Origin of the sequence: Neobacillus niacini (assembly GCF_023715785.1) — a bacterium.
GTDB classification, from domain to species: domain Bacteria; phylum Bacillota; class Bacilli; order Bacillales; family Cytobacillaceae; genus Neobacillus; species Neobacillus niacini_E.
The window spans coordinates 57672-115342 of the sequence record NZ_JAMBOX010000001.1; the positions used below are offsets into that span (position 1 = coordinate 57672).

Annotated in this window: 68 protein-coding genes and 1 pseudogene (2 of these 69 cut by a window edge); 9 read left to right on the forward strand and 60 right to left on the reverse strand. The window is 41.4% G+C overall.

Translation table 11 applies throughout. The annotated features are described in order from the left end of the window. The 11 genes from M3234_RS00280 to prfB all read right to left on the reverse strand — a co-directional run. Nucleotides 1-475, reverse strand: partial view of a pseudouridine-5'-phosphate glycosidase gene (locus M3234_RS00280; protein WP_262302758.1) — the 5' portion only. Its footprint begins 437 nt before the window's first position; 475 of the gene's 912 nt are visible here — the first part of the coding sequence; its start codon is at nt 473-475; the stop codon falls past the left edge of the window. Next, the gene (locus M3234_RS00285) at nt 472-1569 is read right to left on the reverse strand and encodes a carbohydrate kinase (protein ID WP_262303539.1); all 1098 of its coding nucleotides are present in this window, start codon (nt 1567-1569) and stop codon (nt 472-474) included. Before M3234_RS00285 ends, M3234_RS00280 begins: the two co-directional genes overlap by 4 nt. Nucleotides 1570-1620: 51 nt before the next feature. Then, nucleotides 1621-2700 carry a BMP family lipoprotein gene (locus tag M3234_RS00290; RefSeq protein ID WP_262302759.1) on the reverse strand — a complete coding sequence of 360 codons (1080 nt, stop codon included), beginning with the start codon at nt 2698-2700 and terminating at the stop codon, nt 1621-1623. 236 nt (nt 2701-2936) lie between these two features. Then, a complete protein-coding gene (locus tag M3234_RS00295) occupies nt 2937-4130 on the reverse strand; it encodes a PDZ domain-containing protein (protein ID WP_262302760.1) in 1194 nt (397 codons plus the stop codon). A gap of 234 nt (nt 4131-4364) precedes the next feature. Continuing rightward, nucleotides 4365-5822, reverse strand: a complete 1458-nt coding sequence (locus M3234_RS00300; protein ID WP_262302761.1) for a S41 family peptidase — start codon at nt 5820-5822, stop codon at nt 4365-4367. A gap of 1125 nt (nt 5823-6947) precedes the next feature. Next, the gene (locus tag M3234_RS00305; protein WP_262302762.1) at nt 6948-8216 is read right to left on the reverse strand and encodes a murein hydrolase activator EnvC family protein; all 1269 of its coding nucleotides are present in this window, start codon (nt 8214-8216) and stop codon (nt 6948-6950) included. A gap of 73 nt (nt 8217-8289) precedes the next feature. Continuing rightward, complete coding sequence (ftsX, locus tag M3234_RS00310; RefSeq protein WP_262302763.1) at nt 8290-9183, reverse strand: permease-like cell division protein FtsX; 894 nt, start codon at nt 9181-9183, stop codon at nt 8290-8292. Further along, nucleotides 9173-9859: a cell division ATP-binding protein FtsE gene (gene ftsE / locus M3234_RS00315; RefSeq protein ID WP_262302764.1), complete on the reverse strand. Its 687-nt coding sequence runs from the start codon at nt 9857-9859 to the stop codon at nt 9173-9175. The genes ftsX and ftsE overlap by 11 nt, the downstream gene beginning before the upstream one ends. A 293-nt stretch (nt 9860-10152) precedes the next feature. Further along, a complete protein-coding gene (gene cccB / locus M3234_RS00320; protein WP_262302765.1) occupies nt 10153-10473 on the reverse strand; it encodes a cytochrome c551 in 321 nt (106 codons plus the stop codon). A 56-nt stretch (nt 10474-10529) separates the two neighbouring features. After that, complete coding sequence (locus tag M3234_RS00325; RefSeq protein WP_262302766.1) at nt 10530-11396, reverse strand: YitT family protein; 867 nt, start codon at nt 11394-11396, stop codon at nt 10530-10532. A gap of 352 nt (nt 11397-11748) precedes the next feature. Further along, nucleotides 11749-12850 (reverse strand): peptide chain release factor 2 gene (prfB, locus tag M3234_RS00330; protein WP_262302767.1). Its coding sequence is split into 2 segments (ribosomal slippage): nt 11749-12777 and nt 12779-12850, totalling 1101 coding nucleotides; the frame shifts between segments, so codons are not numbered across the junction. Between the two features lie 124 nt (nt 12851-12974). On the opposite strand from prfB, the gene M3234_RS00335 reads away from it, so the two are divergent. After that, nucleotides 12975-13352: a hypothetical protein gene (locus M3234_RS00335; protein WP_262302768.1), complete on the forward strand. Its 378-nt coding sequence runs from the start codon at nt 12975-12977 to the stop codon at nt 13350-13352. Between the two features lie 90 nt (nt 13353-13442). Next, on the forward strand, nt 13443-15317 hold the full coding sequence (locus M3234_RS00340; RefSeq protein WP_262302769.1) for an SEC-C metal-binding domain-containing protein: 1875 nt from the start codon (nt 13443-13445) through the stop codon (nt 15315-15317). Nucleotides 15318-15621: 304 nt separating this feature from the next. On the opposite strand, the gene M3234_RS00345 is transcribed toward M3234_RS00340, so the two are convergent. The 7 genes from M3234_RS00345 to M3234_RS00375 all read right to left on the reverse strand — a co-directional run bounded on the left by M3234_RS00345 (nt 15622) and on the right by M3234_RS00375 (nt 24801). Further along, nucleotides 15622-17454 (reverse strand): cytochrome c3 family protein, encoded by a 1833-nt coding sequence (locus M3234_RS00345; RefSeq protein ID WP_262302770.1) that lies wholly within the window; start codon nt 17452-17454, stop codon nt 15622-15624. Between the two features lie 216 nt (nt 17455-17670). Then, a complete protein-coding gene (locus tag M3234_RS00350; protein ID WP_262302771.1) occupies nt 17671-18834 on the reverse strand; it encodes a cytochrome c3 family protein in 1164 nt (387 codons plus the stop codon). Nucleotides 18835-19144: 310 nt separating this feature from the next. Then, entirely contained in the window at nt 19145-20314 is a 1170-nt protein-coding gene (locus tag M3234_RS00355) for a cytochrome c3 family protein (RefSeq protein WP_262302772.1), read from the reverse strand. A 98-nt stretch (nt 20315-20412) separates the two neighbouring features. Continuing rightward, nucleotides 20413-21375, reverse strand: coding sequence for a 6-bladed beta-propeller (locus M3234_RS00360; protein ID WP_262302773.1), 963 nt, complete (start codon nt 21373-21375; stop codon nt 20413-20415). A gap of 16 nt (nt 21376-21391) precedes the next feature. After that, a complete protein-coding gene (locus tag M3234_RS00365) occupies nt 21392-22102 on the reverse strand; it encodes a tetratricopeptide repeat protein (RefSeq protein WP_262302774.1) in 711 nt (236 codons plus the stop codon). 124 nt (nt 22103-22226) lie between these two features. After that, nucleotides 22227-23390: a NapC/NirT family cytochrome c gene (locus M3234_RS00370; protein ID WP_262302775.1), complete on the reverse strand. Its 1164-nt coding sequence runs from the start codon at nt 23388-23390 to the stop codon at nt 22227-22229. A 34-nt stretch (nt 23391-23424) separates the two neighbouring features. Beyond that, on the reverse strand, nt 23425-24801 hold the full coding sequence (locus tag M3234_RS00375) for a cytochrome c3 family protein (RefSeq protein ID WP_262302776.1): 1377 nt from the start codon (nt 24799-24801) through the stop codon (nt 23425-23427). 492 nt (nt 24802-25293) lie between these two features. On the opposite strand from M3234_RS00375, the gene secA reads away from it, so the two are divergent. Beyond that, nucleotides 25294-27807, forward strand: a complete 2514-nt coding sequence (gene secA / locus M3234_RS00380; protein ID WP_262303540.1) for a preprotein translocase subunit SecA — start codon at nt 25294-25296, stop codon at nt 27805-27807. A gap of 240 nt (nt 27808-28047) precedes the next feature. Here the strand turns inward: secA and M3234_RS00385 are convergent, their stop codons facing one another. Together M3234_RS00385 and hpf are read right to left on the reverse strand one after the other, a co-directional pair. Then, nucleotides 28048-28896: a DUF1028 domain-containing protein gene (locus M3234_RS00385; protein ID WP_262302777.1), complete on the reverse strand. Its 849-nt coding sequence runs from the start codon at nt 28894-28896 to the stop codon at nt 28048-28050. A gap of 147 nt (nt 28897-29043) precedes the next feature. Continuing rightward, a complete protein-coding gene (hpf, locus tag M3234_RS00390; RefSeq protein ID WP_262302778.1) occupies nt 29044-29580 on the reverse strand; it encodes a ribosome hibernation-promoting factor, HPF/YfiA family in 537 nt (178 codons plus the stop codon). 274 nt (nt 29581-29854) lie between these two features. Between hpf and M3234_RS00395 the strand changes: the two genes are divergently transcribed. Beyond that, on the forward strand, nt 29855-30352 hold the full coding sequence (locus M3234_RS00395) for a spore coat protein (RefSeq protein WP_262302779.1): 498 nt from the start codon (nt 29855-29857) through the stop codon (nt 30350-30352). Nucleotides 30353-30475: 123 nt separating this feature from the next. Here the strand turns inward: M3234_RS00395 and M3234_RS00400 are convergent, their stop codons facing one another. From M3234_RS00400 to M3234_RS00420, 5 genes and pseudogenes are all read right to left on the reverse strand, one after another. Next, nucleotides 30476-31201 carry a ComF family protein gene (locus M3234_RS00400; RefSeq protein ID WP_262302780.1) on the reverse strand — a complete coding sequence of 242 codons (726 nt, stop codon included), beginning with the start codon at nt 31199-31201 and terminating at the stop codon, nt 30476-30478. A 101-nt stretch (nt 31202-31302) separates the two neighbouring features. Then, nucleotides 31303-32259: pseudogene (locus M3234_RS00405) on the reverse strand (ATP-dependent helicase ComFA); the annotation flags it as partial. A gap of 59 nt (nt 32260-32318) precedes the next feature. Beyond that, nucleotides 32319-32585: a glycoside hydrolase family protein gene (locus tag M3234_RS00410; RefSeq protein ID WP_262302781.1), complete on the reverse strand. Its 267-nt coding sequence runs from the start codon at nt 32583-32585 to the stop codon at nt 32319-32321. Further along, entirely contained in the window at nt 32582-32854 is a 273-nt protein-coding gene (locus M3234_RS00415) for a hypothetical protein (RefSeq protein ID WP_262302782.1), read from the reverse strand. The genes M3234_RS00410 and M3234_RS00415 overlap by 4 nt, the downstream gene beginning before the upstream one ends. Nucleotides 32855-32945: 91 nt before the next feature. Continuing rightward, complete coding sequence (locus M3234_RS00420) at nt 32946-33140, reverse strand: hypothetical protein (protein ID WP_262302783.1); 195 nt, start codon at nt 33138-33140, stop codon at nt 32946-32948. Nucleotides 33141-33243: 103 nt separating this feature from the next. On the opposite strand from M3234_RS00420, the gene M3234_RS00425 reads away from it, so the two are divergent. The 4 genes from M3234_RS00425 (at nt 33244) to M3234_RS00440 (ending at nt 34665) form a co-directional block, all read left to right on the forward strand. Then, nucleotides 33244-33414, forward strand: coding sequence for a hypothetical protein (locus M3234_RS00425; RefSeq protein ID WP_262302784.1), 171 nt, complete (start codon nt 33244-33246; stop codon nt 33412-33414). Next, nucleotides 33411-33629, forward strand: a complete 219-nt coding sequence (locus tag M3234_RS00430) for a hypothetical protein (protein ID WP_262302785.1) — start codon at nt 33411-33413, stop codon at nt 33627-33629. The genes M3234_RS00425 and M3234_RS00430 overlap by 4 nt, the downstream gene beginning before the upstream one ends. Before the next feature lie 118 nt (nt 33630-33747). Further along, complete coding sequence (locus M3234_RS00435; protein WP_262302786.1) at nt 33748-34383, forward strand: hypothetical protein; 636 nt, start codon at nt 33748-33750, stop codon at nt 34381-34383. A gap of 135 nt (nt 34384-34518) precedes the next feature. After that, nucleotides 34519-34665, forward strand: a complete 147-nt coding sequence (locus tag M3234_RS00440; protein WP_311315611.1) for an aspartyl-phosphate phosphatase Spo0E family protein — start codon at nt 34519-34521, stop codon at nt 34663-34665. Nucleotides 34666-34711: 46 nt separating this feature from the next. Here M3234_RS00440 and M3234_RS00445 read toward each other — a convergent pair whose 3' ends face one another. The 35 genes from M3234_RS00445 to M3234_RS00615 all read right to left on the reverse strand — a co-directional run bounded on the left by M3234_RS00445 (nt 34712) and on the right by M3234_RS00615 (nt 57221). After that, nucleotides 34712-35632 (reverse strand): N-acetylmuramoyl-L-alanine amidase, encoded by a 921-nt coding sequence (locus M3234_RS00445; protein WP_262302787.1) that lies wholly within the window; start codon nt 35630-35632, stop codon nt 34712-34714. 61 nt (nt 35633-35693) lie between these two features. Continuing rightward, nucleotides 35694-35873 carry a hypothetical protein gene (locus M3234_RS00450; protein ID WP_262302788.1) on the reverse strand — a complete coding sequence of 60 codons (180 nt, stop codon included), beginning with the start codon at nt 35871-35873 and terminating at the stop codon, nt 35694-35696. Continuing rightward, entirely contained in the window at nt 35870-36160 is a 291-nt protein-coding gene (locus tag M3234_RS00455) for a hypothetical protein (protein ID WP_262302789.1), read from the reverse strand. The genes M3234_RS00450 and M3234_RS00455 overlap by 4 nt, the downstream gene beginning before the upstream one ends. Before the next feature lie 47 nt (nt 36161-36207). Then, nucleotides 36208-37356, reverse strand: coding sequence for a DUF4263 domain-containing protein (locus tag M3234_RS00460; RefSeq protein WP_262302790.1), 1149 nt, complete (start codon nt 37354-37356; stop codon nt 36208-36210). Between the two features lie 152 nt (nt 37357-37508). Next, complete coding sequence (locus tag M3234_RS00465) at nt 37509-38138, reverse strand: hypothetical protein (protein WP_262302791.1); 630 nt, start codon at nt 38136-38138, stop codon at nt 37509-37511. Between the two features lie 75 nt (nt 38139-38213). Beyond that, nucleotides 38214-38351 carry a hypothetical protein gene (locus tag M3234_RS00470; protein WP_262302792.1) on the reverse strand — a complete coding sequence of 46 codons (138 nt, stop codon included), beginning with the start codon at nt 38349-38351 and terminating at the stop codon, nt 38214-38216. Nucleotides 38352-38361: 10 nt separating this feature from the next. After that, nucleotides 38362-38598 carry a hypothetical protein gene (locus M3234_RS00475; protein WP_262302793.1) on the reverse strand — a complete coding sequence of 79 codons (237 nt, stop codon included), beginning with the start codon at nt 38596-38598 and terminating at the stop codon, nt 38362-38364. Nucleotides 38599-38610: 12 nt separating this feature from the next. Beyond that, entirely contained in the window at nt 38611-38964 is a 354-nt protein-coding gene (locus tag M3234_RS00480) for a hypothetical protein (RefSeq protein ID WP_262302794.1), read from the reverse strand. Continuing rightward, nucleotides 38951-39310 carry a hypothetical protein gene (locus M3234_RS00485; protein WP_262302795.1) on the reverse strand — a complete coding sequence of 120 codons (360 nt, stop codon included), beginning with the start codon at nt 39308-39310 and terminating at the stop codon, nt 38951-38953. Before M3234_RS00485 ends, M3234_RS00480 begins: the two co-directional genes overlap by 14 nt. Nucleotides 39311-39334: 24 nt before the next feature. Then, nucleotides 39335-39466 (reverse strand): XkdX family protein, encoded by a 132-nt coding sequence (locus M3234_RS00490; RefSeq protein WP_262302796.1) that lies wholly within the window; start codon nt 39464-39466, stop codon nt 39335-39337. Between the two features lies 1 nt (nt 39467). Beyond that, nucleotides 39468-39740 (reverse strand): hypothetical protein, encoded by a 273-nt coding sequence (locus M3234_RS00495; RefSeq protein ID WP_262302797.1) that lies wholly within the window; start codon nt 39738-39740, stop codon nt 39468-39470. 2 nt (nt 39741-39742) lie between these two features. Next, a complete protein-coding gene (locus tag M3234_RS00500; protein WP_262302798.1) occupies nt 39743-40270 on the reverse strand; it encodes a hypothetical protein in 528 nt (175 codons plus the stop codon). Nucleotide 40271: 1 nt separating this feature from the next. Beyond that, complete coding sequence (locus M3234_RS00505) at nt 40272-41426, reverse strand: hypothetical protein (protein ID WP_262302799.1); 1155 nt, start codon at nt 41424-41426, stop codon at nt 40272-40274. A 10-nt stretch (nt 41427-41436) separates the two neighbouring features. Next, on the reverse strand, nt 41437-41787 hold the full coding sequence (locus tag M3234_RS00510) for a DUF6711 family protein (protein WP_262302800.1): 351 nt from the start codon (nt 41785-41787) through the stop codon (nt 41437-41439). Between the two features lie 14 nt (nt 41788-41801). Then, nucleotides 41802-44063 carry a phage tail protein gene (locus tag M3234_RS00515; RefSeq protein WP_262302801.1) on the reverse strand — a complete coding sequence of 754 codons (2262 nt, stop codon included), beginning with the start codon at nt 44061-44063 and terminating at the stop codon, nt 41802-41804. Next, complete coding sequence (locus M3234_RS00520; protein ID WP_262302802.1) at nt 44064-44333, reverse strand: hypothetical protein; 270 nt, start codon at nt 44331-44333, stop codon at nt 44064-44066. A gap of 68 nt (nt 44334-44401) precedes the next feature. Further along, on the reverse strand, nt 44402-44767 hold the full coding sequence (locus M3234_RS00525; protein ID WP_262302803.1) for a hypothetical protein: 366 nt from the start codon (nt 44765-44767) through the stop codon (nt 44402-44404). A gap of 49 nt (nt 44768-44816) precedes the next feature. Beyond that, nucleotides 44817-45518: a phage tail tube protein gene (locus tag M3234_RS00530; RefSeq protein ID WP_262302804.1), complete on the reverse strand. Its 702-nt coding sequence runs from the start codon at nt 45516-45518 to the stop codon at nt 44817-44819. A 14-nt stretch (nt 45519-45532) separates the two neighbouring features. Next, complete coding sequence (locus M3234_RS00535) at nt 45533-45913, reverse strand: DUF3168 domain-containing protein (RefSeq protein WP_262302805.1); 381 nt, start codon at nt 45911-45913, stop codon at nt 45533-45535. A gap of 10 nt (nt 45914-45923) precedes the next feature. Continuing rightward, on the reverse strand, nt 45924-46391 hold the full coding sequence (locus tag M3234_RS00540; RefSeq protein ID WP_262302806.1) for an HK97 gp10 family phage protein: 468 nt from the start codon (nt 46389-46391) through the stop codon (nt 45924-45926). Between the two features lies 1 nt (nt 46392). Continuing rightward, the gene (locus tag M3234_RS00545) at nt 46393-46725 is read right to left on the reverse strand and encodes a phage head closure protein (RefSeq protein WP_262302807.1); all 333 of its coding nucleotides are present in this window, start codon (nt 46723-46725) and stop codon (nt 46393-46395) included. Between the two features lie 11 nt (nt 46726-46736). Next, nucleotides 46737-47021, reverse strand: coding sequence for a head-tail connector protein (locus tag M3234_RS00550; RefSeq protein ID WP_262302808.1), 285 nt, complete (start codon nt 47019-47021; stop codon nt 46737-46739). Beyond that, the gene (locus M3234_RS00555) at nt 47011-47169 is read right to left on the reverse strand and encodes a hypothetical protein (RefSeq protein ID WP_262302809.1); all 159 of its coding nucleotides are present in this window, start codon (nt 47167-47169) and stop codon (nt 47011-47013) included. Before M3234_RS00555 ends, M3234_RS00550 begins: the two co-directional genes overlap by 11 nt. 44 nt (nt 47170-47213) lie before the next feature. Beyond that, nucleotides 47214-48389, reverse strand: coding sequence for a phage major capsid protein (locus M3234_RS00560; RefSeq protein ID WP_262302810.1), 1176 nt, complete (start codon nt 48387-48389; stop codon nt 47214-47216). 2 nt (nt 48390-48391) lie between these two features. Then, on the reverse strand, nt 48392-48997 hold the full coding sequence (locus M3234_RS00565; RefSeq protein WP_262302811.1) for an HK97 family phage prohead protease: 606 nt from the start codon (nt 48995-48997) through the stop codon (nt 48392-48394). Beyond that, entirely contained in the window at nt 48960-50219 is a 1260-nt protein-coding gene (locus M3234_RS00570) for a phage portal protein (protein WP_262302812.1), read from the reverse strand. The genes M3234_RS00565 and M3234_RS00570 overlap by 38 nt, the downstream gene beginning before the upstream one ends. Before the next feature lie 14 nt (nt 50220-50233). After that, on the reverse strand, nt 50234-51913 hold the full coding sequence (locus M3234_RS00575) for a terminase large subunit (RefSeq protein WP_262302813.1): 1680 nt from the start codon (nt 51911-51913) through the stop codon (nt 50234-50236). Beyond that, nucleotides 51910-52341 carry a phage terminase small subunit P27 family gene (locus M3234_RS00580; RefSeq protein ID WP_262302814.1) on the reverse strand — a complete coding sequence of 144 codons (432 nt, stop codon included), beginning with the start codon at nt 52339-52341 and terminating at the stop codon, nt 51910-51912. Before M3234_RS00580 ends, M3234_RS00575 begins: the two co-directional genes overlap by 4 nt. A 171-nt stretch (nt 52342-52512) precedes the next feature. Beyond that, nucleotides 52513-52911: an HNH endonuclease gene (locus M3234_RS00585; protein WP_262302815.1), complete on the reverse strand. Its 399-nt coding sequence runs from the start codon at nt 52909-52911 to the stop codon at nt 52513-52515. 3 nt (nt 52912-52914) lie between these two features. Further along, entirely contained in the window at nt 52915-53208 is a 294-nt protein-coding gene (locus M3234_RS00590; protein ID WP_262302816.1) for a hypothetical protein, read from the reverse strand. A gap of 125 nt (nt 53209-53333) precedes the next feature. Continuing rightward, nucleotides 53334-53492 carry a hypothetical protein gene (locus M3234_RS00595; RefSeq protein WP_262303580.1) on the reverse strand — a complete coding sequence of 53 codons (159 nt, stop codon included), beginning with the start codon at nt 53490-53492 and terminating at the stop codon, nt 53334-53336. A gap of 255 nt (nt 53493-53747) precedes the next feature. After that, nucleotides 53748-54143, reverse strand: a complete 396-nt coding sequence (locus tag M3234_RS00600; protein ID WP_262302817.1) for a hypothetical protein — start codon at nt 54141-54143, stop codon at nt 53748-53750. A gap of 470 nt (nt 54144-54613) precedes the next feature. Continuing rightward, a complete protein-coding gene (locus M3234_RS00605) occupies nt 54614-56479 on the reverse strand; it encodes a DNA primase family protein (RefSeq protein WP_262303542.1) in 1866 nt (621 codons plus the stop codon). A gap of 39 nt (nt 56480-56518) precedes the next feature. Further along, on the reverse strand, nt 56519-56725 hold the full coding sequence (locus M3234_RS00610) for a hypothetical protein (protein ID WP_262302818.1): 207 nt from the start codon (nt 56723-56725) through the stop codon (nt 56519-56521). 292 nt (nt 56726-57017) lie between these two features. Then, nucleotides 57018-57221, reverse strand: a complete 204-nt coding sequence (locus M3234_RS00615; RefSeq protein WP_262302819.1) for a hypothetical protein — start codon at nt 57219-57221, stop codon at nt 57018-57020. A gap of 131 nt (nt 57222-57352) precedes the next feature. Between M3234_RS00615 and M3234_RS00620 the strand changes: the two genes are divergently transcribed. Beyond that, nucleotides 57353-57671: the 5' portion of an HXXEE domain-containing protein gene (locus M3234_RS00620; protein ID WP_285858177.1), read on the forward strand. 101 nt of this gene lie beyond the right edge of the window; only the first 319 of its 420 coding nucleotides appear in the window; it begins with the start codon at nt 57353-57355; its stop codon lies beyond the right edge, outside the window.

Consider the following 57671-nt stretch of genomic DNA (forward strand, 5'->3'; position numbering starts at 1 on the left):
TCGCGCCCGCACAAATGACAGCTACGTTTGTTTGCCCTAGTTCTTCCAGGTCCGCTGAAATATCCATAGTGGTTTCGGCACCGCGGTGAACCCCGCCAATACCGCCGGTCACGAAGATACGAATATCAGCCAACTCGGCGCAAATCATCGTTGCCGCTACCGTTGTGGCACCTAGTTTTTTAGTTGCAAGCAAATAAGCTAAATCACGTCGGGAAGCTTTCGCCACATCCGGGCTTTTTCCGAACATTTCCAACTCTTCATCTGATAGGCCAATCTTGATTTTTCCATCAATAATGGCAATTGTAGCCGGAACCGCGCCATTATCACGGATGATTTGTTCCACTTCACGGGCGGTCTGAACATTTTGCGGATATGGCATTCCGTGAGAGATAATCGTAGACTCCAGGGCCACGATTGGTTTCCCCTGTTCCTTGGCGGTACGTACTTCTTCTGATAAGGTAATATATTGTTTCATAATCCTTCCTCCAGATCTTTAAGTAGTTGTTCTGCGGATAAATCCTGTCGGACAGTATATGGTGATTGCAATGTTTTCGATGCATTGATGTTTCCGGCCCTGGCGATTTCAATTAACGGTTTCCCCTCAAGCCAGGAGTAGATAACCGCGGAGGAGAACGCATCTCCAGCTCCGGTTACATCCAGGATTTCCTTCGTTTCAACTGAAGGAATATGAAATATTCCCTCTTCCTTGTTGCCAATCATCGAGCCCTTTTTTCCATTGGTAATGATTACATTGGCAACCCCATTTGACAGCCATTTTTCTACAGCGTTCTTCCAATCTTCATCATTTCTGATTTCAGTATGGAAGTAGGTTTCCGATTCATCCCGGTTCGTGATCAGCCATGTTACGCCATTTAAATCATCCGGCAGACGGCTCATCTTTGGTGATGAAACTGGGATAATGGCAATTGGGATATCATGATTTTTAGCAAAATGACATAAGAATTGAACGGTTTCCTTTGGACAGTTTAAGTCGACCATAATGCATTTGGCGCGGCTCAACAGCCCTTCGTGTTTCAATAACAGGTCAGGTGTGATGGCATCATAGATGTCCATATCCGCTAACGCAATTACCAAATCGCCCTCGGAGTCTAAAACCGCCGTGTAGGATCCGGTTGATTTTTCAGGGAATTGAATCACGGTTTCCAAGTTCATATAAAGACCTGATGTATCTTCAATGATGGACCAATCCTTATCCGCCCCGCTTGCTGAGATGAGTGATACCTTCAGTCCGAGACGTCCGAGGTTTTCGGCAATATTCCGGGCCACCCCGCCAGCATTGTGTGTCACGTAAATCGGATTGGAGGTACCTAATTGAACTTTGTCTTTGATATGAAATTTCCGGTCTATATTGGCCCCGCCGATACAGATCACTTGTTGGGCCTCATTCAGAATGTAAGCTCGCCCGAGAATATTTCCTTTTTTCATTAAGCCCGATATCATGTTGGCAATGGTAGGCCGGGATAGTCCTAATATTTCCGCCAGCTCCTGTTGAGAAACATATGGATTCTTTCGTATTAAATCAAGAATCAATTGCTCCTTCTCGCTCATCCTTTCAGGCAACTAACTCACCTCATAACCTTATACATTTGTCATCCAAAACTATTTTGGATTAAAGGCCGATAATTCGTCACGGGTTTCCGGAACCTTTACAGCGCCTGATTTAATTTTTTCTGTCCATTCCTGGACTAATGATTCAATTTCAGCTTTGTTTGCTGCTTTCTCGTTAATTGGCGCCAATCCAACACCGTCTTCAGCTAAACCGAATAATGTAACCTTTCCGCCAGGGAAATTGCCATCTTTCGTTAGTGTTGCCAAGTCCTTAACCGCTACATCCACTCGTTTTAGAGCCGATGTCAAAACAACATCCGCACCCATATCCGCTTGGTCACGGTCTACACCAATCGCCCAAAAATCTTTGCCCGGATCTTTAGCTTTACGGTCGTTGGCTTCTTTAAACAGACCGACACCAGTGGCACCTGCGGCATGGAAAATCACGTCCGCGCCTGAAGAATACATTTTGGAAGCGATGGCTTGGCCAACCTCAGCCTTGTCAAAAGCACCTGCAAATTGTACATCGACTTTTACTTCTGGATTTACCGCCTTAACTCCAGCCAAGAAACCAGTTTGGAAACGTTCAATTACAGGAACATCCATTCCGCCAATAAAACCGACGTGGTTCGATTTAGTTGTTTTGGCAGCGGCGATTCCCGCTAGGAATCCTGCCTCATGCTCTTTGAAAAGAATGCTCGCAACGTTTGGCAGGTCTACTTCAGCGTCAACAATGGAGAATTTTGCATCTTTTTGCTGCTTTGCGATTTCCTCCACAGCAGATGGCATTAAAAACCCAATCGCATAAACTAAGTCAAACCCTTCGCGGACAAGTCTATTTAGGTTAGTGGTATAATCGGCATCCGATTTAGATGCAAGGTAGTCATAGCCGCCCTTCCCTTTTTCCAAACCATTTTCTTTACCGAAATTTTGCAGACCCTCCCAAGAAGATTGGTTGAATGATTTATCATCGACACCGCCGACGTCAGTTACCATGGCTACTGAGAAATTGTCCTTTCCGCCTTTGTTTCCAGTTTTATCATTGTTGTCATTACCTTTCCCGCACGCACCCAAAAGTGTTCCTGCAGCCAAAATTAGAGATAATGCCAATCCTGCTTTCCGTTTAATCATTTTTTTGCCTCCTCATGATGTTGGTTTTAAACTTTTGTTTACCTTATAAACTTTCGTTTGTATTATATACCTAACAAACTGGTTGGTCAACCTTTTTTGCAGAGCAAAAACATCTCAATCCAACCTAAAAAGTGAGCTGTTAAGATTATCTTGAACTAATTATTGGCATCTATTCCTTCACTTTTTCTGCTTATAATAAAAACAAGCCCGGCAAAAGTGCCGGGCTTGTTAAAAAATTATCCTGTCTTTTTATCAAACTTTTTCTGGTCCTGAACGAACAGGATGCCTAGCTCATGGTGGTCGCCTTCAAACAACGCCCGTTGGACGAAGCGAATCTCGCCGTTTGTGTCGAGGACATCGAGCTTGCAATGAGCCCGATTTTTTTGCAGTGCCTCATAGAATGTGGTTTCATCCTGCACCTGCTGACCGTTTACTTTGGCGATAATTTCCCCGACCTTAAGTCCCATTTTCTCGGCCGGTGTCTCCGGGATAATCCCAATAATCATCAAACCTTGATTCTTTTTTGAAAAATAAACTGGTTTGTTTTCATCTTTCAGATACGCCATCAGCGAGATGAATTCGCGGCCGATGACAGCCAGCGCCACCGTTAAAATTGAACTGAGCGGATACCAGTAACCGGCAATGGAAAGCAGTAAAATGAACACCCCCAGCCCCATAACCTGGCGGCCGTGATTTTGAATCGCTTCGCGCGGCAACATTCCTTTAATCTGCAGGCTAAAGCCCATGGCAAATGGCACGAGGATCAGCGAATATTCCTTGGCTCCGATCTGAAATACTGGCCACCAATCGAAAGTGGAGGGAATCGCCTCGCCCGGAATCAGCAGGAACATCGGCAGCAGCCATAGCCGTTTTACCTCATGGATGCCAATGCTTTGCCCTCGTTTGCTCTTTGTCAGTTTAGGCGAAGATCCCTTACTGCCATTTTTTAAAATGAAAATACCTTCGGCAATGAGCAGAAGTCCCAACACAATGACAATTGATGGATAGATTTGTGTTTTTAATGCCCCAAACGCATTTTCAAAAAACGGAAACGGCCAGCTGTTTTTGGCGAGCATTACGATAGCAAAAAACGCGGCCCCGACCGTGTAGGCCGGAGACATCCAGCGGACGTTGGCCGTTAACGACCATAACAGTGTAAAAGCCGCAATCAGCAATACTGCTGCAAACGGGATTACAATTCCTGCTCCTACGACTGCGACTGAAAGGACTGCCCCGATTAAAAGCCCCAGCGGAAATAGCTGCCGCAGTTCGAAATAAGCATCCTCTGCCCGGACATGGAAATTTTTCCGCTCACGTTTTACCCTCATGACTCCCAATATTCCAGCCAGGAAAACGAGATAGTATAAAACAGGATGTAAAAATAACTTGCCTGTCCCTTTAAGAAGCTCCACAAGCCATATTTGTACCAACTCCTGTCACCTGCCTCTTGTAAAATTTATCATAGATTAAAAGTCTCTTAACCTTTATTTTACCAAATTACCAGGGCAAAACATATTGCTAGATATTAAAAATTATATTTCAAAGGAGCAGGGATGGGATTTTATGTTAAAAAGGGTCGACTATTTCCGTGGAAATTCTTTTTCATTACCCATAATAAGACAAAAAAGCAGCAAACCTTTTCTAGGTTTACTGCTTACTATATTTTATTTTCCAATTAACCGCAGTGCCATTTGAAGTTGAGCATCGTTTTTCTCTTTTTTCATTTCTTTGATGGCGGCGTCCTCGAGCTTGGCTGCGGTTTTGGCATCAATTTTCCCGGTGACAGGCAGTTTGTTATTTTCCTGGAACGCTTTCACTGCGGTCGTGGTTTCTGAACTGAAGTAGCCATCGGTCCGGCCTGGCGCCAGCCCCAGGCCATCCAAAATTTCCTGCGCATTTTTCACTTGCTCGTTGTTCATGTCTTCCACGAGCGGCTTGTCGATTTGCAACGGGTGTGTGGTGAAGATATCTGGTTGCTTGACTTCTACATCCGGCTTAATGCCCTTTTTGTGTATCCAGTTTCCGTCTGGCGTCAGCCATTTGAACAGTGTCAGCTTAATATTGCTGCCGTCTTCCATTGGCACTGCCTGCTGTACGGTGCCCTTACCGAAGGTCGTTTCTCCGATTAACTTGTAACCAGTCGCTTCCTGCAGTGCCCCTGCCAAAATCTCCGAAGCTGAAGCGCTCCCCTTATTGGTGAGGACAACGACTGGGTATGGCTTTTTCTCAGTTAATGTTGAGAAATATCGCCGCTTTTCACCATTTCGCTGTTGAATTTGCACAAACGGCTTATCCTTAGGCACAAATTCCTTTAAGATTTCCTCAACGCTCGATAGCAGACCGCCCGGATTACCACGGACATCAATAATTAACCCTTTGATTTTGTCATTCTCCAAAGCCTTCAATTCCTTTTTAAAATCAACCGCGGTATTTTCGGAAAAAGACGTCACCTCAAGGTATCCGATTCTTTTGCCGTCATACTGCTTGATATCGGAATGGACGGTTTCGAGCGGAATTTCGTCGCGCTTCACTTCAAACGTCAACGGTTCCTTCAGGCCATTGCGGGCAATTTCAATCTTGACAGTCGTACCCTTTTTGCCGCGAATTTTGGAGGTAGCTTTGTTAAGGTCAAGTCCCTCGACACTCTTTCCATCGACTTTCAAAATTTGGTCGTGCGGCTTGAGACCGGCTTTTTCAGCCGGAGAATTTTTGAACGGGGATACGATGACGATTTTTCCATCCTCCATCCCTACTTCGGCCCCGATCCCTTCAAAGGAGGATTCCAACGTCTGCGTGAATTGTTGGGTTGTTTCCTTGTCCATATAAACCGAATATGGATCCTTTAGGACGGACAGCATGCCTTGAATTGCACCCTCGACCAGCTTTTCCTGGTCAACCTTTTCAACGTAACGACTGAGGATGAGCTCGTAGGCCTGCCCGACTTTTCCAAGGTCATCCGTTTCTGTTTGGCTAGTGGCTGTTTGTGTTTTGGCTGGCTTTATCGCATTCTCAAGCTGGGAGTTTGCTTGGTCTTTTTGGAAAAATTGCATTCCGGCGTAGGTGCCGCCTGCCCCTGTCAGCAGTGACCCCGCCATCAATAGGGCCATCCATTTTCGATTCATTTCGTCGTCCTCCTGTTAACCTGCCTGTTTTAACTATTTTGCAAACAGACAGCGATTTCCTGCCCGAATATTAACTTATATGACGGGAATGGACGAGTTATGAGTCGTTTTCGGGAGAAAGTCGGGGGATGGGGCAAGGAGTGTTGTGGATTTTCATAAGACATATTGTTGCGGTTGTTACTCGGCCCTAGGCTCTAGGGTGCGTTCATAAGACACGTTGACGATGATTTTCCCCGGTCGTGCGCTCTATGGCGGCTTCATAAGACACTTTGAAGCCATTTCTTCTTGTCGGCGAGCCCTATGAAGCTTCCATAAGACACTTTGATGATGATTTACCTCGGTCACGCGCAATATGGCGCACTTTCCATGACGCGTTCTCTCCAATTTTTCTTCCAAACGGGTTGTATATACGGTTCTTTTAATGCGGTCTCTTCGGGGTTCCTTCCAAACGCGTCATATGCGCCCCTCTTATTACTCGGTCTCCTCGGTTTTCCACCAAAACGCGTCATATCCACCCTTCTTATTACGCGGTCTCCTCGGTTTTCCACCGAAACGCGTTATATACTCCCCTTTTATTACACGGTCTCTTCGGTTTTCCACCGAAACGCGTCATATACACCCTTCTTATTACGCGTTCTCTTCGGCTTTCCACCGAAACGCGTCATATACTCCCCTTTTATTACACGGTCTCTTCGGTTTTCCACCGAAACGCGTCATATACACCCTTCTTATTACGCGTTCTCTTCGGCTTTCCACCGAAACGCGTTATATACGCCCTTCTTATTACGCGTTCTCTTCAGGGTTCCTCCCAAACGCGTCATATACTCCCCTCTTATTACACGGTCTCTACGGTTTTCCACCAAAAACGCGTTATATCCACCCTTCTTATTACGCGTTCTCCTCGGTTTTCCACCGAAACGCGTCATATACTCCCCTTTTATTACGCGTTCTCCTCGGTTTTCCACCAAAACGCGTTATATCCACCCTTCTTATTACGCGTTGTCCACAGTTTCCCGCATAAGACACTTTATGAACCAAAGATCCCAATTTACCCCCCCGTGGTCACTGAACCCAAACAAAAAAAGAGAGAAGCTACCTGAGCTCCTCCCCATTAATTTCACTTTTTTAATATGGCACAATCCCCGCTGGATTAATGGCTGAATGGTACGCCCAGCGGCCTTTGTACAGCTCGAAATGCAAGTGCTGGCCTCGTGATGCACCAGTGTTGCCCATCGTGCCAATTTGCTGACCTTTTTTGACATTCGCGCCTACACCCACACCCATGCTGCTCATATGGGCATATACAGTCGTATAAATTTGACCGTTAATATTGTGCAGGATATAGATGACGTTGCCATAGCTGCTTGAATAGTGGGCTGCATAAACCTCTCCATCGGCAGCCGCCCAAATTGGAACACCACCGCCACTTTTCGCTATATCAACTCCGTAGTGCATTTTCCCATTACGCATACCGTACTGAGAAGTCACGACGCCAGGCGCCGGTCTCGTGAAGTTCCCGCTGGAAACAGCAGGTGCGTTGGAACCTCCCGCAGAGCCGCCCGAAGAACTGCTAGCCGCAGGTTTCTGAGCCTGTTTTGCCGCCTGTGCAGCCTGAGCCGCTTGCGCCGCCTGCAGTGACCGCTTAATCGCAGCCTCCTGTGCGGCAAGAATATTCTCCTGTTCTTTCATATCCATGGCAACTTCTTGTTCTTCCGCTTCCTGTTCCTCAAGAGATGCTAGAAGATTATCCTTTTCCGCCCGTTGTGCATTTAACTGCTGATTTGTTCTCTCGATATCGGCAACCATTTTTTCCAAACTCCCAAGGTTTTTCTGGACCTCAGTTTGCTTCGTTTCCAGTTCTCTTTTATCAGCCTCATGCTGCTGTAAAATATCCTGGTCCGCCGCCATAATCGTAGCTACCGCGTTCGCCCGGTCGATGAAATCACTAAAGCTGGTGGCGCCGAACAGCACATCCAAATAGGAAATCACCCCGCCGGTTTCCTGGTAGCTGCGAATCCGATCCTTTAACAGAACATTGCGCTTTTCAATCCGCTCCTTTAAAACTGCAGATTCTTCCTGAAGCTTGGTAATCTCAGCTTTGGTTTCGGCAATTTTAGCGGTCTTCTCCTTAATCTGCGCCGCAGCTTGATTGATGGCTGCCTCGAGACGCTTTATTTCAGACTCTACACTATTTTGCTGGTTTTGCAGATTGCTAATCTTATCGTTTTGTTTCATAAGGTCCGATTTAATCCCGGACCGCTCCTTTTGCACCTTGTTCTGCTGATCCTTCAAGCTGGAAATGGAGGCTGCTTCTGTATGTATTGATGCTCCTCCAAAAATGGTTCCAAGTCCAACCGTCGCAGCGGCTGCTAGCGTGATGACTGTTTTTCTCATGCGAAATTTCTCCCCATTTCCCTATTTAAAAAGTCAGGAAGGAAATGACCATCTTCCTTCCTGACTACATTTCTTAAACCTTCAAAAACTTCCTTACTGACATCAAGCTGCCCCAAACACCGATAACTGCGCCCATTAACAGCAAGATGCCGGAAAGCTGGAACACGAACGGATCAAACGGCAGAATCCTGATAAACGTGCCAGTGAGCCTTGGGCCAATATAATCGTAGGCGCGATAGTAGGCAATCCCAATCAGGACGATTGGCAGAATCGAACCGATGATGCCGAGCCACAGACCTTCCAGTACAAACGGCCAGCGAATAAAGCCATTGGTTGCCCCTACTAATCTCATAATCTTGATTTCTCTGCGTCTGGCAATAATCGTAATTTTAATTGTATTGGAAATCAGGAACACAGCCGTGAAGAGCAAGCCAAAGATTAACACGACGCCGACGTTCCGACTCGCTTTAATAAAACTGAACAGTTTTTCCACCTTGCCCTGACCATATTTTACTTTTGTGACATAGTCTAATTTTTCCGCTTTTTTGGCCACCTTCATGGTATCCTGCGGTTTTTCCGTTTTGACGATAAAGACGTCGTTTAGCGGGTTATCTTGCTCAAACAGTTTAAACGCCTTGCCTTCTTCGCCCATGCTCTTCACCAAATCCTGCAGTTCCTTTTCTTTTGGTGAAAACTTGACGGTTTTTACTTCCGGCATGGCTTCAAGCCTGGATTTCAAGGACCCTTGGTCATCTTCGGTTGCTGCCACATCGATGTGAACGCGGATTTGCACATCCTGTTCAATCGTTTCAGCGACGCGGTTCAAGTTCATCATGATGACGAAAAAGACACCAACCAAAATCAAGGTAACCGTAACGGCACTGACGGATGCAAATGTCATCCAGCCATTTCTGCCGATGCTCTTTAAACTTTCACGGGCATGACGGCCAATTGTTCTAATTTTCATAACCGTATTCCCCCCTGCTCTCATCGCGGACAATTTTTCCGCCTTCAATGGCGATGACCCGATGTCTAATGCTGTTCACAATATCCCTGTTATGGGTGGCCATGATTATCGTTGTGCCACGGTTATTGATTTCTTCAAAAATTTTCATGATGTCCCAAGTCGTTTCCGGGTCAAGGTTCCCCGTCGGCTCATCGGCAATCACGACCTTCGGAGAGTTCACAATGGAGCGTGCAATCGAAACGCGCTGCTGCTCACCGCCCGAAAGCTCGGTAGGAAGCATTCTTGCTTTATGTTTTAGGCCGACGAGGTCAAGAACCTCCATTACACGTTTCTTGATATATTTTGGATTCGCTTCGATAACCTCTAACGCGAACGCCACATTTTCATAGACTGTGAGAGTCTGAAGCAATTTGAAGTCTTGGAATACAACACCAAGATTACGGCGGAATAACGGAACCTTTTTCATCTTAAGCTTGGCCAAATTGACGCCATTCATTGTAATCGTTCCTGATGATGGAACCTCTTCACGGTATATCATTTTTATAAACGTCGATTTTCCGGCACCGCTCGGACCGACCACATAAACGAATTCGCCCTGATTAATCCGGACGTCTATTCCATTGATGGCAGAAACGCCATTCGGGTACTTTTTATATACCTCTTGCATTTCAATCATGTATATCACCCAATTGTTTTTTATTTTAAAGATTAGAGTCACATAATTCGACAATATTTGCAACAAAAACACAATATGAAACAAATCGTGCATAATTCCGCATGGTTTTATTATAACATCATCATTCGTCAAAAAAAGCGGTAAAATTATTACAGTTTCTTTTCAAAGAATACAAAAACTAGTCAATTTCTACATAATAGGCCATTTTTCAAGGGAAGTTAACGGTGGTTTATGTCGATTATTCATAATAAAAAAAACACCCCGCAAAAATCACGGAGCGTTTTCGTCATTCATTACTTTTTAGCTGCAAGCCATTCAGCCACTTGGTCAGCGTCGTCACCTGTTACAACATTTGGTGGCATACCGCCCTGGCCATTGTGAATGATATTTAATATTTCATCTTTAGAGTATTTTGAACCAATTTGGGTTAAGTTCGGACCTACGGCACCCTTCAGATCGCCGCCATGACAGCTGGAGCATTTTTGGTCATAAATCTTTTGGCCGCCGGCATCAGCAGTATCGCCGCCACCCTTGTCATCGCCACCGCCGCCGCAAGCAGCAAGGCCCATTACTAAAGCCGTTCCCATGAACAAAGTCATCAATTTTTTCTTCATTTCAACTTCGTACCCCCTAATGTAAAATATCCCACCGATGTACTATTATACCAATATTACGCCCGTTTGAAACCCTCTCCTAACACTTCCGCAGCATCCATAACCACGACAAATGCTGATGGGTCAAGGGTTTTCACCAATTGTTTCAATTTTGTGAACTCCGTTTGGTCTACCACACACATTAACACTGGCCGTTCATGGTCGGTAAAACCCCCGTATGCTGATAGTTTTGTCACACCACGGTCGATTTTATTCAAAATTCCTTGTCGTACTTCCTCTTGATTATTCGTAATAATCATCGCCATCTTTGACCGGCCAAAGCCAACCTGCACCAAATCAATTGTTTTACTAGTGACGTACAGCCCGATAAGGGCATACAGCGCTTTTCCAATGTCAAACACGAGCGCCGCGGTCAGAACAATTAAACCGTCAATCATCACAACGCATCTGCCAAGCGTGAAACCAGTGTATTTGTTGATGATCTGCGCGGCAAGATCTGTTCCCCCGGTGGATGCCTTTCCGCGAAAAACAATTCCAAGGCCAAGACCAATGCCGATTCCCCCAAACAACGCGCCAAGCAGGGCATCATTTGTCCAAGGTTCCCAATGTTTCGTTAAAAAAACGACAAACGGCAGAAACACTGTTCCAACCAAGGTTTTCAAACCGAATTGCTTTCCTAATAAAATAACGCCGGCTATAAACAAGGGAATATTAAACGCCCACTGGACATAGGCCGGCTCCCAGCCAAGGACCGATTTGGTTATGGTACTAATGCCGCTGACGCCGCCAGAGGCAACCTCGTTGGGCAGCAAAAACACATTAAAGGCAATAGCGATGATGGCCGAGCCAATCAGCACCAATATGTAATCAATCGCGATTCCCGCTTTTGGATTTTTGTCCGTGATCTTGCTCAAAATATTCATGTATGATTCCCCTCTAAAAAGCTTTATTGGAAAAGGGGCGGAGCGTCGCAAAAGCACTCTGGTTTAGATAAGAAGTGCAATATACAATTATTTGGCTTGTATTTTAGTTTAGCCTGGCTTTGCTCACACCGCCTTATTGGCAAGGTTTGGTATACTTATACTATTGTTCATATGATTATGGTTGGATCCCCGTATTGAATTTCAGTAAAGTACCGAAGAGAGTATAGCATGGGCAAATTTTGGTGTAAATGCCATTGGGTTAACGTGGTGAAGGGGTAAATTTTTATTAGCATTTACTAACTCATAAATAAAAATAAGCCTTTGCCGATAATCCGACAAAGGCTTATTAGTATTATGAAATTCTGGAACGTAAATAAGCGTTTATAAACTGATCCAAATCCCCGTCCATGACAGCCTGGACGTTGCCAGTCTCAGCTGAGGTACGGTGATCTTTGACCATGGAGTACGGGTGGAACACATAGGAGCGGATTTGGCTCCCCCAACCGATTTCCTTTTGTTCGCCGCGGATTTCTAAGAGCTCCTTTTCTTTTTCCTCGACTTGCTTTTGATAAAGCTTCGCCCTTAACATGTTCATTGCATGCTCGCGGTTTTGAATTTGCGACCGCTCTGTTTGACAGCTAACGACAATTCCGGTCGGAAGGTGCGTGATCCGGATCGCTGATTCTGTTTTGTTGACGTGCTGACCGCCGGCTCCACTGGAACGGTACGTATCGACACGCAAATCTTCAGAACGGATTTCGATTTCAATATCTTCATTTAACTCCGGCATGACTTCACATGACACGAATGAAGTATGGCGTCGTCCGGAAGAATCAAACGGCGAAATCCGTACGAGACGGTGAACGCCTTTTTCAGCCTTTAAATAACCGTAAGCATTATGTCCCTTAATGGACAGAGTCACGCTTTTGATTCCGGCTTCATCACCAGGCAGGTAATCGAGTGTCTCGACCTTAAAGCCCTTTTTCTCGGCCCAGCGCGTATACATCCTGAGCAGCATCGAGCCCCAGTCCTGCGATTCTGTTCCGCCAGCACCCGGGTGCAACTCGAGGATGGCATTATTTTTATCAAACTCCCCGCTTAAGAGAAGCTGCAATTCAAATTGGTTCAATCGGCTGGTCAACTGCTGGAGCTCTTCCTCAAGCTCAGCCTGCAACTCAGCATCGCTTTCCTCTTTCACAAGCTCGTAGCTTACCTCAAGGTTTTCGTATACCTCATTAAGTTCATAAAACTCGTGAACTTGGTCCTTTAAAGCGTTAGACTCACTAATAACAGCTTGGGCCGCATTCTGGTCATCCCAAAAATTTGGCTGCAGCATCGTATCCTCCAGCTCAGCTATGCGTGCCTCCTTATTTTCAAGGTCAAAGAGACCCCCTAAAGTCCGCTAATGTTTTAGCCGTTTTTTCAAGCTCATTCCGAATTTCTGCTAATTCCATCTTCGTCACCTCTATTTGAGAACTATAGTATAGTTTATTCTAAATTTCCTTGATAGTCCTTGTCCATTATAACGTGAAAACCGGAAAAAATTCAAAAATTGGTTGGTTGGGATGTGGGATTCGGGTGGGAAATTTAGATTTCAGCAAGTTTTGCGGCGTTAATAACAGTTTTTCCGAATATATCGACACATTTTTTGTGGATATCAACACTTGTTGGAAGGTTATCGACATTTTTTCAATGGATCAACACTTTTTTGATAATATCGACAATTTAGAGTTGGCCGAAGGAATTCTACAAAATGCAGGAACAATTCTACGTACTTTAGCCAGAATTCTACATGAATCCGGAACAATTCTACTAAATTTAGGAGGAATTCTACAAAAAAGACCTCTTGAAATTTCTACCCATAACATTACATTTAAACGTGTATTTTCGCGTCTCTTTCCGTCAAAAATGGTACTATTAAATAAAAGCGAGAGATTGCTTAAATTTATTAGATGAACGAATCGACACATAATTTAATGACCAATATGGACTAGGCCAAAGAATGGATGGAACTTAAGGAATAGAGATATAAAGGAGCAAAGTGCTATGGAGAAGATAAACCGGAATGCCCCCTGTCCATGCGGGAGCGGAAAAAAGTATAAAAAATGCTGCGGCGCAAATGAGGCTATTTCGATTACCCAGTTGCTCGAAAGTGAGATTGATGAGCTGCAAAAGCAAATGATTCAGTTTGCGTTTACCTACTTTGGAGAAGAGATTGAAGAGGATTTTGCGTTGTTTGAGGAGAACAGTGAAATCCAACTGGACGACGAGCAGGAGCGCGAATTTTTCGAAATGATCCATGGTATTTGGTTCTCGCTGTTCGAGGAACTGGATGATGGAAAATCGATTATGGAGAAATTCATCGCATCTGAGGCTGGAAAAATTAGACGGCCGAAGTTACGGCAAATTTTACAATCGTGGGCGAATCCACGAGCGATTGCCGGGAAGGTAATCAAGAGCGAACACAACAAGCTTACGTTCGAGGATGGTTTTTCAGGAGAGCAACTGGATGCAATTGTGACAGGCACTCCGGTCGAGCTGGAGGCAAACTCCTTTTTCATGGGGATGATTGTCCCGTTCGAGCAGAATTACGTGTTTTTCCCGGCACCGTTTGATTTGCCTGATCTGGTAGCTGAAAATGCCTTTGCCTTTATTGCAGACAGTGCGATGGCGAACGGTTACGACTCTCTTCAAGAGTATGTGACCGACTTTTTCATGGAGGTCATGAGCGATTTGCCGATGGTGGGTGCGCAGGTTGACATTGAGGATCTGAACTGGCCGGCACCGATTTACAAAGAAGTAGCCGATATTTTTAAAACAAGGCTTGATTCGCTTAATGTATTGCCTCCGTTTGTGGATATGGGCGTCGTGCTTTGGTACTCCTATTGCCAGAAAAAGCAGAAGCGGATTCAAAATCCAAATGCCACTGCTGCCGGTTTGCATTATTTGATTTCGAAAATCGCCCCTGTGGAAAAAATTTACACACAAAAAGATCTTGCCCAAATGTACGGCGTATCCGCCGGGGCCATTTCGTCGAATGCCTCAGATTTGGAAACCACCCTGAGTCAGGAAATCGAGGAGATAATGGGGATGTATTCTGATGAGGTCAGACCGCCAGCTCAGGCAGGGTCCGTGATTGAGTTTCCGACTAAGCCAAGGATTGTCGAACCAGAACAGCCTCGAAAACTAAAGAAGGTTTCTCGCCGTGATGAAGAACGGGCCCAGGAATTGATTTTTGAAGCGTTGCAGGAGGAAGGCAGGAAGCGGTATCAGTTGGCCGAACAAGCATTGGGGCTGAATCCGTACTGTGTCGATGCATACGTGATTCTTGCGGAAGATGTAGATTTCCTTGATGAAGCAGTAATGATGTTTCGAAGAGGAATGGAAGTTGGCGCACAAGCGCTTGGCAAAGAATTTTTCGAGGAGAATAAGGGCTATTTTTGGGGCCTGATTGAAACAAGGCCGTATATGCGGGCGAAACAGCATTATGCAGAGGCGCTTTATCTTTTGGGAGATGCGGACGGCGCAATCGGACAGTATGAGGAAATGCTTGTGTTAAATCCGATGGACAACCAGGGCGTGAGGGATTCCTTATTTGTTGTCTATGTTGATAAGGGCGAACTCCAAAAGGCACGAGAGTTGTTGGAAAAATATGATGAGGATACCACGCAAAACGCGTATAACAAGCTCCTGCTTGAGTTAGTTGAACACGGATATACCATGAAGGCCAAAAAGCTGTTGAAAGAAGCTAAAAAAGCTAATAAGTTTGTACCCGCTTACCTGACAGGTAAAAAGAAACTGCCAGACGAGCTGCCGGATTTCTACGGGTTCGGTGACGATAACGAAGCCATTTGCTATGCTGGTATGCACAAACTTTTGTGGGATAAAGTTGATGGGCTTTCCGAGTGGATGAAAAAATAGAGTTTAGTGTCCCCTTGACTTAGTCACGGGGGCTTTTTTAATATTTTTTTAGGAAGGTATCAAAAAGACGTTGAGGCAGATCCGAGGTTTCCGGAGTGAATATTGTTAAGGAAACACAGAATGCATGTTCAGTTAGCGGTCGAAACGGTAGACATGAATTAATAGATTATTGATACCTCAAAAAAGAAAAAAGGTAGTATCAAAAAAAACGACTCCAATATTATTCAGATATTGAAGTCGTTTTAAATTTCATATGAACTTTTCATCCAAGGCCCAAGTTTATCTGAGCTTTTTAAGGAATCGCCTATCGTTTACTCGGCGCGTGTGCAGCCTCTATAAATTTTCCGCTGGTACTATGACATTCACTACATTTCTTTTCGGTATTCCCGTGCTCCGGAACATTTGTATTCAAGGCCTTGACTGTTTTACCATAAAGCACCGTGTTTTCATTATGGCAGGAAAGACAGAACTTCCGCTGGGCATCAGCATTATTATCCCAATTAAATTTCGGGTCATATTCTTTGCTGAACCAATTATCACCAGGTTCGTCGATTTTGGGTTTTTCCTTTTCATTTAGCTTAACATTCCCAAATTCTGTCCTAAGCATATCAACATTACTTGCCCCATGTGTTTCATGGCACTCCGCACATGGCAGCTGACCATTTAACTTGCTGCCGCTGTCAGTTGTCGCTGCAATATTATGCTTGGATTCACCCTTAAGTGTTCCATCAACATAATATTTTTTAATATCTGTTCCTTTGCTTCCGTTATGACAGTTCAAACATAATGAATAGTCACTCGTAGCGTCATTAGCCACTGTTCCTGCTTTTTTATAATTAAAGAAAGGATCCGTACCAGGTCTTGGATATAGACTGTTAGGATTTTCCTTTGTTCCAGGATTATGTGGATCATGACAGCTAGAACATGTTACATTTGTACCCTTAAAGTGTTTACTATGAACAGCATTATCTTCTATTTTTGGCGAATTCGTTCCATCGTGGCATGTCATGCACATATCATTTTCAGTAAGACCCTTACCGGCATTCATCAGAAATTCATCATTTCCATTATGAGTGCTATGACAGAAGGAGCATGCGTTGGTTACCATAGAAAACGGCCCGTGGATGGCATCGTTATCGGTAGTTTCATTTGCAACCCGGTCAATCTCGAATTCAGTCCCTTCATAATTACTGACAGTGGTGAACTTAAGGTATCTAGGCACAATTCCAATTCCTGAGACTGTCGAAAATGATGGATTCAAATAAACATTATAGGTTGTACCCGGCAAGAAATCCTGTTCTGGTGTGAAGATATAAACATATGACTTAAGATCTGCGTTTATTTCGATTGGGTCTTTATCCAAAGGTTTTGCTTCCCCTTTAAAAGCACCAAAAGTGGTTAACAATGGTTTTGTGTCATCCAATTTTTCTGTACTTCTGATATCGATTAATATCTTAGATCCTAACGGCACTCGAGTCATATCTTCGGCAGGAAGATATGATGCAGGAACATCTTGTGGTTTATAATCATCTCCAGCATCTTTGGGTATAAGATATATTCTTTCTAGATAGGGCCTCTGAGCCGGGACATCACTTTCACTAGTTGTTTGAGTTGTTACGGATGCTGATAAAAATGCGCTTGTTTGATTCGTACTTGCTTCTTTAGTAGAAGTTTCTCCTGAGGTAACTTTCGCTTGCTCCATCTCATTTACATCGATCGTAAAGGATTTTTCCACCTTATTACTGACAGCCTCTTCATCAGTGACAATAAAGGTTAGATTATGTGCTCCAGTATTAAAATCTTTTACAAAAGAGAAGTTGGCGAATTTACCTTGAGGGGTAATCGTCAGCGTTCCTTCATTAGTAATATCAACCAGCTGTCCAGAATTGCGTTGTTGTTCAAAAATATTAACGATAAGTTTGTCAGGAAGTGTTGTTTCATCACTAATTGTTCCGGTAAATTTAACCGTTGAACTTTGAAACATTGCCCCATTGGCAGGAGAATCCAAGACTATTTCAGGAACACCCGATGCTTGAACCACTTGTTTGTCAGAAGAATATAAAAGGATGGAACTAATGAAAACGCTCCAAATAGCAAGGTATGAGATTAACTTTCGTTTATAGTTCTTCCTTTTCATTGTATTCATCCTTTACATTTACTAAATAGGTTATTTCGTAATTTAATTATATCAACTGAATTAACATTTATTTTCATAGTTAAGTTAAATATTTTTGACAATTCCAAAGCCAGATGTAATAATAAACATGGTGCCAATAGTGATATTGTCACCATGTTATTGTGAAATTATATCTGCAGAAGAATAGTGAATCTATTTTTCTGCTTTTTTTATAAATTATTTTATTATTGATTTACCAGAGTAATCTCCGCCAGGAACTTTGAAATTTTGCCAGTCAGTAGTATTAGGATAATTTGTAGTTCCAGGTGTATTGGCAATTTGGTGTGTAGATTGGTGACAAGCCCAACATACAGCCATGTTGGTGAATCTTTTAAGTGCAGAAGATCCACTCTTGCTAACGTCTTTCATATAATTCTTAGCTTGAGTTTCGGTCCAGCCTTTTTCTGCTTGTAAATCGGCAATTGTTTTACCAGCAGTATCCTTTAATAATGTAATATCTGTACCATGAGCAAAGTGACAAGCGGTACAGCTGCGGCCTTGTTTTGTACTGTTTGTAGTGTGCGTATAGTGGACGCCATCAGCTCTTGGTCCATTTTCTCTGTTCTTTAAGTAGTCATCATGGCAGGCAGCACAGAATTCAGAATAGTTTAATTTGTAATCATATACTTGTGTTTGTGTTAAACCATCAGCTGGTTTATTATAAATACCATTTGATTTGTAAATCTTTAAGCCTGAATTTGTAGTGCTGTTATTAATAGCTTGTAATTCAGGTGTTGAATTATCTTCTACCAAGTTAAGCTTAAGTCCTTTTGTGCCAATTGGAACTTGATTCAATTTAGTAATTGTTTCAGTATATCCAACGATTGTTACATTGTAGTTGTTAGCAAATTGTTTGCCAGCTACAGTTTCATTTAATAAACGGTCGTTGGCAGAACCATGTGGATTATGACAGCTTGAGCATTCAAATGTACCGGTTGATTTATTGTTCAATGCCCCTGGAGCAGCATTTTCTGTTAAGTCAGAGCTTACATTGTGCATGGAAGCGCTCATCTCGTGTGAATCAATGACACCAGCTTCACTTGGCAGTTTAACGTTATAGAAACCCATTGTTCCATCATGGCAAGACAAACAGAGTTCCAATTCCCCGCTCTTCATTAACAGCATTTCGTTTTCCCCATTGTGGGTACTATGGCAGTTTGCACAAGAGTTTGTGTTGTTTTGGAAGTTACCATGTGTTTTGTGTGTATTGGTATTTCCAAAGTTATCTACCGTTCCAACATTAGTTGGTAGTGTTACTCCTTCTGCAGAAGCAAGAGCGCCAAACATGCCTACTAGAATAATAGTTAATAGTGCAGCTAGGCTCATTTTTAACTTACTCATCCCAAAAAACCTCCCATTTACTTTCTGTCTCTTTTTCTCTCTTTTTTTATATGGTTTATAAAACTATTAATTCTTCTATTTTGCAAACCACCTCCTTAAATGGTTTTATTCTTCCTTTATGTATATGTATTAACGTCAACCTAACTAATTTTTTATATTTAATCAAAAAACACTATTTGGGAGGATAATAAGTCGTTTTTTGTTCTATTCAAATTCATTTTAAATTTCATTCAATTTTAAGAGTTTTAAAACAAGGTAACAATAGAATCATTGCTACCTTGTTTTTGATTGTTCATTAAAAGCTATAAATTTATTTTATTTTTGCTCTTCCGATAAGACGTCCACTTCCATCAAGGAATTGTGGATCAATTTGTCCTTTGGCAATGCTAGTGCCGTGACAAGCAAAACATACTGCAGTATTTGTGAATTTCTTTAAAGAAGAACCTTTAGCACTGACGTCCTTCATGTATGCTTCAGCCTTTGCCTGATCCCAGCCATATTTACCACCATCAGCAACTGGTTTTGTATAATCAGCCACTGTGTTACCAATTGCATCCATCATAGTTGTTGCATCTGTTCCGTGAGCAAAGTGACAAGCTGCACAGCTTCTACCTTGAGAAGAACTGTTGGTAGTATGAGTGTAAGTGTCATGTGTATGTGTTTCAGTTATAGGTGTTCCAGTACTTGGTTTGCCAGACTTAGGATTGGCAGTTGTCCCTGCATTTCTCTTAGCAAAATAATCATCGTGACATGCGCCGCAGAATTGAGAGTAATAGATTTTATCGTTTACTCCATTGTAAGTAACTGTTCCCTTAGGTCCGTTTGATTTGTAAACTTTAAAACCGCCAGTTCCTGTAAGGGCATTGATTTCTGCATATGCAGGGTCTTCTGTTAATTCTAGCGCAATTGTTTTTGTTCCTATTGGTGCAGCAGTTTCCGTGCCATTCACCAAAGAAGTAGCAAAGGTTTTACCAGCAACTGTTTCATTTAATAACCGATCGTTCGGAGAACCGTGTGGGTTGTGACAGCTAGAGCATTCAAGTACAGCAGTTGATGCATTCTTGAAAGCACCAGGAGCACTTCCAATTTTTAAATTTGAATCCACATTGTGCATGGAAGAGCTTAGATGTGAATCATCAAAAGTTCCTGCACCGCTGGATTTTGTAACATCGTAGAAGCCCATTGTGCCGTCATGGCAAGACATACAAAGGTCATACTCGCCATCTTTCATTAATAAATATTCATTTTCCCCGTTGTGGGTGCTGTGACAGTTTGCACAAGAGTTGGTGTTGTTTTGGAAATTACCATGGGTTTTGTGTGTACTTTTGTTACCAAAGTTATCAACATCGCCAACATGGATTCCAGGTGCTGGGTTTGTGGAAGTTGGTGGTACTCCATCCTCTGCAAATGCCACAGCACTGAACATGCCTAATAAAATAAGCATGAATACAGTTGATAAGCCTAATCTGACCTTGCTCATTTCTAAAAAACCTCCCATAATTCTCTCTTTTTTTAATATCTAAGGCAATGAACTAAGCTGCAATTCTTTTTCCACCACCTCCTTTAAAGAACATGTGTTTAATAGTAAACGGAAATTCTTTGGTTGACAGTATCAGTGACAAACAAGGTGTCACGATCGTCAATAAATAGACCGTTTGGCAGGTATAGCTTGCCATTTTCCGTTCCCATTCCGCCTAAATCAAATAATTCTTTACCATCTTTATCGAAAGCGTTGATATTATGGGCAAGATTATTGACTACATAAACATTACCTTTGGAATCAACAGCTACTCCCCTTGGGTTTAGGAATGTTGGATCACCTTTTCCGTCTTTAGAGCCATTAATAATTCTGATAAATTTGCCGTTTTTATCAAAAATTTGTACTCTATTATTCCCTGAATCTGTAACATAGATATTCTTGTCAAGATCTACTGTCACTGCATTCGGTGCAATAAATTTGCCTTCATCTGCACCTGCTCCACCGATTTCCATTAATTTTTTGCCGTTTAAATCAAATACAAATATCTTGTTTGCTTTAATATCAGTCACATAGAGCTTTTGGTCGGAGATGCGCAATCCGCCAGGTGATTTAAGGACCTTTTCCTCATCATTGAAGTATTTGAGAAATTTGCCTTTATCATTAAAGATAGAAATATTGGCATTATACAAGTCAGCAACATATACATTTCCATCTTTATCTCCAGCAATTCCATATGGGAATTTGAACTGGCCTTCTCCTGTACCTTCTGTCCCAAATTTGAAAACTGAAGTGCCGGATTGGTCAAAAACCTGTACTTGTTTGTTATTGGTGTCACTTACATAAATGAATTCCCCGATTTTAGTTACATCCATTGGCTTGTTAAGGGGTTGGTTAAATTCTCCATATAAGGCATTCGCAAATACGGGTTCCGCACTTGGGTCCACTTTTGCAACAATCGGTTTAATATCAGATTCCAAATTAAAGAAATAGACGACTGCAAAAAAGGCAACGGAAAGTGCGACTATTGTACTCATCAATATATATACGGTTCTCTTTTTCAATGGTGGTCAGCTCCTTCTATTTGCTGTCTTTTCCTTTTGCAGCGACTCTTTCCAGACCTTCGGTTGCTGGTTTATACAGTGGATCATAGGTTAATGCCTCTTTGTAAAATTTTTCTGCTTCTGTCTTTTTGCCTTGATCCTCTGCCACTTTGCCAATTTCCGTAATGATATCTGTGTTTGTCGGCATTATTTTAAGAGCTTCTTTCAGTGATTTATTTGCCTCGTCGTACATTTTCAAATTACGGTAAACCATGCCCTCCAATAGATGGGCCTTGAAATTACGAGGTCCCAATTCAACAGCTTTTTGAGACATTTTTAGAGCATCGTCATATCTTTTTTCATCAATGTATACAAGACCAAGGTTGAAATAGGCACCAAAATATTTGCTATCAAGATCAGTTGCAACTTTTAATTGTTTAATGGCGTTGTTATTATCGCCTTTTAAAAAGTAGGAGTAACCCAAATTTACGTGATGTTCAGGATTATTGGGTTTATCATCCACTAAAGCCTTATAATATTTAATTTGTTCATCAATCCTCGTATGATCGGTATTGGACCAAATATATTTATCGCTAATAAAATAGCCTCCACCCACACTTACGATTAAAGTTGCGAAGAGGATTAGGAAAGCCTGCAATTTAGTAAAATACTTACTTTTTTCCTTTTTAAGCTCTGTTCTTTCGTTTACTACTGGTTTTGGATTGACTGGCAGCTCTTTAGCCTCCATAAATATCCACCTCGAATTTCTTTTGTTTTTTCAGTTCCTCAGAAGACTTGTTGGAATTAAAGAATCCTAAATAGCCCCACTTATTTATCCATGTTAAAAAGCAGGCAATAGGATAATTAGTATCCTATTGCTTGTGACAGGCTTGACAACTTTTTTGAGCATGACAGGTGTAACATAATTCCGTAGGCTTTTGAACTCCTGCTACAGAAATCGGATGTCTTTGCTTCCAATTTTGGTTTTGGCTGTGTTTACTTGGATGACAAGTAGAACAGTTAACTTTATTTCCAGTTGTACTGCTGCTTAATTTCACGTCATGGCAGGCTTTACATGATTCCTGATTTTTGTTTGCTACTGTTCCATGGGAACTGAAGAAATTACTATCATGGCTTGCCGGACGTTTGCTATGGCAGGCCTTACAGAACGTATTTTCCTTTGCATAATCATATTCATTCTTCTGTTTTGCAAGGGCAGTTCCTTCATTCAAGAATGTATCGATAACGGACGCATCACCATAACCTTGCAATTGTTCTGTCGACATATCGTTATGACACTGGATACATTTTTTCAAGTCTTTGGCCGCTTGTTTGCCATGTGTTTTGGTTTTAAAGTCTGCTTGTTTATGAGTCTTCGGAAGCATGCCTGTTTGGTGGCAAGCAGAGCACTCTGTTGTTACTTTACGGGCTTTATGGCAGTCCATGCAGGTTTCCATGTCCGGTCGGGTAAATTTTAAATCTGCCATTGCAGCTTTCCCGGTTTTGCTATCCCATTTCTCGTAATCAGTTTGGAACGTCATCTTTCGGTCCGCGATTTTACCGTGGGCGATTCCACTATGGCATTGTATGCATTCAATTTCCTTGTTTTTATGTTTGTCATGAGGAATGATAATATCTCCAGATGCAGTGACATCCCGTTTGGACACATCATGGCAGGTCTCACAAGCACTGTCTGGTATTTGTTTTGGCATGCGAATAGGGGCCGTGTAGGTTTGAGTCGCTTTTTTATAGACCTGCAGCAGCCCGTTTGCTTTAGCCTTTCTGTAATCCTCTGTACTTGATCCTATATGGCACTTGGCGCATTCAACTTCACTATGTGAGGATGCCTTCCAGGTATAAAACTCCGGCTTCATCTCATGGCAAGAGGAGCAGAAACTCGAACTCGAGGTTTTTTCTACTCCTAATAAGCCAAGCGAGAAGAAGACGACGATAAAAAACAGTGCTACAAATAAATATTTATATAGTTTGTAGCGTTTACGGGGAGGGGGGGCCTGTTTCATTCGTTCATCTTCCAATTTTCTTCCCTCCTATTAATCCCAGCTTGAATTACTATTTAACATCATCTTTAAAACCTGTACGATGGCAATATTGACAATAAACATCTGTAGGTGCTTTTACATTAGCCGTATCAGCTTTTGGTTTTTCACGGTCATGGCAGACGAAACATTCTGCTTTTTGATCTGCCGTTGATGCTTTGGCAGCATGTCCTGTTAACCACTGGTCACTGTCTCCATGACTGGTAGGACGGTCAGAGTGACAAGCACTACAGAACTTATTGATCCGGGATTCATCTTTAACCAACGTCATGTTTGGTGTATATTTTCCAGTTTCCTCTTTGGCGTCTTTCATTTTTAATAGTGTCATAAGGTCTTCCTTAGGAATCTCCCTAAACCACTTGGAATCCTGGTGGCAGTCCATACATGTATCCAATTTTTGAACAGCTGTTGCACCGTGTGCCTGGTTCCAGCCCTCAACTTTGTGATCCTTTGGAACTTTAACTTTCTTATGACAAGTTTCACAAGCCATTGAGAGTTTTACGTCTTGCTGCTGTTTGCCGATTGCTTGTAAAATAATTTTTTGCGTTTTTTCATCATGTGCTGCTGCGGCCTGCTCAGCATTTTCGCCCTCTTTTGCAGGTTCAGTAGAAGTCTTTTTCGCATTTTCATCAAGCTTTTTCTCGACGTGTTCTGGATTTGGCGGAACAAGATAAGAAACGTCTTTCCAAGGTTTCTCGCCGTTGTTTACTTTGTCGTGGCAATCGATACAGGTTCCCATGTTCGGAGCCATATATTTCTTTTCCATGATTTTTTGTGCGTTTTCTTCAGTGTAATGACCACGAACTTCTTCAGTGTTAATGCCGCGGGCCACGATTTTCGCATGGACAACCCCGGCGTGACAACTGATACACGGTACGCCTTCTTCAATATGTCCTTTGTGATTTACCTTCAGGTCGCCAGATGCGGTGACCAGACGGTTTTTCGAGTGACATTGCAAACAGTTTTCATTGGAAATCGCTTCGCTCTCAGTTTGCACGATTTGCTCAGGTACACCGGTTACGTGGTAGTATACTTCCTTAAGCGACTTCATCTTGTGAGTCAGCATGTTGACTGCACCCGGTTTAATGTGGCACTGCACACAAGTAATGTTATTGTGGGCACTGGCTGTAAAAGTTGAATATTCTGGTGCCATTTCGTGACAGCTGGAGCAAAATGTAGGCGAGTTTGTAAATTGAATTACTCCCCATCCGCCGCCGCCAACTACAATCAGCGCAATTAATGAAACAAACATGACTTTCCAGCGGGTAACCGGATCCTTCCAATCTATGTTTCTGACTTTTTGCCAGAGTTTGCGGAATAAGCCAACTTTCTTTTTGTCTTCTCTCGATTCGGGATCGGTCTCTTTTTTCTTTTTCCCCCAAATAGCCACTTTCCTCACCCTTCCCATACTTTATTGGTTCTCTATTTATTTTCCATAGTTACCTCTCTAAAGTTAGTATCTAACATTGCAGGAGTATAATCCAATGTACAATTTGTGAATATTTTTCCAAAGAAGTCTCTTAGTTGTTTTTACCTAAAAACAACATAGAAATGTTGCTATTAAAGGGTTCCATTAACACTATTTTAATAGTGATAAGGTGTACACAGATTTATAATTATGCACAAAAACCATTTACTTATTCACCTAGTGAATGGTTTTCCGAGGAGTTTGCAGTGTGTTCGTGAATTTGACATAAATTGTCACTTCGCTGTCAAATTTGACAAAAAATCGAATATCTTAGTGATGCCTATTGTTAATTTTTCCTGCGGCAGTACATTGTTGTCACTACGCCGCTTAAAATGGTAAGATGAAATATGTATATTTATTGCGATTTTTCAAGAAAAGGTTTTAGGACTCTGGATATAAAGGAGCGTTTATCACATAATGGGGATCTTAGATAAAGTCTTTGATTTGAACAAACGCGAGCTGAAACGGTTGGATAAGCTGGCGAATAAAATTGACGCGATTGCCACCGAAACGGAGCGACTGACGGACGAGCAGTTGCGCGAAAAAACGGCAGAATTCAAAGCCCGCTATCAAAAAGGCGAAACACTTGATGACTTATTAGTAGAAGCGTTTGCTGTCGTTCGTGAGGGTGCCCGCCGCGTGCTTGGCCTGTATCCATACCATGTTCAGTTGATGGGCGGTATTTCTCTTCATGAGGGGAATATTTCCGAGATGAAGACCGGTGAAGGTAAAACTTTGACCGCAACAATGCCGGTTTACTTAAATGCACTGTCCGGAAAAGGCGTGCATGTTGTTACCGTCAACGAATATCTCGCAAGCCGTGACGCTACAGAGATGGGCCAGTTGTATGAGTTCCTTGGGCTTACAGTCGGTTTGAACTTAAACAGCATGGATAAGGACGAAAAACAAGCTGCTTATGCTTGCGATATTACCTATGGTACAAACAATGAATTTGGTTTCGACTATCTACGCGATAACATGGTGCTTTACAAGGAACAAAAAGTACAGCGCCCGCTTTATTATGCCGTCATTGACGAGGTCGACTCCATTCTGATTGACGAAGCGCGGACACCGCTAATTATTTCCGGCTCGGCGCAGAAGTCGACGATTCTGTATATGCAGGCGAATGCGTTTGTCCGGACACTGACGAAGGACGTTGACTATACGTACGATGAAAAAACCAAGGCCGTTATGCTCACCGAAGAAGGTATCAGCAAGGCCGAGAAGGCATTCGGCATAGAAAACCTGTTTGATATGAAACATGTGACGTTAAATCACCATATTAATCAGGCACTGAAGGCAAACGTGACGATGCACTTGGATGTCGATTACGTCGTCCAAGACGGCGAGATTGTCATCGTTGACCAGTTCACCGGCCGTTTGATGAAGGGCCGCCGCTATTCTGAGGGGCTGCACCAGGCGATTGAAGCCAAAGAAGGCGTCGAAATCCAGAACGAAAGCCAGACGATGGCGACCATTACGTTCCAGAACTACTTCCGGATGTATGAAAAACTAGCCGGGATGACCGGTACGGCGAAAACGGAAGAAGAGGAATTCCGCAACATTTATAATATGAACGTTGTCGTGATTCCGACGAACCGCCCGATCATCCGTGATGACCGCGCCGATTTGATTTATTCCACGATGGAAGGCAAATTCCGTGCGGTGGTTGAGGACATCGCCGAGCGTCACGCGAAGGGGCAGCCAGTGCTCGTTGGTACGGTCGCGATTGAAACATCTGAATTGATTTCCCGAATGCTTTTGAAAAAAGGCGTTCGCCATAATGTCTTGAATGCGAAGAACCATGCGCGCGAGGCGGAGATTATCTTGGAAGCAGGTCAGTCCGGTGCAGTCACAATCGCAACGAACATGGCCGGCCGTGGTACCGACATTAAGCTAGGTGAAGGCGTTATCGGACTAGGCGGTCTTGCTGTTATCGGTACCGAGCGCCACGAGAGCCGACGCATTGATAACCAGCTGCGTGGACGTTCCGGTCGTCAAGGGGACCCAGGTGTGACACAGTTCTACCTTTCAATGGAAGATGAACTGATGCGCCGTTTCGGTTCCGACAATATGAAAGCAATGATGCAAAAACTTGGCATGGATGATACCCAGCCGATTCAGTCGAAAATGGTGTCTCGTGCCGTTGAATCTGCTCAGAAACGCGTTGAGGGCAACAACTTTGATGCCCGGAAACAACTGTTACAGTATGACGATGTGCTTCGCCAGCAGCGCGAGATTATTTACAAGCAGCGTGATGAGGTAATGGACTCCGAGAACCTCCGCGATATTGTCCAAAACATGATTTTAAGTTCTGTGCAGCGCCATGTGGGAGCCCTCGCTCCTGCCCATTTGGATGAAGAAGAATGGAACTTGCAGGGCATTGTCGATTATGTCCATGCAAACTTGCTGCCTGAAGGCGATGTGACGCTCGAGGCACTGCGCGGCAAAGATACCGACGAGATTATCGATTTGATTATGTCAAAGGTGAAAGAGCGCTACGAGGAGAAGGAACAAATCCTGTATCCGGAACAAATGCGCGAATTTGAAAAAGTGGTTACACTGCGCGCCGTCGACTCCAAGTGGATCGACCACATTGACGCGATGGACCAGCTTCGCCAAGGTATTCACCTGCGCGCTTACGGACAAATCGATCCGTTGCGCGAATACCAGCATGAAGGTCTGGCAATGTTCGAGGCAATGATTGAGTCAATTGAAGACGAAACCGCGATGTACATCATGAAGGCGGAAATTCGCAACAACCTTGAGCGCCAAGAAGTAGCCAAGGGTCAGGCGGTCAATCCGAAGGAAGACGGAGAGGCAGTGAAGAAGCAACCGAAGGTTAACAAGGTCAACGTGGGCCGCAATGATCCATGTCCGTGCGGAAGCGGGAAGAAGTATAAGAACTGCTGCGGGGCGTTGAAGTAATTTTTTTGGAAATAGTGTTGTTATGAGGGCCGGCGATTTGGTAATCGCCGGCTCTTTTTTGTTGGTTGAGGCTTGTGATTTTTCAAGGAATTGAAGATAAGGTTGAAAAATTGAATATCCTTTGAAAATTTTTAGACGTTGGAAATATTGTAGTATTAAAAAATTTTTATGTGGAAAATAAATGAAATGGCCATCCCGTCTCAATATATGAAAAACCCTCCAACTAACAGAGGGCTTCAATTATAAAGTGTAATTTTTCATAAACTCCAAAACTTCCAGGTCAATCGATCCTGTCTTCTGCTCGCGCATCTCGAAGTTTTCAGTGTGAATGAATGTTGTTAGCGCCTGATGGATTTTTTCAGTGCCAGTGTCTTCGGCTGAGAGGTAGCCAAGTCGTGTCAATTGATGGACAACCTCTGATTTGACCTCCCCTTCTACTGCAGCAATTTTCTCAGGCTTTGATGGTGAAAAGTAGAGCTGCTGGAGTTGGTAGATGCGAATCAGTTCTTTAATCGGGGCGGGATGGTCGTCCACCCGGAGGTCGATGTAACGGTCATTGAAGCCGCCGTACCCACCTTTATCTTTGACGACATAAAGGGCAGCAGATTGTTGACCGCGGCTATCGCCTCCTGCTTCCTGGCCAGCGTCTAATGCAGCAAGCAGCCTTTCGGCGAGCGTGCCCTCGGCTTTTTGAAAAACTTCTGCCATCGCCTGAACGGTCTTTTCATCTACAAGGATGTTCCCCTGGGCGGCGAAATTTGGCCCAGTGATTCCTCCAGCCCAATCATAGCAGGCCGAGCCGGTAAACGTTGCAGCATTGCCTTCTGCGTCAATGAGTCCGACTTGGCGCATTTCTTTGTCAGGGTCGTCTGCCAAAAGCAGTTCCAGCGTTTCGTGGGCTGACTTGCCTTGCCCCATTAATTCGAGTGCCTGTGGGCCGTATGCGGTGTTGGCGTAGGACTGGGTGGCAACTGCGCCCGCACCGGCTTTTGCCCATGGGACAACCGCCCCTACTCCCAGAAATTTTGATTGAACGGCAATGCCCCATACTTTTTCGATGGGATCATATCCGACGATGGAAAATGTCATGATTTATTCTCCTTTTATAAAAATTCTTTTGAGATTTCTTATCTTATTATAATGAAGATTCAGAATTTAGTACACCGAAATAGTTGACTGGTCTTTCATCAATCAAAAGAACGCTGCCCTCAGGCAGCGCTCTCTTATTCAACTATATTATTGGGCTTCAATTAAGCCGTAGCGGCCGTCTTTGCGCTTGTACACAACGTTCGTACGGTTGGTGTCAGCATTTGTAAATACGTAGAAATTGTGGCCCAGCAGGTTCATTTGCAGGATAGCTTCTTCGCTGTCCATTGGCTTCAGATCGAAGCGTTTGGTGCGGACCACTTCCAGATCTTCCTCGTCATGCACTTCTGAATTTGAATTGACTTGGAATGGAACGGTACCTGTTTCACGAAATTTGCGGTTTACCTTTGTTTTGTGCTTGCGGATTTGGCGCTCTAGTTTATCAGTAATCAGGTCAATCCCAGCATACATATCCCCGTTTGTTTCTTCAGCACGTAGAACTAATTGCGGCAGCGGGATGGTTACCTCGACCTTGGATGTTTTATCAGGATTGAATCTTAGATTCACATTAACTTTCGCATCAGGTGCTTCCGTAAAATAACGCTCCAATTTGGAGATCTTTTTTTCTACATACTCTCTGATTGCTGGAGTTACCTCAATGTTTTCACCACGAACGTTATAATTCATTTGTGGACTCCTCCTTTTAATTAAAGCTATATGTTTACATTTCTATTTTACCCTATGATAATCCTGCTAAATCGGTATAAAAATTTTGTCGAATTTTTGACAAAAACATCAGGTAAATAGTGTTAACGTTGGAAACAGGGTTTGACTTTTAGGTGACATTTTTACTAAAATGAATGATTGTTCATCTTTATTGTAATATTAAATGGGACAATTTTCCACTAAAACGCCTTGGGCATATCGTAGATTGATGTGAAAATGAAGGAGGATATGCCCAATGAGCCACGAAGAGAGAAAGCCCCTAGCCTGGCACGAAACATTGGAATTGCACGAATTGGTGGCATTTCAGTCCACGGGATTAATGAAGCTAAAAATGTCGATTAGACAAGTGAAGGACCAGGAGCTTAGAGAGCTTTACAGAATGTGCATTACGGACCTTGAAGGAAATTTGAGGGAGCTGCTCCGGTTTTATCCCTCAGCCCAAGGCTTTCAAACACGTGAGGACGAAGAAGTGCGCGAAGATATTGGCTACTTCGCCGCCGATTTGCTGGTACTTTCCAAAACGATGGTCCGCAATCTTGCGGTAGCGATTACCGAAACGGCGACGCCGGCATTGAGGAAAACCTTCACCAATCAATTGGTTGGCGCCATCCAGGGCCACGAGCGAGTCTACAATTACATGCTCAAACACAGCTACTACCCGTCCTACGATATTGGTGCATTATTGGGGCATGACATGGAACTCGCCCAAAAAGCACTTCGGATGCGGTCCTAAATTTTATTGGTGTCAGGCACCTATCACACCATTACCCAAATGGAAAATGGTGCGGATCCCTAATTAAGGGTTGTCCACGAGTGGAGGACAAATGTCCACGTTTGGTGCCTGACACCAATACTCCTATCTGGCCAGTGTCAATGAGGTAATCCTGTCAGCGCCCGCCTCTTTTAATAGTTTGGCGGCGTGGCGGAGGGTGGAGCCTGTGGTGTAGATGTCGTCGATGAGGAGGATGGATGCTCCTTGGATGTGGGTTACAGCGGTTTCCGGGCACAGTTGAAATACTTGAGGCAGATGGATGCGTTCGGTTCTTGATTTTTTGGATTGCTTTTCGGAGTGGATGCGCGTGAGAATTGATGTAGGTGTAAAGCCCGCTTCCCTCAAAAGTGCCTCTGCTTGATTGAAGCCTCTCTCATATATCCTCTCTTCACTCAATGGAATCGGCACATAAATGTCGGCGTTCATTTTCTGGATTTGCAACCTTACATACTCAGCAAACACCTTTGCTAGTACATAATCGCCACGAAATTTATACCTGGCAATGACCTCCTTAAGAAAGTCATTATAAATGAAAATAGAAATGTTTTTTTCAAGATTCCCTTGCCACTTGGAGTCCTCTTCCCAACGAAAACAGTCGTGGCAAAGATTGCCGTCGCGAAATTTTTCGTCCAGTAACCGAAACGGCCGGCAGCAAATCCGGCATGTCTCCCCTTCGATTCTCACCAGCTTCCCTTCACAGCAGGAGCATAGAAAATGTCCTTTGTCTGCCGAAAAAAGAGCTTGCCAGCCGATATCCGGACTAATTGCTTCATGACAGATGTAACATCGTTCTTGCCGGAATAGCTTCATAAAAATACATTCCTTTCTAATTAGGAATTGAGTCCCCCTTTGGCCCTCCCCTAAACAAATTTAGGATAAAGTAGCCCCGTTTGATGCATCCCCGATTCAACTTAAGGATCAAGCAACCCCCGTTTGCCCCCTTCCCGATTCATCGAAACAATTTGCCGCCTCGCTTTCAGCATCTCGTCAGTTTTTCCGTAATGAAAAAACGTCACGACCCCATCCGGATGATCTTTGCTGCGGCCGGCCCTCCCGGCAATTTGCACAAGCGCGCTTTCGCTAAAAATCAGGTCCTCCGCGCCGACAACAGCCACATCAATATTGGGAAAGGTGACACCTCGCTCAAGGATAGTCGTTGTCAGCAGCATCGGGATTTCTTTGTTCCGCATCCGCTGTACTTTTTCCTTCCGTTCTGGGTCTTCAGCATGAGCCGCCTCCATATTAGGGTGGAGCTTGCGCAGAATCGGCAAGGCTTTTTCCATTAGCGCAATATGGGGGAAAAAGACTAATGCCTGTTTGTTACTCTGAAGCCGTTCTTTAATCCATTGGAGGACATTGGTGGGTAGCCGGCCTTTCCCAAGTATCTTCTGCCAGTTGCCGCACCAGACAAATTCGGGGACGGGCAATGGATGGCGATGGAATCGGGCAGGAATGGTCACACAGGCACGCTTCCCTGTGCGGCATTCCCGCTGCCATTTCGCGTTAGGAGTGGCGGTTAAGTAAATCATCCCCGAATCAGGTCTACGAGCTTGGACAGCGGCATGCTGCAGCGATTCCTCTACCGTATAGGGAAAGGCATCGACCTCGTCCAAGATTAGGGTGTCGAAGGCATGGTAGAAACGGAGCAATTGGTGGGTGGTGGCAATTGTCAGCGGCGCAAATAGATAGCGGTCCTCGCTTCCACCATAGAGACTGGCAATTGGTATCTGTGGGAACGCGTCCATTAACCTGGGCGTGAGTTCAAGAACAACATCCGTTCTTGGCGTGGCGATACAGATCCTTTGGTTCTCGACAAGAGCGGCCTCAATTCCGGCAAACAGTACCTCGGTTTTCCCCGCGCCGCAAATGACTGGAAATGAATACATAAGATTAAAGTTGAAGAGTTTTCGAGGTTAATAATGAGGTATTACGAGGGAATTCTCAAATCCGTATTTCTTTTACATCGGGTGCATTCAAATATCCTCGGTCTTATTTCTCGATGCTTTTTCTTCTTTCTGCAGTTCTCACAATATAAAGTGTGCAGCCGGCCAGAAAAATCATTTACAATTAATTGGTGATCGTCCGGTTCCGGATCTAAAATTTCCACTTCTAACTCATCTTCCTGTTCCCCGGAAAATAAAGCGTATGCCATTATGACAGTCATACCACCCATGACGAAGCTGCTCCAAATCATATGTCATACCTCCCGTTTAATTGATAGTGTATTTCACCGTCTTTTTGAACCAACCAAACACGGTACGAATTCTCTTTGCAGTATTCGTCCAGAAATTCATTCACGATAATAGGATCATACAAGCATCTTCGAATTAAATGCCAGGTTAATTCGGTGTGTTTCATTCCACATGCTGTGGCCAACTTCTTTAAATCACTATCCTCTTTGTTTGTAATAGAAGCATTCACCCGTGCAACCCGTTTGCCGCCTAATCCTTTCCCCTCTATCACTTTTTTAACAACCCCTTTCGAATCACAATTGTAATTACAATGTGGAATCGTGTTACAGTGTTACACAATAGACCGAGCGGGAGGAGGAGTATTACCGTCCAAGTACAATCTTTATCCCCCCTTTGTCGGTCTTTTTAACAATCTGCAGCGCCCTGTTTCTTCGTTCAATATCCAATGATATGAGCTCTTTTACATATCCGGAAAAATTCTGGTTCTCGATGAACTCTAAAATCTTTTGATCCTTGATTTTGTGGAAAGCAACGGAACGCACTTCTTTATTACTCACGGTATTACCCTCCCTTCAACGCTTGATTAATAGAAAATTTATGAATGGTATTACCGTTTTATGATAAAGTTGTACTAAATATTTTTCTGAGGAGAGTTTAGTTTTGGAAAAACCAATAATGTCACACGTTGCATTAGTTTTTAGTGAGTTAGTCGATATAAGAGTAGAAATTAACGAAATAATAAAAATGTTAGAAACGGACACCATCAATAAAGAAGAATTATTAATTAAACTAAAGATTATTAATGAAAAAATTACAGGTGACATTGTATGAACGTAACGATTGAAATCCACTACATCAGCAACGAAACTAAAGTCATGCAAGGTGGAACGTTTCCACTAAGGCGTAGAAACCAACAACAAGTCGCTTGGGAGTTTTGGCAGCAAATCAAACAGAAAATGCCTTTTGGCGCAGAGCTGGAGAAGGTTATTATTGACGGCGAAGATAAAACCGTATTGGTAAAACAACAAGAAGCCCCTCTCGAATGAGAAGGGGCCTTTTATAATTTGTGAAACTTTTATTAATTATTTCCGTATAGGAAGGAAAATAAAAACATTTATGGAATTAGTATTTTGGTTTCATACATAAAAAGGGGGAAATGCAAAAATGAAAGTCAAACAGTTATTTAAGGTATTATCAGTAAGTGTATTATCAGCCATTCTTCTTGCTGCGTGTGGCGGGGAAACTGAAGTATCTACAAAGGAAAAAAATAACGATACGACTAAACAAGAACAAAGCTCTGAAAAGCCACAGGAAAAGAAGACCGAAAGTAAAGTCGGGACTCGCTCCAATCCGGTAAAATTCACTGAAATCGCATCTATTGACACTTTTTCTTTCGATAATGATGCAAAGAAATACAAAACTAAGATTGAGTTATCTGTAGTGGAAGTTACCCGTGGTGCTGATGCCCAACAAAAATTAAAACAGATGAATGAATTCAACGCGGATGCTCCAGACGGCTATGAATGGGTTTTAGTGAAAGGAAAGGTAAAAGTTGTAGAATCTGAGACAGAGGACTATCCTTTTCAAATTGACAATATTATGAACTTCAACTTTGTTAGTCAAAGCGGCGATGTTTATAGCGGTGATATTGTTGGAACTACTGAACCTGCTTTTTCTTTTGAAATGTATAACGGAAACGAAAAAGAAGGTTATATCGCTGGCTTAATAAAAGCCGGTGAAGATGCTCAGATGAAATATAATTCAATGGTTAGTAGTGAAGTGTTTTTTAATTTAAAATAAGAAGCTAAAGCCCCCTACTCGATGAGCAAGGGGCTTTTCCATTTTGTAACCAAATTGTAATATTATTACTACCTAATACTTACATTTCTTTGGTAAAATTATCCCATATTTACTTTAAAGTGGGAGAGAAGTAAAGTGAGTAATGAGGAATTAACGAGGAAAATTGAACTAATAAGGGGGAAAATGATAACAATTGGAATGAAAAAGGGCCTTACGTCACCAGATACCATTAGTCTCAGTAAAATACTCGACCAATTAATAAATTTAAAAATGAGTACATAATAATATAGCTAAGCCCCCTACTCAATGAGCAAGGGGCTTTTAGCTTTTATTTTGGCTCTCCCCAAACATTCGGGCCGCCGAACCTCATTTGAAGTTCCGGAACTAAATCTCTAGCTTGGCCGTAGGAAAGGTTATCTGCAATCACTTTATAATTGATTAAAGCTAATTGTTGTACTCCATTTTGATTACCCTTAATCCAGTGGGCCCCACCGACATTATGCCAGTCATTTTGATTTGCATAAACGTCAAATTCCTCGCCTTTTAAGGCCTTGCGGACAACGGCCGAATTCGGATCTGGCGCCGAATATATGTTAACATTGTCAGCAATTACCCGTACTTTTGCTACCGGACCAGTTGTAGAGTGGTAAAAATAAGGTTCCACTGTAACTGCAGCTTTCGGCTTTGGTGGACTCGCTTTCTCTGGCAATCCTAAAAACTTAGCAACTCCGCGAGCGTGAGCCTCGCCAATAGCTTTAATAAATGCTTCATCCTTTAATCGATTGGCGTCCCCGCTATCAATAAACAGATTTTCTGTAAGGATGCTTGGCATATTGGTTGTCCTAAGGACCGCAAAATTTGCACGCTTCTTCCCACGGTCGGCAATGGAACCATATTGCCTCATTGCCGCTAAAACTTCGGCATGAATCACATTCTGCAATTCTATGGACGAAGCACTAGCACCATTATAAACATAGCTTTCAAACCCAGTGCCGCCTCCAGCGTTAATATGCACCGATACAAAGACATCAGCTGGCCAGGCATTTGCAGGGTCATCCCGTCTGAATAACTCCACGGTTACATCGGAAATCCGCGTGGCCCGCTGTTCAAAACCATAGTAATAAGATTCTAGAAATGTCATCGCATACTGTACTATTTTTAATGTTAATTTTGCTTCTTGGAGTCCATTGGCAACGGCACCTGGGTCTATGCCGCCATGGCCAGGATCCCACATGATTTTTTTAGCCATTACTTATCCTCTCCTTCAATATTATTTATGCAAAATCTCACACGTTCGGGTGTATTCTATCTCAATTTGAGACTTTCTTACTATCAACATGGGCTTGTCCAAGAACATATGCTGCAACCATGGAAACAATTGAAAATACTGATTCTCTGTCCAATCCTAATTCAAAATAATCGTTTGCAATGACAGTGATGACACCGGCCACAGTGACAAGAAACTTCCGGGAACCAAGCTTCTTTTTCATTCTCCAATTCCCCCTTTCTTCTCCATTACATCTATACGTTTATGCAATGACTTGTTTGACTCCTCTACTCTGGTAACGCGCTCACCGAAAACTTGCATCTGCTTTTCACTGGCTTTTTGGTCAATTCTTATATCATCCACCCCGCGACGGATATACCCGAGCTCAGCCTTCAATTCTGCGCTTTCCTGGCCATCAGATTTAATGGCCTTATTCTTGTTGAGTGAATAACCGAGAAAAGCAATTATTACGGATAAAATAGAAATTAAAACTCCAACCTCTACTGTCATTAATGCACCGCCTTTTTTCAAAATAAAAAGAGCCCGGAATGGACTCTTTAATCAATTTTACTAACGACCTCAATATACTCACATACTTTTTTATATAACTCATCATACGACATAACCTTAAACCATGCCGGGTACTCTTGCCTCATTTCATTGAAGTCATCTCTTTCGTCCTCCGAAACAGTACCAATTACACCAATAGCAGGAGGGTGTCTCTTTATATCAATGTTATAGGTAGTGTTCACATGTTCCCTCTGAGAGTGATCAAGAAAATATTCTCTATATGTCTTTAGTTGACTGTGTAACTGAGTAACATCAGAAGTAACGGATGCTCTCACAGTCCCTGTACCCCTCATCAGTTTTTTCAAAGGAAGCTTATAATCAACAATTTCCCACTGATTCTCAACGGAATTATATCCAACTAAATCTGGTTTAAGATCCTGGTTGTATTGACCGTGAATATCTTTTAATACCATTGGAGAAATACCATTTATCAAACCTAGCCCATATTTTAATATTACTGGATTTTCTCCAATAAAATTATCGATCTTTGTTTCTCTATACCTTGAGTTAAAAAAATGATCCTCCATTTTTAGCTTTAGTTCATGTAATTCTTTATTTCTATGTGTAGAATCTTTACTTCCTGGCTGATATTTTTTACCTGTTGTTTGAAAAAAGTCGATGTAATTAAGCGCAATTTTACTAGCGTATTCTTGAAGTCGATTGAACTTTTCCAGAAATATATCTTTTGAGAAAACCAAGACAAAATCTAAATTTATCACTAAATTCTGGGGATAAGGTATAACCATTTTTAAATCTTCTATTATCATTTCCGTTGTACCATATAAATCTATTGGTCTACCACCCGTGATAAAATGAGATCTCATGCTCATGTTACTATTCTCAACTCTAATACCAGCTCCAGGTCTCCAAAGTCGAAGTACATCAAAAGCATCAAATACATTACCTACAATTTCCCAATGTTTATATCGGTATTCATCACTTTTAAAAAATACTATTAAAATATGTTCTCTATCACTTGAGTAAAACCCGTTTACGATAGCACTTTTTCCGGAGAATGCATTTGGTAAATAATTTGCTTTTAATAAATTAAACTCTTTAAAAGCACTATCCGATAATTTAATTTGCTCAATGAATATTTTGGCAAATTGCTCAACTGTTTCTTTGTCAATTTTCACCAAGATAATCCCCCCCCCGTCTGTTATTATTTTTCGACAGAAAATGGGAATATCCTTTTTCACATCAATGGATTGTTATCTAACAAACGACCCCCGTTAGCGTGATAGCTAAAAAGCACCCCCGATGGATGGATGCTTAATCGATACCATATTCACGTTTTCAAAACATCACCATTATCAAATTTCCAAATACGTTTCCAACTATTTTTTTCATCATCTACAAAAGAACCAAATTTCTCTATGCACTCTTTTACAATTAACTCCAAAAGGGAATAATATTTTTTACAAACGTCAAGTATATCTAAATCTGGAAAATCATCAACAATAAGATAACCATTCTTTAATTTAACTTTAAATGATACCTCATTATCTTTATTGGTAGTGGCGTTTTCTCCATCTTCTTTAATTGACATTTCAATATCAACTCTTTTTTTATCAAATTTTTTTAGTTTTTCTTTCAATTCATCTGTTACTGACTCCTCCACAACTTCCAGATTAATTATCTCTGATGCCTCCAAAGGATGTCTTTTTACGGAAGTTATTCTTAAATCATTTATTTTTTTCAAAAATTGGTTTTCTTCTTTATTTAATTCATATGATTGATACCACTCATCCCATTTATCCAACTTATTAAATTCACTATTCATTACCCACAATATTGATCTTGCAGAACCAATAAAGGCATTTAAGTAATAGTTAAATTCCGGATATTTTGAATAAAATTCGGCTAGCTTATCTAAGAAAAATTTTGCTTCATTTAACTTCGATTCTGTATAATTCATGCTTTAAAAATTCCTCCTTTCACCTATTAATTTCGACAAAAAGAGGAAATATCCTTTTACCTGGAACCCATTCGTTTAGATTTGAGGAGTCGCTAAAATCATGTCTTTTTCTTCTTTTGTAATGCGCCCTTTTACTACTTGCGCTTCAAGATACGCTTCATCAATTTTACCCATAACCCACATATTTAATAAAAATCCGTACATATCGCTCATCTCCATTCTCCTATTCCATCAATAATGATAATACTGCCATTTCCAACATTTCTAAACGTTCTTCTGCTGTTGGCGATTGTGGCTTTTGTTCGGGCTTTTGCCCACCTTCTACCCACTTCTCACCATCCCATTTGGGGATATAAAATCCTTGAGCTGGTTCAACCTCAATGGCAATTTCGCTTTCTTTGTCATAAGTAAAATCATCACGTAAAAATAGTTTTGTTTTCTTGTCGATTATACGTTTCATGGTATCACCTCTTTAAGTTGTAGCATACGCACCTGAAAGGTGCATTGATCTGCCAGTTGTGAAAGTTCCAGCTAAAACTACATCGCCATTATCTCTAATTCTAATCGGAAGAATCGCACCACTTGAACCGTCAAAAGCGTGTAGAATGTGCATGCCTAAACCATTTCGATATTCTGTTGGAAGTGTCATAATCGTAGTGCCCGTTGTCCCTGTCCCTACGACTATTACTCCTTGGTACTCGACTTGTCCTATACTGTTTTTTCTATACCTGAATGTACCTGTCCATCCATTTAGTAAAGTTGGTGATATCCAGTCCTCTTGCTTTTTATTTGCTTTAGTCGAGTTTGATTCCCTAAACCGCGACATATGAAACACCCTCTCCACTTACAGAAGCATCAATATAAATCAAATTTGCATTGTTGACGATAAAAGTAAAACTGTCCTTCGCTGCTAGTTCAACTCCAAAAACAGACGATGACACATCCGCCCCTCCAACATAAATAGAGCCTGTATTTCCTTTGCGAGCAATAACAGTAACCTCACGACAAGGAATGTCATCCAGTCGTACTCTTGTGCCTGCTGTGACAACATTTTTTAGTTTACCTTGTAAAACATTACTGCCCGTTAGTTGGGCAGCGACCTTGGGCATTGGTTTATCTGTGGCTGTGTCTAATTCCATGGCGTGTGCATATTGTCTTTGATCTAAAGGCATATCAAAACCTCCTTAAAATAAAAATCAGGCGCTGTATGGTTCGCCTGTGATTTCATAATATTGATCCGGCGAAATCCAGCCTTTTGAAACAGCATTGGCCACGCCTTCTTTTGATAAACGACCTTCATTATACAAGCGATGTAAAGTCTCAAACATACTATATCCCCCTCATGAGGTTATCGAGTACCAGCTGATCAACCGTTTCTTTTAATATTTCTAACTCGGTCTTTATTTTAGGAGAGTTAAGTAATCTATCGATTTCTTCTTGTGTAAGTGTTGACTTCCATTCACCGTTTTCAAATTTTGCCGGCAGAAAAATACCCTCTGGCATTGGCACATCCACACAATCTTCAGGTAATTTTTCATCTGGTTTTAATATTACACAGTCTAGCAAATATCCATCAGCATCAATTTTATAAACTGTTTTCATGACTACACAACCTTATAACTAAAGTTTAACAATATAAAATAACCACTCGGCACTGAGAATCCTCTCTCAAATCTAATATATCCGTCAGGATCAATTGTATATAGAACCCTGTCACTACTTGCGTCAGCATATCCTATAAAAAACATTTGTTTCACTGGTTTATATGGCATAAGTGTTACTGCAATACCAGCATTAGGTGACCCGTTCCTGATCATATAATACCCATGACAAACACCGTCTTTATCCAACCACATATGGCTACCGCCGGCATCCGTCCATCCATTAAACAACCCCGTCATACCTACACCGACTTTTTTTAAGTCAGTAATTTGTTGATCTGTATACGCCTTTGCTTCATCATATTGTTTTTCTAAATTATTCAGATTATCAGCATTTAGAGGAGTACCAGGTTCAACAATTGTTCCTTCGGCCGGAGTAAGTGTTATGGTCCCATCTCCGTTATTTTTTTGTGTGAATGTTAACGGTTTTTGAACCTGTCTATCTTTCCACACTGTTTTTGAATAAGACATTTCAAATACCACCTCGACTTTCGGTATTGCCTCTTAAATACCCGATAAATTCAAATTCCTGCTTAAAAATCCTGGTCTGTTTTTTAGCATCGAAACTGTCTTCCACTAAAATGACGTCAGCGCATTCGAGGATTGGATTTTGCCGCCATACTGTTTTATAAACAGCATTCCAATTGGACTCAGCGATAATCCATGCTGCCACTTCAGCAGCAAGTGATTCCGTATTAATCAATGGATTATCAATTTTAAACGAGGCACCATTTTTACCATTTATGCTACTGTTGATGTAAACGACTTCCCGCGTTCCGCCAGGTTCATAGACATTTACTATAACCTCGTAAGGGGACTTTTCCAGGCTAACTTCCGGTTCTTGAAAAATATTGTCATAGTCAATTATTTTCATATCAAAATCTGTTAAAACGGCAGGATAAGAGGAGGCGCCAGCATAAAACCCTCCCAATGCACTTCTTTGTGAACCAGCATGAGATAAATAGTTGCTACTTTGATCTAACACCTTAAAAGGCTTAATGATAATAACGCCATTACGGTCCTGATAAACCGCGCTCTTACTGGCAACCCCGATATGCTGCAAGGCTGTCCGGCTGTCCAAACGGTCCGAAAATCCGGTAGTAGTAATCAACTTTAAACTATCATCGATGGAATAATTGGTAATACCGGCTTTGGTCAGTACATCCACAGCTAAGTTATACAAGGTAATACTGCCAGCTATCGGTGTGTAGGACACTTGGGATAACATATCGAGATTATCCCGGCCGATTAGTGAAATACTCATGGCTGCCGTTTCATTTTTCCATTCAATTAAAAAATAGGTACCCATAGGCACCCATTCAATTGCAGATCCGTCCTCAAAGTCCAAACCAAATTCCACAACGATTTTCGGCCGGCTGGCGATGATTTCTTGCTGCTTAGATAAATTTAAAATATTGAAATCCCCGGCAGTATTATCAAGTGTTACCTTAAGCTCATTTGAGGGCAGTGTATTATTAATGGTGTTCATTTCTTCAAGCAAATTCAAGCTAATAATCTTGCTGTCATACATTTTGGTATTGCCATACAAGGTAAAATAAATCCTTGCTGTTATCTTACGAATAGGCGCATAAATGTTATCTTTAAATTTTTGACTTACTTCCAACATCTTTACGCACCTACTTTTCTATAAGATTAAACTTAATGTCTTTCCAGCTGGCCACTCCATTATCAAAACGCATCATTGGGGCCTGCCTGTCGCCAGAATAAAAAGTACCTGTCTTCATTCCGTTAATTTTCGGGTCAAAATAAGTAACTGAAAAAAAAACCGGGTCCACAGCGTTTAATACCTGGCTGTATTGTGCACCGGTAAGGTATGACCATCCCAATTCAATTTTCCGTTTTGTAGCTATGCGTTCGATAATCATTTCGCCACGGACATTTCGCTCTGCTTTACTTAGATCCATAATTCCCACATCGTAATCACTAGGGGTAGGTAAATCCACCCCATTAACACTGATTAGCGCCATTTACCCACCGCCTTTTAAATTGGATTTAATTTAACATTATTACCCACACGCTGATTCTCATTTTCCAAAAACGGTTTTACAATTCTTGCGAAGGTTCGGCCATCGATATTTAACAAGATATCTCCGCCAGAGGTGGAAGGTTTGCTAAACTGCATTGCTTGCATTACCGCAGTTCCGACAGCGCCAGCTACAATATCCTGCAGTTTATCCAATGGAGACACTACTTCTTTACCACCAGGGTTATCCCCGATTAGCGCCAGTGTCGGTCCGTTTGTAATGCCGCCCTTTGCTAGAGCTGGGATACGATTAATTAAAGGGAGTCCGCTAAAAGGTTTATTCCCGGCCACACTGAAATTTTTCAGCAATTTGATGGGTTCGTTCAAAGCGTCTATCCAAGTATTAATAATAGCTCGGATGCCGCTAGTGAATCCGCTTTTAAACGCATCTTTGATGGATTCGAACTTATTGACAATCGGGGTGATAACGGAACGAGCAAACCATTCCACCGCACCACTAAATGCCCCTTTGATTCCATCCCAAGCAGCTTTACCTACACTTCCTAGTTTCGTGCTAAACTCAAACCATTTCAAACCTAGATTGAAGATCATTCTATCCCAAAACAGTCCGAAATCGGTAATTATCAGCCTAATATTGTTCCAGGTATTTTTGAAAAAATTCAAAATGCCCGGCAAAACATTTTCTAGTGGCTTTTTTAAATCATCGGCGAATTTTAGGAATGCTTTTCCACCGCTTGTCACGAGTTCCACAATGGATTTTTTAATTCCACCAATAAAGGTTAAATTTGTAAAGTTCCAAATTGCTTTGAACGCTCCGATAAAGATATCTTTCAAACCTTCCCAGGCTTTACTCCAGTTTCCTGTAAACACACCACCAATAAACTTCATCAAACCTTGGAAAAATTGAATGACGCCGTTTATCAGACCTTTGATCGAGTCCCAAATAAAAGTCACTACAAAAGCTATGATTGGCTGAATGTATGTCCAAATATTTTTCATTGCTTGAACAAACATAGCCCCATTTTCTTTCCAAAATGATGCCATACCTTTTACTTTCTGTATAAAAAAGTCGGATACGGCCCCCCAAGCTTTTTTAAACATTTCGATAGCTGGAGCAAAGAACTTCTTCACTTTTTCAGCGAATTCTTTTACTTTTTCGGAGATTTTAGTAATCTTATCCTCTGATTCACCTGGATCAAAGCCACCGCCAAGGCCTGCACCTGCACCAGCGCCCCCTGCACCTGCACCTGCACCTCCAGAATCACCACCCGAAGAAGGCTCATTTAGCGTGTTTACTTCATCAAAACCAGCAACACCTCTGGAAGCAGCCTTGTCGGCTTTTGCTTTCTTTTTAGCTGCTTTTTCAACAGCATTTCCCAAATCGTTTGTTGCACTTGTTTGATTCTGAATTGACGCCGTTTGTGCCTCACCAGCTTTTATATTTGCTTTCGGGAACAGCGCTCTCATAAACCCGGCAAACGTTTGAAATGCCTTTTCAACATATCTCATAAAAGTGGTCAATATCGGTAACGCAATGTTGAGGATTGGGAGGAAAGCTTGTCCAAGCGCCATCCTGGTATCACTGAGGGCAGCTATAAAGTTACCTTTTAACAAAGCTGTATTATTTGCAATCTCCCACCCAAAGTTGGCTTGAGTCTTTTCAACAATATACTGAGCGAGAACCGCTTTTCTCATCCCTGAACTTAATGAATCCCAGGGTGCGCTTTTAGCAATATCTCTATAAGCCTTTGACATGGTGACAGCCGCTACACGTACATCGATTCCTAATTCGTCGGCACCATCAGCCTCTTGGTTCATTGCTGATCGCATACGGTCAGAAATCTCGGTCATTTCCATACCTGTCTTTGAACGAATAATTGCTGCAGCCTTCATTAAATCTGTGGTCTTTGTTAGTAAATCTTGAGAGTCTTTTGCAGTCTCCTTTAAACGTAAAGAAAACTCATTGGCCATCTTTGCTGTCTCTAACTTACTAAACCCCATCGCCGCGCCGACTGTGTTTTGCCACTTCACGAAATCTTTCATACTTGAGCCCAAGGTACCACTAACAGTTCCCATGATAGCCTCAAACTTAATTGCATCCTCGATTCCTTCTTTAAGTGTCAATCCAGTACCGATACCTGCGAGGATTCCGGCCATCCTTCCAGCAAAACTTTTCATTTGCGATTGGGCTTGCTTCATTCCCTTTTGTAGACCGCTTAAGTCTGCACCAATACGCACTAAAAGGTTACGTAATGCCATTTATCTCACCTCCCCGCCTAATGCAGCGTTCAATTGTTTTACTTTGTTGAGCATTTCTTCATTAGTCATTTGTTTTTTGTTAGTAGGCTGATTTATCTTGTCTATAACCTCTTTAAGGTTTTTAATAGACAACTTTTCAACCCGTTGCCAATATGCTCCAAAATATGCAACTGTTAGTTCCTCTTCAAATTGTATTTTTCGTTTTTCATGTTCTATTTTTTGCTTTTCATTAAAATCCTTAATGCATAAGCTGAGTTCGTAAGGTGTCATTTCGTTATAGTCTGATAGACTTATTCCAATGTGGATTGCGGATTTAAGAGACATTTCCCAATCAAATTTTACTTCTTCTTGGTTTTTTTGCTCTTCTCCACAACCCGTTGTAAGTTTTTTTCATCTGCCGTCCCATCATCACCGAACGCCGCATTAAACGCCTGACCCAACTTGCCCATGATTTCTTTGTAAGGAGCCTGATCGAGAAGGTCTTCCATGTCCTCAAGTTTCAAAGTTTCATTGTTCTCCTTGGCATCGGAAAGAAGACCGCACCATATGACTTTTTCTATGTCTTCAAATTCAAAATCCTCAATATTGAATTCCTCAATAGTTTTACCAGTAATAGCTAGTAATTTTTTCATTGCCCTATGCCCAAACCGTAATTCCCGTGGACGGTCAAGATTAATAATGACTACATCGTTTTTATCCGCCATTACATTCCCTCCTTAACAAATAAAAAGACTAGAGAATAATCCCTAGTCTTTAAGCAGTTTTAATCAATGCAATTTCATATAATTTTGGTGCCTTGTTCGGTTCTTGAGCCATAATCGTAAGTTTCTTAGAACCGACCGCAGTAATCGGGATTGGAGCTGATGCTTGGCCGCTAGCGAGCGTTTGTGTGAGGACTCCGTCCACAAATAGATTGATCGTGTGGTTTGCAGCAGTCGCAGTAAGTGTGACAGATGTTGCTGTGACACCGCTAAACGCATACAAGTTGTTGTTAACGTTAAATGCAGGTGTCAACGCGCCGCCGGTACCAGTCAATGATAATGCTGTCAGCCCACCGGAAGGTGTTAATCCTAGAGTCGGTTGGCCAGATACCTTAATCGTTGATTCAAAGCTGACATTGTTCTCTATTTCTGCGCCAGTGTTAACCCCGGTCACGATTCCATTGAACGTCCAGGATGCACCAAATGGAAATAAAATCGTAAATGGAGTCAATGCTCCCGAATTGAATGCGTTATAAAGAGCTACCTGGCCGTTAGTATCACCGGCATTTAAAAAACCGCTTAGTGAAACTTCCCCACCATCTTTTAAACCCTGCGCAAATGTTCGCCAACCATTTACACTATCAAGTGTGGTAGTTTCAATAGTATCAGCGCTTGGTTCTAAACCGCCAATACTGGTTAAATCGGCAACGCTATTGGCCCCGATCATAATTTTTGTACCCATTGCTTGAGGCATGTTATTATCACTCCTTAAAATTTAACTCTTAAATCGAACGCTGATCTATAAAGAGATATTTCCTTCTCATAACGTTCAACAGGTTCCTCAAAAGTGGCATTTTGAATAAATGGACCATTTTCTCCGATTACGCGCCCTTGGAAAGATAAAATTTTCGCCACTACCTCTTTTGTTATAGCTTTCATACCAGCGTAACTATCATGCAAAATATAAATTTCACAAGGTATCTCTCTAGTACTCAGATAACCTTGCAGACTTTTATCCGGAACACCGTCACTGGATACGTAAACAATAAAAGGTGCCTTTTCCCCTTCAGGTGCGTTTAAGGGGAATATTTTATTGGTTAGACCGGTAATTGTTTCGAATTCAGCCCTCAAAGCATCCTCAAAGTTCATCAAAAACACCTCACCTTAATAACTTGTCTATTTCTTTTCCTAATCGTTTAACTATTTTTCTTGTGGATTCAGCTTCATTTTCTGCTAAAGCGTCACGTACAAAGTAAAGACCATATTCGTAACCATTAGCTGTATTAAAACCGAATTCCTGTGATACTGGATAATAACCAGTTGGCTTTTTACCACCATAAATACCAGGGTTTTTAATCGGCTTTTGGAATACCGGATTAAGTGCCCTGTCAAAGACGATTCGATAAACAGATTTAGCCTTACGCCGAGGAGACTTTTCCAAAATTTTTATAATTCCGTTTTTCAATGTGCCTGACAATTCCGGAGCATTTGTCTTTGCGTCTTTTAAAGGATCTTTAATACCATCTCGTGCGGCCTTGGTAGTAACGCTCTTTGGAACCTTTTCAAGCCTTTCTAACTGGCGCATTAATTCAGAAAAACCTTCAATTTCGGGATAATTGCTGGCCATATTAGATCATCTCCTTGCATAGCAGCTGGAGCTCAATGTTTTTTTCCTGAAAGTTAATGACAGAAATAATGCTAAAAAAACGTTCTCCAAACTTTATTCGCATATCAGGTGTAATGCCAGAGAGATAACGCAAATTAACCTTATGAGTAACCTCGCTATTTACTGTTTCAGCCGCGAAAAATTCCTTACCAGACACCGGATATATGCCGGCACGGGATTTTATAACATCCACCCAATCTTTAGACTTTTCGCCGTAACTGTTTTGAGTACCTGATATTTTTTGAAATGTTATGACATGTCGAAATTCTCCCGAATTTATCCTGTATCTAGTCAATAAAATCCCCCCTATAACAAATTGATAGAGTGCATGTCCAAGATGGATTTAATAACGGGATTTATCTTGTCATTTTCAACGGAAAACGAGCGATTATCATACATTTCATTTGCGAGCACCTTGAGAGCAATCGTTAAATCCTCTTTAGTGTCCATTTTCTCGGTTGTTAGGCCGGTATATCCGCTAATATAAGACTTGCATGCCGCCAGAATGGCATCAAAAACTTTATCGTCCTCGTTGTGATAAACATGAGCATAATCCTTCAAATCGTTTATCTTTACTTCACTAATTTTCATCGGATTTCACCTTTTTTGTGGATTTAACTTCTTCCACATAACCTGCCTGAAGCAGATCCTCGCAAATAGCCTTATCCTTGATTTCTTTTACCTCGCCAACACCCATGGTGACCACACCGGCAAAACTAACTAATGCCTTTACTTTCATCCTGTCACCCCCTAAAAAAAGAGAGTGAGATAAACCCACTCTCATTAAGCCTTCATGACTAATTTGGCAATTTTCTGTTCGTTCTCAACCTTAGAGTCGAGTTCCATCCATGCAACAACGCCAATTGCGTGCTGAGTGGCAAATTTTTCTCGAAGTACTTCGATGGACACATCCTCAGATAATTTAACTGCAAGACCACTCATATCGCCATAATAGATTGCGGTTTTACCTGCTCCCATAGCGGACATATTATCTGATGTATAAACGTCTTTACCTAACAACGTATAACCCCAGCGTGCAGTAGCATCCTTATTTAGCAAATAGTTTCCTTGGCCATCTTTTAATTTTCTAATCGCAGTTCGAGTTGTTTTATTCATAATCCAAATGGCTCCGGCTTGATATAGATCTGGGACAGTTTCTTGCAAATCGATTAATTCATCTGCAGTAACCGCCGTTTGACTTGCTGCGGTTACTTTCTGCTTTAAGGTGCTAAGGCCAGCAACCTTATCGACTGTACCAATAAGCAATTCTTTTTCAATCCATTTTGCGATTGAATCGGCCATAGCAGCAATAACAAAGCTTACAATATCAAATTGAGAGTTATTGATTAAAGACTTCGATACCTTGCTTAGTGCACCAGCTAGGAACCCTTTCAGTTCAATGCTTTTAAACTTACCAGAAGTGGACTCCAACTCAACAAATTCAGTGGCGTATGCCATTGTAATGCTTTGAGTGTCCTCATCGTAGTAAGGGATGCTCAAGGTACCGCCTACATTATAACGAGTAGCCAACTGATAAATAGGAGAAATATCGTAAACTTTCTTGATAATTTTATTTGCAATAGTAGATGGAATAACAGCGCCATTATCACCAACAGTTAGATTAACATCCGCCCGATCTTCCACAACACCACGAATATAGTTGGCGAAAGCACGCTCTTCAGCAGCTGCGCGCTCCTCAACCTCGGTCTTTTTAACCGGCTTCTTTTTATCTAGTGAACGCGCCTCTGCCTCAGCTGCAATCGTTTTATCAATTTTTGCGACTTCGCCTTTAATTTCATCGAATCGCTTTGTCTCATCATCTGTAAAAGCACGGGTTTCCTCTTTTACTTTTTTCAGGATGCCGTCCATTTCATCCATTAGATTGTTACGTTGCTCTAATAGAGTAGGCATAGAACGGTATTCAATTACTGGTTTAGCTAGTACTTTGTAAAATGGCATGTTTATTTTCCACCTTTCAATTTAAGATATTCTATTTCTCTTTCAAAAAGAGAATGATCAACTTTTTCTCGCTTTTCATTTTTGGAAGATAAGTCCTCAATCTCTGCTTTAAATTCATCAGAGCGATTTTCAGTGATAACCTCTTCTTCACCGCGAGCCTCGATGGAGGTAGCAATGTAAGCCGGCGTTATATCCAAAATAGACACTTCCAAGAGGTCAATATCCTCTAATGTTCGGTGCTGAATACCGTCAGAACCATCTTCCCAGCATGGTTTATTGTCGATAAACCCAAATGACCAGCCTCTCAACTCACCATTTTTAGCCTTCGAGATGACTTCTACATCGGTTACTGTGGCAATTGCACGCAAACCAATATTGTCCTCGTAAAGCTGAAGGTTTCCTGCTTTGATGGACCCTAATTTACGGTTTTGGTCATGATTAAATCGCAATTCCACATCATCAGCCTTTTGGAGTGCTCTTTCAAAAGTTTTCGGCTTGATTTTTTCCTTAAACCGTCCACGCGGTGATGGCAGCACCCTGCTTTCGCGGTCCACAGCATTAACATAACCGTCAAGCAGCACCTGGTTCCCTCGGATCTCTATTCTCATTGTCATCACCTCCTCCCGGTTTTCCAATGTCAGCCGTTTTATTTGTATTAGGTGTGTAGATTTCCTTCGTTTTCGGATTATAGAGAACATCCTGTAAGCCCAATTTAATGAAATCTAAACCTAGTGGCTCGTAATCTTCTAAATAACGAATCTCATCAATTTGTAAGATTCCATTTTTAGTAGCAATTTCATAAGCCTTAAACCGCTTTTCAATATCGCCTTTAAGCAGTTCTTTCGTGTCAAAGGCAAAATAAAAAGACCCTTTTTCGCTTGGTAGCAATAGGTCTTTGTTTAAGGAGGTCTGTAAAGCTATCAAAATAGGTAGGATACAAACCTTTATCCAATTGTTATAAACTTCATCGCTGGCCGTTCCATCCAAAATAGACTGAGGGACAATAAATATCTTGGAAATTTCGGCCGAATTGGTCCGCTTATTTTCATTTAGCTGCATCTCTACGGAAGTATTGGATGCTTCCTGAAAATCTAGGCCATTGTTCAAAACAACAACGTTTTCCGAATTGTTTCCATATAGTTTTTTCCAAGCTGCCTTTAATTCTTCAATAGCTTCCTTGCTCAACCGCCCCTGGCTTTTAATAAATCCCTTCTTATTGCCACCGGTTTTGACTAAAATCTCCTCGAAAATTAAAGAGTTATAGGCGACTGATAAAATTTTGTTATTTTCGTGGATAATCCCCTTACCGGTAATACCATCTTTACTTTTCCTAGTGAGTTTTAAAAACTCAAAGTCCCGATAGGTATTACCGTGAACAAGAATATCGTAATCCTTAAATATTGGATCCACATTCATATTGATTGCGACGTTCCTATAGTCCACATAATGCAAGCTTTTTATTGCATTTCGTTGCCGATTAATAAAAGCATATCCAGCACCATTTAGTAAAAAGTCCTCTACAAGGGCCTTTTTAAACTGAAAGCCGTCTAAGGTGTCCTCCGTATCATCGTTTAATAATGAAAGACGGTTATCGCTATCGATCTCGGTTACTTTCCCATTTTCAGCCTTATACAATTGAATTGGCAGAGAGGCAACCGTATCGGAGATAATTCCAACACATGCACTTACAGCCGGAATATTTAAAGCCTGCTCTTTGGTAATATCACCGGTTATTAGCCCTGCGCTTAATAGCAGCTCCTCGAGGGAAATGCCCTCACGCTGTTCCTGTCGATATTGCCTAAATTCCCGCCATCTTTGCCACAATCCCACATTCTCACCTCCTTCTATATAACCTGAGCACCAAAATTAGCATCCGGATTGAAGATTACATCTTGTTGCAGCAGATATATGGCATTAATTAAGCTAACAACCATATCAACTTTACCTGTGGATTTTTTCTTATTAACATAAATATTTTTGTTTGCGTCCTCGGTGACCTTGGCGTTTTGAAAATTCTCCTCTAACAGGCCATTTTCTGTATAGTGGAATTCTTTATTAAGTATTTTCTCTTTTAATAATTTTGTCGCTGGGTGGAGAACGCTAGAATGCTGCTTAACTTCTACGGTTTTATATCCATCACGTTCAAGCCGCTGGGCCGTAGACAAACAGTTATAGCGGTCATAAGCAATTCCAACAACAATAACTTTATGCTTTTCTTCTATTGCTAGGATCATTTCCTCGATAAAACCATAATCCACAGTCATGTCACCACAAGCAAAGCAAACTCCCTGCTTAATAAATTCATAGTAATTGATTTTTTCCAGCCGATTTTTCTCAGGAATACGTTCTGTTGGGACAAACGCAAAGGATTCAGCGTAGATCTTCCAGTCCTCTTCCGTGACCATTGAGTAGGAGCAGTTATCATTGGTCATAGCCAAGTCTAACCCTAACCACACCTGCCGGCCGGACCAATCAAAACTATCAATTTTGCATTTCCGGACATCTTCAATATTCACATAAGCTTCGCCGCTGTTGGACGGTAGAAAATGGTTCATGTGCTTACAAAGATATTCTTCACGTTCAGCCGGTTTCTCCAATGCCGCCTTACGGCTATCCCGGATTTCATTGTAGTTTTCTTCAATTCTTAAAGGATTCGCCTGGTATAGCCCGGTGTCGTCCCAAAGATGTTCCGGTTCGGCATAATAAAGCAGCGCAAACATCCGGTCATCTTCAATAATGCCGGCAAACACTTTTTTGATATATGCCAGTTCCTCAAGCATGATGGACTTGTCTTCAGCATATGCCGTGGTCAGCTTAAATCGTAGTGGGTTCTTAACGTTCAGCTGGCCAGATTTCATGGCGTTTATATTGCCGTAGTCCTTAAATGCTCCAACCTCATCGGCGATAAATGCCGATGGACGAATGGTGTTATTCTTGTTTGCCTCTCCAGTTCTGGCCTGATAAAAACTATTGGTCAATTTGCAAATAATCTTACCGCTAAGTGTTTTCGGAACCACAAAGTATTTTCCAATATAGGGACTTGCTTTTAGAATTTGGGTCATGGCCTTTTTTACTTCCCCGGCCAATTCCCGATCCAAACAAATAGAATAAAACTCTGAATAATCATCCTCAGTAAGCATTAGAATGATAAAAATCAGAGCACAAATGAACGTTTTTGCATTTTTCCTCGGAATAAATAGAGTGACATCCCGGTATCGAAACTTATCAGGATCCTCTTTAAATCGCCAACCAAAAATATTAACAAGAAAAAAAGCCTGGAATCCTTCCAAGCCATCCAAAATAGTTTTACCCGTTACCCCTAATCCAGTAGCAAAATTGAGTAAAGACAAGATTCCTTCTATCGTTTCAATTTCAGTCTCATCAAAATAATAGGGAAAATCATCGTCATGCTGCCTTTCCAAATCCTTTAAAAACCATTTACACTGTATGATTACTTCTTTAGTCGTAATTTCTTTGCCAGCTGCAACCCTCTCAGCGTAGCGAACCGCTTTTTCAAAAATCACTTCTTACCACCCGCCAGGACTTTCAGGAGTGGATCATCTTCCTTTGCTTTCACCTGGAAATTGATGTTCCCTAATTTGGCCCGGCTTTGAGGCGATAGGCTTAACTCAGTACAACATCGGAAAAAGTCTTTTGTATATTTTTCTTTAGCTCGCATTAGATCTTTATCTAAAAGCTTTTCGATATCTTTATTAATCAGCTTTTCAATATTCTGTAAGCGATCTATAGCAATGGCGAAAGTCCCCAAAATATAAACATCCAAATTCCCCAAGATTCCACTGACATGCAATTCTTCAACAACATAGTTAAAGATTTTCTTCTGCCTGGCATTCAAATGTTTAGGAGGGGAAATATTATCTGCAGCACCTTTTAGCTTTTCCTCCACTTGCGTTCTTACCGCAATTTCATCTTTTGTTAAGTTTTTGCTCATGGTTTTTACGCTTTTCGATGGCCTTGCCATTTCCTCACCTCCTAGATATTTTCATTTCGGGAATTTTTTTCGAGCAAAAGTGGAGTCGTGGTCTCAGAATTTAAATTGTCAGAAAATTCAAAGGTGGGGGGAGTATTCTGAATTGTTTCTATTAGACAAACAATTTAATTGTCAGAATTTAACCTGTTCGACATACAATTCCTGAGCCTTTGCAATTTCCAATAATTCGACACGGCCTATTTCCCCAGCGTCTGCCATCTTATGATGATTGCTGCATAAGCTGATCAGGTTGTCATCATCCAGTCTCTTGTTCCAGTCTTCCACGATAGGAACAATATGATGGACCTCAATGTTGGTAAAGTTATATTGTTGCTGCGTGTTATGCAGCTTACGGATACACACCTGGCAAAGATGCTTGTCACGTTCTCTTATTTGTTTACTCTTATTTGTCCAAGCACGAGTGCACCTGAACTTGTCAATGTAGGTAGGTTGTTTATTTCTAACAGGCTTGCTAGGACATACATACTTCCTGTCGTGAATACCACCACAGTACTTGCAGCTCTTTAGCATTGGTTACTTACCTATCCAAACATCCGGCATACCCTTACGAACCCTGTGTTCAGAGAGTTTTCTTCCATCAACATTCAAAGTAATTGAATTGTTTACAGAACTTTTATTGATTTGCTCCTCTAATTCTTTCAATGCGGCAGTCGCTTTCTTTGCAGCTCTGGTCACTGCCTTTAATCCCTTCAATGCTTCGGCACAATCCAATTCAAGTTTTACTTTAAGACTGTTACTTAAAGGTTTGACAGACTCTCCTTCACGGATGGTTCCTAATGTTTTGTTTGACTCGCGCTTTTCAGCCATGTCACAACAACTCCTTTTATATTAAATAATGAATCTCCAATCCTTAGTTCTTACTGGTGGTTCGAGTACAGCATTACTCACAGATGCACCGGCACACAGTAACAATGCGATTAGGATAACTCTAATCATTTCCTCCTCACAGCTCCATTCTTCCTGGTATAGATATCCCTGTTCATGCCCATGATCTCGGGCCAGTTTACCTTTTCTTGTTTCTTTTTCTTAGGTGACTTAATATTATTCAGCTGCTGTTTTTGTTCATTGGATAATCGGTCTTCAATTTTCAACAGCATCACCTGCTAATAAATATTAGAGCCATCTTTACTTCGGCAGATGGCGAGCCGTGCCGATCCATACCTTAACCGCTGGCATCACGGCCGACAGGAGGAATCCAAAGCTATGATATGCTGCGTCATACAGTCATTCATAGCCAGGCATGGAGTAAATATAAAAAGACACCATCCGATTTAGATGATGTCCTTTTGATAGAATTTTATGTTATTAGAATACCCCGGATTTTCAATGGTTTCTATCGCTTCAATTTAACTTAAGTTCAGATGATGTGCGAAATTTATCATTTTAATAATTTGAGCATGCTTATTGTAAATATGTCCTGGCGTGTATCCTAACTCGTAAGCCGTTTCTGTTAATGTTTTACCTTCAACATACTTCATATACAAAATTTTATTCTCTAAACCTTTGAATTTACTAATCAATTTCTTAGCATTATAGAGATCATTTATTTTGTGTGCTAATTCATATTCCGTAGCAACAATGATATCTTCTAACTTTGATGCTCTTGAATCTTGAGTTAAAGGAACACCTGACAAATCCCCTTCAACCCATCTTTTCAATTCTTTTTTATAACGTTCAAGTTCAAAATCTAAATACGAAACTTCCTCTTCTAATTTTTGATAATCCCGCAGCCATTCATACAAACATGCTCACCTGCCTTCTAACGTACGAAAATCATAAAATATCATCGACTTTCGACAAAATGCGTAACCATCTGTAACCGCCTTGAACCCTTGATACGACTGATTTCCCGACAACTTTCGACAACCACGGTTACGCATTTACCCCCTATTTTTCTTTTATAAAATAGTATTTTTTTATTTTTTATTATTTATTTTATAAAGAAGTTGATTTCATCTGTAACCCGTAACCGACACACCTTTAAGTCTTGATATTACTGGATTTTTCCCGGTTACGCATTCGGTTACAGGTTACGCATTTGACCTATTTTTTGATGATTTTCATTAAAAATGGTCACGATTTTAGCCATTTTCGTGACCAAAAAACGGTCAAATGCATTTTTTCAGACCTTGATAATAATGACTTTTTGAAAGTAGTTTGACCAAAAAACGGTCACGACTATTTGACCAACTTTGGAAAAGCGCGAAAAAAGTTACTCTTCACTTACAAATAATCTCGTACTTTTCCCATCTACTTTTTGAACCTTGGTGTTGAAACCAAAAAACTGTTTTATCTGTTTACTGAAACTAATATTGCTTACTGGCTGGTATCCATTTTCTGAACAGTAAACTTTATACTGCATATATATATCGCCCACTACCCCACGTTCCAGTTCCACATCCTCATTATTGATGAAGCTGAGAACCGGATTATTTTCTTCCTGGTATTTGGACAACTCATCTTCAACGGCTTTCGATTTTGTAAACTGTTTATTAGTTAGCAATCGTTTAAGTGCGGATAATGCCAAATTCAATACATACTGCATAGATTCATCTGATAATAATTTATCAGTGATAAATGGATCGTAATCTTCATCAGCGACACTGAATTTTGCTCTAAACGGAACGATTTGTAACCGGCGCCCAAGTCCGTCTGTATAATCATTTATTCGCGGCATTTCGTTTGCAGAAAAGATCATTTTTGCATAGTTCGTAAAATCAAAAGGATCCTTTCCTTTTCTTTCGACGTTTAAGGTTTCGCCGGTAGACAACTTTTTAAAAACGGATGATTCTTTGATGTATCCTTTGGAAATATCGTCACCGATATTGACGAGCTTGCCGAACAATTCAGCAGTCTTAAATCGCTGATCAAGTTCTTTCAAATCCAAGGATGCACAATTATCCGTCCCGGCCAACCTCCGGATTATCTTTAGATAGGATGATTTACCATTGGATCCGTCACCAGTGAGGATAAATGTGGCAGCGAATTCATTCCGACGAAATAAGATATAGCCAAGAATTTCTTCCAAAATAGCACGTATTTTTTTGTCGTTAACCGCGATTTTATTTAATGTTTTATCGGTTACTTCGTAATAAGCATTATGGATATACGGAACCGGAATCTTATTTCGAGTGATAATGTCCGGACTGAAATCTTCAAGTTTCCAAGTTTCCAAATTAAAAACTCCATTGCGAACAGGTACATATTTGGTAGGCGAGAAATGTTTGTCTTTGGCTTTCAGCTGCAGGTAAGCAAGAGTTTCTTGGCGTTGCATTCGCTTTAAATTCGGAATGTGTTTTATCATCGCCTCCTCGATGTCAGCCTGTTTATCGGAGTACACACCGTCCTTATAAATATGTAAAATGTTCGCGATTTTACATATATGGTGTTCATTGATAAGAAAATCACCAAACTTCTCATGCTGGAAAGAACCCTTTATGAAAAAGGATTCTTTCATGAATGCATCATCACGAAGGATAATATTTAGTTCCTTGTCCTCAACCGGTTCTTCCAGGATGTATTTGTTGATGATCGCGATTGTTTCTTTGATATCCTTCTTGGCCATGCCCTGAGACTGCATTTTTAAAATATAGGTGAACAGTTTATCGTTCCGGCCGTCTCCCTCGGATAACTTGGTCAAGTTAGGGTTTTTCTTATGATACGGGTAAAGCCAAATTGGCAAAGGTTCATGCTCAGTTGCTTTCCTAACCCACCGGCGAACTTTCCCATCTATCTTTAACGGATCCGCGGTGTTTTTTATCCCTAATTTGTAATCACAAGGGATTCCTATGTTAGAAAACCACTTAATTTTATTGGCAGTTATGTCATATCCTTTGAAATAAAAATGGTACCCGTTATTCGTCTCCAGGACTGAACATTGGATGTCATTGTCTTCAACTATATCGAGCAGCGTTTCAGCTGAGTCAATGTCATCGACATCAACCATAATATAGTCATCTTCCAAAATACCAACATAGGAATCATATTTTCGGACTGTATTATATGATAGAAGTTTGTCAGTGTCTTTAAATTTGGTGGCAGCATGTTTGCCATTGCCTTTGAGATAACCTTTATAAATCTTAATCACCTACTTTCGGGTGTAGCGTAAAAACTGTAACTACTCTATATCTTTATCAGGCACATTTATCACATACTCAATCTCACGAAAATGCTTATCGTGTTTGGTGATTTTAATAAACGGGATTAACTGCTCCGGGTTACATCTTGCAATAAAGTCTTTGATGTATCTATCTCTTTGTTCCGAACTCATACGATTAATGAAGTTAGATTCCCTTCTGGATGTATTCATAACTCCTTTTTTCATTTCATCAATTCCTTTAGTCTAAATTTTGGTCATAAGCGCTAGACAATATTTAGAAAATGGTCGATAATACTAAAGTACTTGCTACTCTCCTTAGCAAGAACCTAGTAATATTTCACAAGAGAGCTGTCCCGTTTGGGCAGCTTTTTTGTTTCTTATGCCCATCATCAATGTGGGTCAATCGACTATTTATTACATGGAAATTTTGTAGTTTGCCGTCATAGTCGAATGCTGTCAAACTCACATGCCGTCGAATGCAAATGCCGTCAATTGCCGTCGTTCCCGATTGCTGTCGTTAAAACCAACTATTTGAATCAGATTCTGCATTAATATCGCGAAAATCCGCTTTAGACAGTTCTAATCTAAGCGCTTTATAGTCCATGTCATAAATGCTGATGCCGTCCTTCGTTTCTGTGATGCCTTTTTCTAGCAATCTTTCAATGATGTGATTTCTTTTAAGTTCTGGAAGGGTTGCCACTGTGTTATATAAAATTCCCATACCATCACACCTCATTTTTGTTTGTTACGCTATTGAATCGAACTGTGCATTAGATTACCTAAAATTTACAATACGTGATATTATTAAAAATAAAAATAATTTATTGCATTGCTTATTGGAGGTAAAGCACAATGTTCTCAATTGAATTACATAATGCTATTTGGCTTTTTTTAGTCATATTTATGTTGCACGACTTTGAAGAAATAATCAGTGTTGAAAATTGGTCTCGGAAAACGTCTTACTTAGTAGAAAATACTAATAAACGTTTAAAGATTTTAATTTGGAACTTTTGGAAAATAAATTCACATTCTTTCGCTAAAAGAGATGTTGTTATATTTCTAGTTGGATCTACATTTGTATTCCTAAAAGTTGAATTTATAGATAATAGTTGGATAGCTAACATATTTTTGTTTTTTTTGTGTTTTGTCCTTTTACATAACCTCGTTCATA

What these genes read in the sequence shown, in the direction of transcription:
- M3234_RS00535 (WP_262302805.1), bottom strand. Translation starts at nt 45,913, where the DNA reads ATGAACTTTGAGGATGCTTTGAGGGCTGAATTCGAAACAATTACCGGT.
- M3234_RS00495 (WP_262302797.1), bottom strand. Translation starts at nt 39,740, where the DNA reads ATGAAAACAGTTTATAAAATTGATGCTGATGGATATTTGCTAGACTGT.
- M3234_RS00585 (WP_262302815.1), bottom strand. Translation starts at nt 52,911, where the DNA reads ATGCTAAAGAGCTGCAAGTACTGTGGTGGTATTCACGACAGGAAGTAT.
- M3234_RS00485 (WP_262302795.1), bottom strand. Translation starts at nt 39,310, where the DNA reads ATGCCTTTAGATCAAAGACAATATGCACACGCCATGGAATTAGACACA.
- M3234_RS00430 (WP_262302785.1), top strand. Translation starts at nt 33,411, where the DNA reads ATGAACGTAACGATTGAAATCCACTACATCAGCAACGAAACTAAAGTC.
- M3234_RS00610 (WP_262302818.1), bottom strand. Translation starts at nt 56,725, where the DNA reads ATGAAAAAAGGAGTTATGAATACATCCAGAAGGGAATCTAACTTCATT.
- hpf (WP_262302778.1), bottom strand. Translation starts at nt 29,580, where the DNA reads ATGAATTATAACGTTCGTGGTGAAAACATTGAGGTAACTCCAGCAATC.
- M3234_RS00505 (WP_262302799.1), bottom strand. Translation starts at nt 41,426, where the DNA reads ATGTTGGAAGTAAGTCAAAAATTTAAAGATAACATTTATGCGCCTATT.
- M3234_RS00325 (WP_262302766.1), bottom strand. Translation starts at nt 11,396, where the DNA reads ATGAATATTTTGAGCAAGATCACGGACAAAAATCCAAAAGCGGGAATC.
- M3234_RS00290 (WP_262302759.1), bottom strand. Translation starts at nt 2,700, where the DNA reads ATGATTAAACGGAAAGCAGGATTGGCATTATCTCTAATTTTGGCTGCA.
- M3234_RS00470 (WP_262302792.1), bottom strand. Translation starts at nt 38,351, where the DNA reads ATGAGCGATATGTACGGATTTTTATTAAATATGTGGGTTATGGGTAAA.
- M3234_RS00445 (WP_262302787.1), bottom strand. Translation starts at nt 35,632, where the DNA reads ATGGCTAAAAAAATCATGTGGGATCCTGGCCATGGCGGCATAGACCCA.
- M3234_RS00555 (WP_262302809.1), bottom strand. Translation starts at nt 47,169, where the DNA reads ATGAAAGTAAAGGCATTAGTTAGTTTTGCCGGTGTGGTCACCATGGGT.
- cccB (WP_262302765.1), bottom strand. Translation starts at nt 10,473, where the DNA reads ATGAAGAAAAAATTGATGACTTTGTTCATGGGAACGGCTTTAGTAATG.
- M3234_RS00515 (WP_262302801.1), bottom strand. Translation starts at nt 44,063, where the DNA reads ATGGCATTACGTAACCTTTTAGTGCGTATTGGTGCAGACTTAAGCGGT.
- M3234_RS00435 (WP_262302786.1), top strand. Translation starts at nt 33,748, where the DNA reads ATGAAAGTCAAACAGTTATTTAAGGTATTATCAGTAAGTGTATTATCA.
- M3234_RS00395 (WP_262302779.1), top strand. Translation starts at nt 29,855, where the DNA reads ATGAGCCACGAAGAGAGAAAGCCCCTAGCCTGGCACGAAACATTGGAA.
- M3234_RS00350 (WP_262302771.1), bottom strand. Translation starts at nt 18,834, where the DNA reads ATGAGTAAGTTAAAAATGAGCCTAGCTGCACTATTAACTATTATTCTA.
- M3234_RS00455 (WP_262302789.1), bottom strand. Translation starts at nt 36,160, where the DNA reads ATGACAGTAGAGGTTGGAGTTTTAATTTCTATTTTATCCGTAATAATT.
- M3234_RS00590 (WP_262302816.1), bottom strand. Translation starts at nt 53,208, where the DNA reads ATGGCTGAAAAGCGCGAGTCAAACAAAACATTAGGAACCATCCGTGAA.
- M3234_RS00475 (WP_262302793.1), bottom strand. Translation starts at nt 38,598, where the DNA reads ATGAAACGTATAATCGACAAGAAAACAAAACTATTTTTACGTGATGAT.
- M3234_RS00465 (WP_262302791.1), bottom strand. Translation starts at nt 38,138, where the DNA reads ATGAATTATACAGAATCGAAGTTAAATGAAGCAAAATTTTTCTTAGAT.
- M3234_RS00355 (WP_262302772.1), bottom strand. Translation starts at nt 20,314, where the DNA reads ATGAGCAAGGTCAGATTAGGCTTATCAACTGTATTCATGCTTATTTTA.
- M3234_RS00300 (WP_262302761.1), bottom strand. Translation starts at nt 5,822, where the DNA reads ATGAATCGAAAATGGATGGCCCTATTGATGGCGGGGTCACTGCTGACA.
- M3234_RS00615 (WP_262302819.1), bottom strand. Translation starts at nt 57,221, where the DNA reads ATGGGAATTTTATATAACACAGTGGCAACCCTTCCAGAACTTAAAAGA.
- M3234_RS00580 (WP_262302814.1), bottom strand. Translation starts at nt 52,341, where the DNA reads ATGAGCAAAAACTTAACAAAAGATGAAATTGCGGTAAGAACGCAAGTG.
- M3234_RS00365 (WP_262302774.1), bottom strand. Translation starts at nt 22,102, where the DNA reads ATGGAGGCTAAAGAGCTGCCAGTCAATCCAAAACCAGTAGTAAACGAA.
- M3234_RS00540 (WP_262302806.1), bottom strand. Translation starts at nt 46,391, where the DNA reads ATGGCCAGCAATTATCCCGAAATTGAAGGTTTTTCTGAATTAATGCGC.
- M3234_RS00305 (WP_262302762.1), bottom strand. Translation starts at nt 8,216, where the DNA reads ATGAGAAAAACAGTCATCACGCTAGCAGCCGCTGCGACGGTTGGACTT.
- M3234_RS00525 (WP_262302803.1), bottom strand. Translation starts at nt 44,767, where the DNA reads ATGGCGGATAAAAACGATGTAGTCATTATTAATCTTGACCGTCCACGG.
- M3234_RS00490 (WP_262302796.1), bottom strand. Translation starts at nt 39,466, where the DNA reads ATGTTTGAGACTTTACATCGCTTGTATAATGAAGGTCGTTTATCAAAA.
- M3234_RS00565 (WP_262302811.1), bottom strand. Translation starts at nt 48,997, where the DNA reads ATGAGAATAGAGATCCGAGGGAACCAGGTGCTGCTTGACGGTTATGTT.
- M3234_RS00410 (WP_262302781.1), bottom strand. Translation starts at nt 32,585, where the DNA reads ATGATTTGGAGCAGCTTCGTCATGGGTGGTATGACTGTCATAATGGCA.
- M3234_RS00520 (WP_262302802.1), bottom strand. Translation starts at nt 44,333, where the DNA reads ATGACACCTTACGAACTCAGCTTATGCATTAAGGATTTTAATGAAAAG.
- ftsE (WP_262302764.1), bottom strand. Translation starts at nt 9,859, where the DNA reads ATGATTGAAATGCAAGAGGTATATAAAAAGTACCCGAATGGCGTTTCT.
- M3234_RS00385 (WP_262302777.1), bottom strand. Translation starts at nt 28,896, where the DNA reads ATGACATTTTCCATCGTCGGATATGATCCCATCGAAAAAGTATGGGGC.
- M3234_RS00500 (WP_262302798.1), bottom strand. Translation starts at nt 40,270, where the DNA reads ATGTCTTATTCAAAAACAGTGTGGAAAGATAGACAGGTTCAAAAACCG.
- ftsX (WP_262302763.1), bottom strand. Translation starts at nt 9,183, where the DNA reads ATGAAAATTAGAACAATTGGCCGTCATGCCCGTGAAAGTTTAAAGAGC.
- M3234_RS00345 (WP_262302770.1), bottom strand. Translation starts at nt 17,454, where the DNA reads ATGAAAAGGAAGAACTATAAACGAAAGTTAATCTCATACCTTGCTATT.
- M3234_RS00530 (WP_262302804.1), bottom strand. Translation starts at nt 45,518, where the DNA reads ATGCCTCAAGCAATGGGTACAAAAATTATGATCGGGGCCAATAGCGTT.
- M3234_RS00510 (WP_262302800.1), bottom strand. Translation starts at nt 41,787, where the DNA reads ATGGCGCTAATCAGTGTTAATGGGGTGGATTTACCTACCCCTAGTGAT.
- M3234_RS00285 (WP_262303539.1), bottom strand. Translation starts at nt 1,569, where the DNA reads ATGAGCGAGAAGGAGCAATTGATTCTTGATTTAATACGAAAGAATCCA.
- M3234_RS00550 (WP_262302808.1), bottom strand. Translation starts at nt 47,021, where the DNA reads ATGAAAATTAGTGAAGTAAAGATAAACGATTTGAAGGATTATGCTCAT.
- M3234_RS00400 (WP_262302780.1), bottom strand. Translation starts at nt 31,201, where the DNA reads ATGAAGCTATTCCGGCAAGAACGATGTTACATCTGTCATGAAGCAATT.
- M3234_RS00560 (WP_262302810.1), bottom strand. Translation starts at nt 48,389, where the DNA reads ATGCCATTTTACAAAGTACTAGCTAAACCAGTAATTGAATACCGTTCT.
- M3234_RS00480 (WP_262302794.1), bottom strand. Translation starts at nt 38,964, where the DNA reads ATGTCGCGGTTTAGGGAATCAAACTCGACTAAAGCAAATAAAAAGCAA.
- M3234_RS00340 (WP_262302769.1), top strand. Translation starts at nt 13,443, where the DNA reads ATGGAGAAGATAAACCGGAATGCCCCCTGTCCATGCGGGAGCGGAAAA.
- M3234_RS00450 (WP_262302788.1), bottom strand. Translation starts at nt 35,873, where the DNA reads ATGAAAAAGAAGCTTGGTTCCCGGAAGTTTCTTGTCACTGTGGCCGGT.